This window comes from Burkholderia metallica, from assembly GCF_902832845.1.
In the GTDB taxonomy this organism is placed as follows: Bacteria; Pseudomonadota; Gammaproteobacteria; order Burkholderiales; family Burkholderiaceae; genus Burkholderia; species Burkholderia metallica.
Genome location: NZ_CADFDB010000008.1, coordinates 113,550 through 170,821, shown reverse-complemented (window position 1 = coordinate 170,821; position 57,272 = coordinate 113,550). Strand labels below are relative to the sequence as shown.

The 57,272-nt window shown below is 67.5% G+C and carries 52 protein-coding genes (2 of these 52 cut by a window edge); 17 read left to right on the top strand and 35 right to left on the bottom strand.

Annotation, left to right across the window (positions count from 1 at the left end; translation table 11 throughout):
• The 6 genes from HWX08_RS22375 to HWX08_RS22350 all read right to left on the bottom strand — a co-directional run.
• Positions 1–1,476, bottom strand: partial view of an arylsulfatase gene (locus HWX08_RS22375; protein WP_174922457.1) — the 5' portion only. It extends 483 nt beyond the left edge of the window; the window shows 1,476 of its 1,959 coding nt (coding positions 1–1,476); it begins with the start codon at positions 1,474–1,476; its stop codon lies off the left edge, out of view.
• Between the two features lie 181 nt (positions 1,477–1,657).
• Positions 1,658–2,377, bottom strand: a complete 720-nt coding sequence (locus HWX08_RS22370; RefSeq protein ID WP_174922456.1) for an SDR family oxidoreductase — start codon at positions 2,375–2,377, stop codon at positions 1,658–1,660.
• Between the two features lie 250 nt (positions 2,378–2,627).
• Positions 2,628–3,935, bottom strand: a complete 1,308-nt coding sequence (locus HWX08_RS22365) for an MFS transporter (protein WP_069259179.1) — start codon at positions 3,933–3,935, stop codon at positions 2,628–2,630.
• 313 nt (positions 3,936–4,248) lie between these two features.
• Complete coding sequence (locus HWX08_RS22360) at positions 4,249–5,433, bottom strand: porin (RefSeq protein WP_174922455.1); 1,185 nt, start codon at positions 5,431–5,433, stop codon at positions 4,249–4,251.
• Positions 5,434–5,567: 134 nt separating this feature from the next.
• A complete protein-coding gene (locus HWX08_RS22355; RefSeq protein WP_174922454.1) occupies positions 5,568–6,356 on the bottom strand; it encodes an ABC transporter substrate-binding protein in 789 nt (262 codons plus the stop codon).
• 50 nt (positions 6,357–6,406) lie between these two features.
• Positions 6,407–7,528, bottom strand: coding sequence for a M20 aminoacylase family protein (locus HWX08_RS22350; RefSeq protein ID WP_174922481.1), 1,122 nt, complete (start codon positions 7,526–7,528; stop codon positions 6,407–6,409).
• A gap of 185 nt (positions 7,529–7,713) precedes the next feature.
• On the opposite strand from HWX08_RS22350, the gene HWX08_RS22345 reads away from it, so the two are divergent.
• A complete protein-coding gene (locus HWX08_RS22345; RefSeq protein ID WP_174922453.1) occupies positions 7,714–8,673 on the top strand; it encodes a LysR substrate-binding domain-containing protein in 960 nt (319 codons plus the stop codon).
• A gap of 57 nt (positions 8,674–8,730) precedes the next feature.
• On the opposite strand, the gene HWX08_RS22340 is transcribed toward HWX08_RS22345, so the two are convergent.
• The 8 genes from HWX08_RS22340 to HWX08_RS22305 form a co-directional block, all read right to left on the bottom strand.
• Positions 8,731–11,043, bottom strand: coding sequence for a TonB-dependent receptor (locus tag HWX08_RS22340; protein ID WP_174922452.1), 2,313 nt, complete (start codon positions 11,041–11,043; stop codon positions 8,731–8,733).
• 213 nt (positions 11,044–11,256) lie between these two features.
• On the bottom strand, positions 11,257–12,474 hold the full coding sequence (locus HWX08_RS22335; RefSeq protein WP_174922451.1) for an MFS transporter: 1,218 nt from the start codon (positions 12,472–12,474) through the stop codon (positions 11,257–11,259).
• A complete protein-coding gene (locus HWX08_RS22330) occupies positions 12,471–13,547 on the bottom strand; it encodes an ABC transporter substrate-binding protein (protein WP_174922450.1) in 1,077 nt (358 codons plus the stop codon). The genes HWX08_RS22335 and HWX08_RS22330 overlap by 4 nt, the downstream gene beginning before the upstream one ends.
• Before the next feature lie 34 nt (positions 13,548–13,581).
• Positions 13,582–13,992, bottom strand: coding sequence for an ExbD/TolR family protein (locus HWX08_RS22325; protein ID WP_107314607.1), 411 nt, complete (start codon positions 13,990–13,992; stop codon positions 13,582–13,584).
• Complete coding sequence (locus HWX08_RS22320; protein WP_069259171.1) at positions 13,992–14,708, bottom strand: MotA/TolQ/ExbB proton channel family protein; 717 nt, start codon at positions 14,706–14,708, stop codon at positions 13,992–13,994. The genes HWX08_RS22325 and HWX08_RS22320 overlap by 1 nt, the downstream gene beginning before the upstream one ends.
• 41 nt (positions 14,709–14,749) lie before the next feature.
• Positions 14,750–15,571 (bottom strand): energy transducer TonB, encoded by an 822-nt coding sequence (locus HWX08_RS22315; protein ID WP_069259170.1) that lies wholly within the window; start codon positions 15,569–15,571, stop codon positions 14,750–14,752.
• 33 nt (positions 15,572–15,604) lie between these two features.
• Positions 15,605–16,651, bottom strand: coding sequence for an ABC transporter substrate-binding protein (locus HWX08_RS22310; RefSeq protein ID WP_069259169.1), 1,047 nt, complete (start codon positions 16,649–16,651; stop codon positions 15,605–15,607).
• Between the two features lie 50 nt (positions 16,652–16,701).
• Positions 16,702–17,874, bottom strand: a complete 1,173-nt coding sequence (locus HWX08_RS22305) for an LLM class flavin-dependent oxidoreductase (RefSeq protein ID WP_069259168.1) — start codon at positions 17,872–17,874, stop codon at positions 16,702–16,704.
• 455 nt (positions 17,875–18,329) lie between these two features.
• On the opposite strand from HWX08_RS22305, the gene HWX08_RS22300 reads away from it, so the two are divergent.
• Genes HWX08_RS22300 through HWX08_RS22285 form a run of 4 tightly spaced genes read left to right on the top strand, consistent with a single transcriptional unit; the run spans position 18,330 to position 22,163 of the window.
• Entirely contained in the window at positions 18,330–19,406 is a 1,077-nt protein-coding gene (locus HWX08_RS22300) for an ABC transporter substrate-binding protein (RefSeq protein ID WP_069259167.1), read from the top strand.
• Between the two features lie 30 nt (positions 19,407–19,436).
• Positions 19,437–20,543 (top strand): PhnD/SsuA/transferrin family substrate-binding protein, encoded by a 1,107-nt coding sequence (locus HWX08_RS22295; protein ID WP_174923119.1) that lies wholly within the window; start codon positions 19,437–19,439, stop codon positions 20,541–20,543.
• Positions 20,543–21,358, top strand: coding sequence for an ABC transporter permease (locus tag HWX08_RS22290; RefSeq protein WP_069259165.1), 816 nt, complete (start codon positions 20,543–20,545; stop codon positions 21,356–21,358). The genes HWX08_RS22295 and HWX08_RS22290 overlap by 1 nt, the downstream gene beginning before the upstream one ends.
• Before the next feature lie 16 nt (positions 21,359–21,374).
• Positions 21,375–22,163: an ABC transporter permease gene (locus HWX08_RS22285; protein WP_107314141.1), complete on the top strand. Its 789-nt coding sequence runs from the start codon at positions 21,375–21,377 to the stop codon at positions 22,161–22,163.
• On the opposite strand, the gene HWX08_RS22280 is transcribed toward HWX08_RS22285, so the two are convergent.
• Together HWX08_RS22280 and HWX08_RS22275 are read right to left on the bottom strand one after the other, a co-directional pair.
• Positions 22,154–23,269 (bottom strand): sigma-54 interaction domain-containing protein, encoded by a 1,116-nt coding sequence (locus HWX08_RS22280; RefSeq protein ID WP_107314140.1) that lies wholly within the window; start codon positions 23,267–23,269, stop codon positions 22,154–22,156. The two genes, HWX08_RS22285 and HWX08_RS22280, sit on opposite strands and share 10 nt — an antisense overlap.
• 120 nt (positions 23,270–23,389) lie before the next feature.
• Positions 23,390–24,070, bottom strand: a complete 681-nt coding sequence (locus HWX08_RS22275) for a class II aldolase/adducin family protein (RefSeq protein ID WP_059686364.1) — start codon at positions 24,068–24,070, stop codon at positions 23,390–23,392.
• Positions 24,071–24,458: 388 nt separating this feature from the next.
• Here HWX08_RS22275 and HWX08_RS22270 point away from each other — a divergent pair, with 388 nt between their 5' ends.
• The 9 genes from HWX08_RS22270 (at position 24,459) to HWX08_RS22225 (ending at position 33,596) form a co-directional block, all read left to right on the top strand.
• Positions 24,459–25,742 carry an alpha/beta fold hydrolase gene (locus HWX08_RS22270; RefSeq protein ID WP_069259161.1) on the top strand — a complete coding sequence of 428 codons (1,284 nt, stop codon included), beginning with the start codon at positions 24,459–24,461 and terminating at the stop codon, positions 25,740–25,742.
• Positions 25,743–25,885: 143 nt separating this feature from the next.
• Positions 25,886–26,176, top strand: coding sequence for a co-chaperone GroES (locus HWX08_RS22265; protein ID WP_069259160.1), 291 nt, complete (start codon positions 25,886–25,888; stop codon positions 26,174–26,176).
• A 12-nt stretch (positions 26,177–26,188) separates the two neighbouring features.
• A complete protein-coding gene (gene groL / locus HWX08_RS22260; protein WP_069259159.1) occupies positions 26,189–27,829 on the top strand; it encodes a chaperonin GroEL in 1,641 nt (546 codons plus the stop codon).
• 272 nt (positions 27,830–28,101) lie between these two features.
• Positions 28,102–28,917, top strand: coding sequence for a protein kinase family protein (locus tag HWX08_RS22255; RefSeq protein WP_174923117.1), 816 nt, complete (start codon positions 28,102–28,104; stop codon positions 28,915–28,917).
• A 130-nt stretch (positions 28,918–29,047) separates the two neighbouring features.
• The gene (locus tag HWX08_RS22250; protein ID WP_174923115.1) at positions 29,048–29,578 is read left to right on the top strand and encodes a LysE family translocator; all 531 of its coding nucleotides are present in this window, start codon (positions 29,048–29,050) and stop codon (positions 29,576–29,578) included.
• A gap of 46 nt (positions 29,579–29,624) precedes the next feature.
• Entirely contained in the window at positions 29,625–30,917 is a 1,293-nt protein-coding gene (locus HWX08_RS22245) for a hypothetical protein (protein WP_174923113.1), read from the top strand.
• A gap of 426 nt (positions 30,918–31,343) precedes the next feature.
• Entirely contained in the window at positions 31,344–31,715 is a 372-nt protein-coding gene (locus tag HWX08_RS22240; protein WP_174923112.1) for a DUF6697 family protein, read from the top strand.
• Positions 31,716–32,132: 417 nt separating this feature from the next.
• A complete protein-coding gene (locus HWX08_RS22230; RefSeq protein ID WP_174923110.1) occupies positions 32,133–32,654 on the top strand; it encodes a PTS sugar transporter subunit IIA in 522 nt (173 codons plus the stop codon).
• Between the two features lie 48 nt (positions 32,655–32,702).
• Positions 32,703–33,596: an amino acid kinase family protein gene (locus HWX08_RS22225; RefSeq protein ID WP_174923108.1), complete on the top strand. Its 894-nt coding sequence runs from the start codon at positions 32,703–32,705 to the stop codon at positions 33,594–33,596.
• A gap of 57 nt (positions 33,597–33,653) precedes the next feature.
• On the opposite strand, the gene HWX08_RS22220 is transcribed toward HWX08_RS22225, so the two are convergent.
• From HWX08_RS22220 to HWX08_RS22165, 12 genes are all read right to left on the bottom strand, one after another.
• Positions 33,654–35,654, bottom strand: a complete 2,001-nt coding sequence (locus tag HWX08_RS22220) for a family 2A encapsulin nanocompartment cargo protein cysteine desulfurase (protein WP_175807079.1) — start codon at positions 35,652–35,654, stop codon at positions 33,654–33,656.
• Positions 35,629–36,561 (bottom strand): family 2A encapsulin nanocompartment shell protein, encoded by a 933-nt coding sequence (locus HWX08_RS22215; RefSeq protein ID WP_006479760.1) that lies wholly within the window; start codon positions 36,559–36,561, stop codon positions 35,629–35,631. The genes HWX08_RS22220 and HWX08_RS22215 overlap by 26 nt, the downstream gene beginning before the upstream one ends.
• Positions 36,562–36,697: 136 nt before the next feature.
• On the bottom strand, positions 36,698–36,919 hold the full coding sequence (locus HWX08_RS22210) for a helix-turn-helix domain-containing protein (RefSeq protein ID WP_069259155.1): 222 nt from the start codon (positions 36,917–36,919) through the stop codon (positions 36,698–36,700).
• Positions 36,920–36,927: 8 nt separating this feature from the next.
• Entirely contained in the window at positions 36,928–37,869 is a 942-nt protein-coding gene (gene epsC, locus HWX08_RS22205) for a serine O-acetyltransferase EpsC (protein WP_069259154.1), read from the bottom strand.
• 32 nt (positions 37,870–37,901) lie between these two features.
• Positions 37,902–38,372: a rhodanese-like domain-containing protein gene (locus HWX08_RS22200; protein WP_069259153.1), complete on the bottom strand. Its 471-nt coding sequence runs from the start codon at positions 38,370–38,372 to the stop codon at positions 37,902–37,904.
• Positions 38,373–38,746: 374 nt separating this feature from the next.
• Positions 38,747–40,147, bottom strand: a complete 1,401-nt coding sequence (locus HWX08_RS22195; protein WP_069259152.1) for an amidase family protein — start codon at positions 40,145–40,147, stop codon at positions 38,747–38,749.
• A gap of 76 nt (positions 40,148–40,223) precedes the next feature.
• On the bottom strand, positions 40,224–41,015 hold the full coding sequence (locus tag HWX08_RS22190) for an alpha/beta fold hydrolase (RefSeq protein WP_174921580.1): 792 nt from the start codon (positions 41,013–41,015) through the stop codon (positions 40,224–40,226).
• Positions 41,016–41,099: 84 nt separating this feature from the next.
• Positions 41,100–41,426, bottom strand: coding sequence for a DUF4148 domain-containing protein (locus HWX08_RS22185; protein ID WP_174921579.1), 327 nt, complete (start codon positions 41,424–41,426; stop codon positions 41,100–41,102).
• Between the two features lie 285 nt (positions 41,427–41,711).
• Positions 41,712–42,254 carry a cytochrome P460 family protein gene (locus tag HWX08_RS22180; protein WP_174921578.1) on the bottom strand — a complete coding sequence of 181 codons (543 nt, stop codon included), beginning with the start codon at positions 42,252–42,254 and terminating at the stop codon, positions 41,712–41,714.
• Complete coding sequence (locus tag HWX08_RS22175) at positions 42,254–43,297, bottom strand: alpha/beta fold hydrolase (RefSeq protein WP_174921577.1); 1,044 nt, start codon at positions 43,295–43,297, stop codon at positions 42,254–42,256. Before HWX08_RS22175 ends, HWX08_RS22180 begins: the two co-directional genes overlap by 1 nt.
• Before the next feature lie 391 nt (positions 43,298–43,688).
• On the bottom strand, positions 43,689–44,966 hold the full coding sequence (locus HWX08_RS22170) for an epoxide hydrolase family protein (protein ID WP_174921576.1): 1,278 nt from the start codon (positions 44,964–44,966) through the stop codon (positions 43,689–43,691).
• A gap of 203 nt (positions 44,967–45,169) precedes the next feature.
• The gene (locus tag HWX08_RS22165) at positions 45,170–45,874 is read right to left on the bottom strand and encodes an SDR family oxidoreductase (protein WP_174921575.1); all 705 of its coding nucleotides are present in this window, start codon (positions 45,872–45,874) and stop codon (positions 45,170–45,172) included.
• 134 nt (positions 45,875–46,008) lie between these two features.
• On the opposite strand from HWX08_RS22165, the gene gcvA reads away from it, so the two are divergent.
• On the top strand, positions 46,009–46,902 hold the full coding sequence (gcvA, locus tag HWX08_RS22160; RefSeq protein WP_069259147.1) for a transcriptional regulator GcvA: 894 nt from the start codon (positions 46,009–46,011) through the stop codon (positions 46,900–46,902).
• 16 nt (positions 46,903–46,918) lie between these two features.
• Here the strand turns inward: gcvA and HWX08_RS22155 are convergent, their stop codons facing one another.
• The 6 genes from HWX08_RS22155 to HWX08_RS22130 all read right to left on the bottom strand — a co-directional run bounded on the left by HWX08_RS22155 (position 46,919) and on the right by HWX08_RS22130 (position 52,244).
• Entirely contained in the window at positions 46,919–47,515 is a 597-nt protein-coding gene (locus HWX08_RS22155; RefSeq protein WP_069259146.1) for a pyridoxamine 5'-phosphate oxidase family protein, read from the bottom strand.
• Between the two features lie 96 nt (positions 47,516–47,611).
• Entirely contained in the window at positions 47,612–47,812 is a 201-nt protein-coding gene (locus HWX08_RS22150; protein ID WP_174921574.1) for a hypothetical protein, read from the bottom strand.
• A 12-nt stretch (positions 47,813–47,824) separates the two neighbouring features.
• Entirely contained in the window at positions 47,825–49,024 is a 1,200-nt protein-coding gene (locus tag HWX08_RS22145; protein ID WP_174921573.1) for an aminotransferase-like domain-containing protein, read from the bottom strand.
• Positions 49,025–49,214: 190 nt separating this feature from the next.
• The gene (locus tag HWX08_RS22140) at positions 49,215–50,183 is read right to left on the bottom strand and encodes an alpha-amylase family protein (protein WP_174921572.1); all 969 of its coding nucleotides are present in this window, start codon (positions 50,181–50,183) and stop codon (positions 49,215–49,217) included.
• A 108-nt stretch (positions 50,184–50,291) separates the two neighbouring features.
• Positions 50,292–51,935, bottom strand: coding sequence for a DUF2334 domain-containing protein (locus HWX08_RS22135; protein ID WP_069259142.1), 1,644 nt, complete (start codon positions 51,933–51,935; stop codon positions 50,292–50,294).
• Positions 51,936–51,947: 12 nt separating this feature from the next.
• On the bottom strand, positions 51,948–52,244 hold the full coding sequence (locus HWX08_RS22130) for a hypothetical protein (RefSeq protein WP_174921571.1): 297 nt from the start codon (positions 52,242–52,244) through the stop codon (positions 51,948–51,950).
• Between the two features lie 938 nt (positions 52,245–53,182).
• Between HWX08_RS22130 and HWX08_RS22125 the strand changes: the two genes are divergently transcribed.
• Both HWX08_RS22125 and HWX08_RS22120 read left to right on the top strand, forming a co-directional pair.
• Positions 53,183–55,141 carry a glycosyl transferase family protein gene (locus HWX08_RS22125; protein ID WP_226263132.1) on the top strand — a complete coding sequence of 653 codons (1,959 nt, stop codon included), beginning with the start codon at positions 53,183–53,185 and terminating at the stop codon, positions 55,139–55,141.
• Entirely contained in the window at positions 55,138–56,832 is a 1,695-nt protein-coding gene (locus HWX08_RS22120; RefSeq protein WP_174921570.1) for an NfrA family protein, read from the top strand. The genes HWX08_RS22125 and HWX08_RS22120 overlap by 4 nt, the downstream gene beginning before the upstream one ends.
• A 40-nt stretch (positions 56,833–56,872) precedes the next feature.
• On the opposite strand, the gene HWX08_RS22115 is transcribed toward HWX08_RS22120, so the two are convergent.
• Positions 56,873–57,272, bottom strand: partial view of a hypothetical protein gene (locus tag HWX08_RS22115; RefSeq protein ID WP_069259139.1) — the final stretch only. It continues 569 nt past the right edge of the window; the window shows 400 of its 969 coding nt (coding positions 570–969); its start codon lies beyond the right edge, outside the window; it ends in the stop codon at positions 56,873–56,875.

Here is a 57,272-nt window from a genome sequence, read left to right as displayed (position 1 = left end):
CAACGACTGCGTCTGGCCCGGCAGGTGCACGATCGTCGGCGTCGACACGCCGCCTTCGGCCGAATAGCCCTTCGTGAGCCGGAACGGCGACGCGCTCACTTCGGCCCAGCGCAGCCCGTACTGCAGCCGCTGCGCGTTCTGCTTGCCGTTGTCGGTGCCGAGCGCCGAATAGGTCGGCTCCTGCGCGTTCGCGGTGTCGGTCGCCGTCGGGTCCGCGCCGGAATCGATCGGCCAGCCTTCCGCGCCGTTGTCCGACTGGAACATGATGAACGTGTTGTCGTATTCGCCGATGTCCTTCAGGTGCTGGATCAGCAGGCCGATGTTGTAGTCGAGGTTCTCGACCATCCCCGCGTAGATCTCCATGTAGCGCGCCTGCGCACGGCGCTCGGCCGGCGACAGGCTCGACCACAGCTTGTCGACCTTGCCGGGGCCGTAGTCGACGTAGCCGTCCGCGGCCGCGTGCACCGCGCTGATGTATTTCGCGCTGGCGGTGCCGTTGTTCGCGGTCGCGGGCGACGCGGCCGTCGTTTCCGGCAACCCGTCGAACGGCCTGAAATCGGCGGGAATCAGGCCAAGCGCCTTCTGGCGTGCGATCCGCGCGTTGCGGATCGCGTCGTAGCCGGCGTCGTACACGCCCGCATACTTGTGCAGCCACGGATCGGGCACCTGCAGCGGCCAGTGCGGCGACGTGTAGGCCGCGTACGCGAAGAACGGCTTGCCGTCGCGCTTGTTCGCATCGATGTACGAAATCAGCTTCTGCGTATAGAAATCGGTCGAATAGAACACGGCCGGGCTGCCGCCCGTGCCGCCCGGCTGCCCGGGCTGGCCAGGCTGCACGTAGCGGCCGTCTTCGGTGTAGTTCGACGAGCCGGCCGGCTCGTGCGCGAAGTGGTTGGTCGCCGCGCCGCCGAGCAGCACGTAGCTGCGCTCGAAGCCCCACTGGTCCGGCGTCTGCCCGCTGCCCGTCGCGCTGCCGACGATCCCCGAGCCGATGTGCCACTTGCCCGCGATATACGTGTGGTAGCCGGCGTCCTTCAATAGTTGTGCGAACGACAGTGCGCGATCGTTCAGGTAACCCTCGTAGCCGGGCAGCCCGCGCCGTTCGTCGGTCGGCACGCCCATCGTGCCTTCGCCGACGAGATGGTGATCGGTGCCGGAGACCAGCATCGCGCGCGTGATCGCGCATACGGTGCCCGTGTGATGGTTCGACAGGATGCGGCCCGACGCAACGAGCGCGTCGAGGTTCGGCGTGTTGATCTCGCCGCCGAACGCGTGGATGTCGGAATAGCCGAGATCGTCGGCCATGATGTACAGGATGTTCGGCCGTTTCGCGGCCAGCGGCGGCGTGGCGTTCGCGGGCGGCGACGGCGGATCGCCGTCGACGCCGCCGCACGATGCGAGCGACACCGCACCGGCAAGCGCGGCGCAGACGACACGGAAACGAAAAGCATGCAACGGCGCGGCGGACTTTTTCATTATGCTGAACGCTCGATCTACGGGATCGGCGATCTTAGCGTCGCGCGCGCGGCATCCAAAGTCCGATTCGTCACATGCTAACGGGGTGGCGGAATATGCACGCGAACCGCATGGCCGCCATCAGCGCACGCGTATGCGCGCCTGCGGTGCACGCCGATACCGGCCGCCGCGGGGTTTCGGGTCAGCCGCGCCCGCCGAGGCTGCCGCCGCCGTCCACGGCCAGCACCTGCCCGGTGACGAAGCCGGCTTCGTCCGACAGGAAGAACGCGATCGCGGCGGCCACGTCGTCGGTCGTGCCGAGCCGGCGCGCCGGGATCGTCGCGAGCACCTTGCGTTCGGCTTCGCTGCCGACGGGCCGCGTCTGCCGGAACAGTTCCGTCTCGACCGGCCCCGGCGCGACCGCGTTGACGGTCACGCCATGCTCGGCGAGTTCGAGCGCCCACGTGCGCGTGCAGCCGACGAGCGCGCTCTTCGCGGCGGAATACGCGGTGCGATCGAGACTGCCGAAAATCGCGCGGCTGCAGATATTGACGATGCGACCGTGGCCGCGCGCCTTCATCGCTTCCGCGAAGTGCTGCGTGACCTGGATCGCGGCCCGCACGTTGAGATCGAACACGGCCTGCAGCGACCGGAAGTCGATCTGCCCGAGCGGTTGCGGCAACGCGATGCCGGCGTTGTTCACGATGCCGTCGACGTCGTGCCGCTCGCCGATGCGTGCAAGGGTGTCCGCCGTGCGTTCGACGTCGGCGAGATCGCACGCGAGCAATTCGCCGGGGAAGCCGATGTCCTGCGCGTGACGGGCGAGGCCGATGACGCGATGGCCGCGCCGTGCGAGCAAGGCGCTGACCGCGAGGCCGATGCCGCGCGATGCGCCGGTGACGAGATAGGTGCGAGATGACATGCGTGCTCCCGGAGTGCGTTCACGTGAAGGAGGGCGTGCAGAACCGCTTCCGGTGCAACCGCCTCCGGCATCCGCACTTTCGTCGGACCATTCTACGTGCGTAACGGATATTACGTCGTGAAGCCGCGCACGCGGCCGCGGGCGAGTATCGGCCGTTCGCGACACTGCGGCCGAGCGCCGACTCGGGCGACATTCTCCGTGCGTTGGCCGCACGAAGCCGGCGCCGCACGCGGCGATCGGCGCGCGGCGTTCAGCCGGCCCGCCCCGCCGCCACCGGCATCGCGCGCCGCGACGCGATCCGCAACGCCAGCACGCCGCCGGCCAGCAGTGCGGCCGCGACGAGCAGCAGCGCGAGGTCGTATGAATGCGTGACGTCCTTGATTCGCCCCATCACCGGCGGCAGCGCGAGCCCGGCGATGTTCGCGACCGCGTTGATCAGCGCGATCGACGCGGCGGCCGTGAGGCCCGACACGTATTCGGTCGTCACGGCCCAGAAGACGGGCGTCGCCGCCCAGTTGAAGCCGACCGCGAGCACGAGCAGCGCATACGCGACGGGCAGCATCGGCGTATAGATCGCCGCGATCAGCAGCGCGCCGGCCAGCAGCATCGGCACGCCGAGATGCAGCGCGCGTTCGCCGCCGAGATCCGAATGCCGGCCGTTCACGTACATCGCGACGCACGCGAACAGGAACGGCAGCGCGGACAGGCTGCCGACCGCGAAACTCGATTGCCCCGACAGGCTCTTCACGAGCAGCGGCAGGAACAGCGTGAGGCCGATCGTGCCGAACGCCTGCAGCAGCCAGAACGCGGCGAGCGCCCACACCTTGCCGTCGCCGAACGCCCGCCGCAGCGCGACGCCGTGCGACAGGTGCTCGCGCGGTGCGCTGTCGCGCAGCGTCGCTTCGAGCCACGCGCGCTCGTCGGCCGGCAGCCAGCGCGCATGCGCGGGCGTGTCGGGCAGGCGGCGCAGCACGACGAACCCGAGCAGCAGCGCGGGCACGCCTTCGAGCAGGAACAGCCAGCGCCAGCCCTCGAGGCCGAGCACGCCGTTCAGGTTCAGCAACGCGCCGGACAGCGGCAGCCCGATCACCGACGCGAGCGTCGCGCCGATATAGAAGAACGACATCGCGCGGGCCCGATCGCTCCGCGGATACCACGCGGACAGGTAGTAGATGATGCCCGGCGTGAACCCCGCTTCCGCCGCGCCGAGCAGCAGGCGCATCGCATAGAGTTGCCCTGGCGTATGGACGGCGCTCATCGCGGCCGCGACGACGCCCCACGTGATCATGATCCGCGCGATCCAGCGGCGTGCGCCGACGCGCGCGAGGAACAGGTTGCTCGGCACCTCGAACAGGATGTAGGTTACGTAGAACAACCCCGCGCCCAGCCCGTACATTTCGGCGCTCAGCCCGAGATCGGCGTTCATCTGCAGCGCCGCGACCGAGATGTTCGAGCGGTCGATGTACGCGACGAGATACAGCAGCATCAGGAACGGAATCAGGCGCAGGTTCAGGCGCCGCATCGTCGCGGCGTGCAACTGCGGGGCGTCGGCGGTCATCGGCGTGTCTCCCGGTTTGTGTCGCCCGTCGTGCGCGACGGGACGGCCGCCGCGCGACGCGGCAGCGTCATCCGGGCCAGTCTAGGAGCCGCGTGAATTTCGCGTCAACGACCGGGGCGTCGTCTCGATATGTGAGATGCGCGCGACCGACGGCGTCGCGCGTTCGCTCGCATCGGTCACGCATCGCGGGAAACAGGCCCGCGGCCGCGAGCGCCAGGCCGGGCGATGCGCGGCCCGCATCGGCGGCGGCCGCGTCGGCGATCGCCTGCGGGTCGTCGAGCCGCAGGCGGCCGGCCGCGCGATGGTCGTACGCTCAGAACTTGTGACGGATCCCCGCGTGAACCATCAACTGCTTCGACGTCGACGACAGATCCGCCGCACCGGGGACGTACGCCTGATCCAGCGACGAGCCCGTCGCGTCACCCGCGATCCGCTGGTACGCGCCCATCAGGTACACGTCCGTGCGCTTCGACAGGTTGTAGTCGGCCATCAGCCCGATCGAATGGATCTTCGGTTTCGCGGTGCCCGTCGTCGCGTCGTAGCGCGCCGTCGTGTACACGTACTGCGCGCCGACGAACAATGCCGGCGTGAACTGGTATTTTCCGTTCACCTCGAAGTTCTGGTACTTGATCGCCGTGACCGCGCCGCCCGCGAGCGGGCCCGTCACCGGCTCGATCGTTTCGTCGCCGAACAGGTAGCCGACGTTCGCGGTCGGCCGCGTGACGTTGCTGTTCGTGTACGCGAAGCCGACCGTCGCGGGGCCGGCCGTGTAGTTGATGCCCGCGCCGAAGATCCGCAGCCTCGCCGACGCGAAGTTGGCATCGGCGCCGACCGATCCGGACCCCGCGATCGCGCCGCCCGACGTCGCGCCCGGGTTGTCCGCATTCAGGAATGCCGCGCCGACGAGCAACCCGCCCTGCTCGTACTGCGCGCCGACGCTCCACTGCCGGTTGTTCGCAAAGCCCGTGTCGTTGCTGAAGCTGTACGTGCCGCCGAACGAGAAGCCGGAGAAATCCGGGCTCGCGTACTTCACCGTGTTGTTCACGCGAAACGTGTTGCCGGTGTTGTCGTTGTCGAGCGGATGCGAGAACGGATAGACACCCCAGCTGCCGTTCGCGGTCGTCGGCGCGAGATAGTCGACCACCGCATCGTATTGCCGACCGAGCGTCAGCGTGCCGAAACGCTGGCTGCCGAGCCCGACGTACGCCTGCCGCCCGAACATGCGGCCGCCCTGCGCGAGCGTGCCGCTGTTCACGTTGAAGCCGTTCTCGATCTGGAACAGCGCGCTGTAGCCGCCGCCCAGATCCTCGGTGCCCTTCAGCCCCCAGCGGCTGCCCTGTGCGAAGCCGCTCGCCATCTGCCACGCGCTGTGGCCGCCGACGTTGTTCGTATAGTCGATGCCCGCGTCGACGAGGCCGTACAGCGTGACGCTGCCTTGCGCGAAAGCGGGCGCGGCGCACAGCGCCGGAATCGCGACGAAAGCCAATCTCCAGTTCATTGTTTTGTGATCCTTATCGATAGGATTGCGCATGCGGGGCGGAAATGTCATCGTCCGCCGCTCGCGCATGCGTGGTGCTGCCTTTACAGGCGCGCGGCACGCCGCGCCCCCCTTTCTCGTGCCTGACGAACGCGTTACTTCGCGCCGTAGATGTCGAAGTCGAAATACTTCCGGTTGATGCGCTGGTACGTGCCGTTCGCGAGAATCGTCGCGAGCGCGCGATTGAAGGCCTCGCGCAAGTCGCTGTCCTGCTTGCGCAGCCCGAGCCCGTCGCCCTGCCCGAAATACTTCACGTCGTCGATCGCCGGGCCGACGAACGCGAAATCCTTGCCCTGCGGCTTCTTCAGGAAGCCGTCGCTCGCCGCGATCGATGCCTGGAACGCCGCGTCGAGCCGGCCCGTCACGAGATCGGCATAGACCTGGTCCTGGTTCTGGTACGACACGATCTGCACGCCGGCCGGCTGCCAGTTCGCGACCGCGTAGTCGGCCTGCGCGGAACCCTGCTCGACGCCCACGCGCTTGCCCTTCAGCGCGTCGGCCGTCGGCAGCAGCGGCGACCCCTTGCGCGCGACGAGGCGCGCCGGCGCATTCGAGATCCGGTTCGTGAACGCGATCTGCTGTTGCCGCTTCGGCGTGATCGTCATCGACGACGCAATCACGTCGAACTTGCGCGCGAGCAGCCCCGGGATCATCCCGTCGAAACTCGATTCGACCCACACGCAGCGCGCATGCAGCTCCGCGCACAACGCGTTCGTGATGTCGATCCCGAAGCCCGTCAGCGTCCCGTCGGGCAGCTTGTATTCGAGCGGCGGATAAGTCGGATCGACCGCGAGGCGAATCTCCTTGCCCGCCCAGTCGCCCGCATGCGCCGCCCCTGCCGCCAGCGCCATCGCGAGCGCCGCCATCCGTTTCCACTGCTTCATTGCCAGTCTCCTTCGTTGTGTGAATCGTCGATCGGGATCGTGCGGGCTCGTTACGCGAGAAAGCGCTCGGCCAGTGCGATCCAGTAGCTCGCGCCGGTGGCGAGGCAGGTGTCGTTGAAGTCGTAGCCCGGGTTGTGCAGCCCGCAGCCGGCCGCGCCGTCGCCGTTGCCGATCGACAGATAGCTGCCGGGGCACGCTTCGAGCATGAACGCGAAATCCTCGCTCGCCGCGATCGGCTTCAGATGCGGGATCAGCGCGGCATCGCCGCCCCATTCGCGGGCGACGTCGCGCGCGAACGCGGTTTCCACCGCGTGGTTGACCAGTACCGGATAGTCGTGGCGATAGTCGATCTCGGCCATCGCGCCGTAGCTCGCGGCCTGCCCGTGCACGATCTCGCGGATGCGCGTTTCGAGCAGCGCGCGCACGTCGGGCGACAACGCCCGCACGCTGAGGGCGAGTTCCGCATGCGCCGGGATCACGTTCGACGCCGTGCCCGCATGGATCGAGCCGGCCGTGACGATCGCCAGGTCCTGCGGATTCACGTTGCGCGACACGACGCTCTGCAGCGCCATCACGATCGACGCGCACACGACCACCGGATCGACCGTCAGGTGCGGCGCCGCGCCATGGCCGCCGCGCCCCGTCACGCGCACGCGCACCTCGTCCGCCGACGCCATCGCGGGGCCGTCGCAGAAGCCGAGCACGCCGACCGGCAGGCCCGGCACGTTGTGCATCGCGAACACCGCGTCGCACGGAAACCGCGCGAACAGCCCGTCGTCGAGCATCCGCTTCGCGCCGCCGAGCCCTTCCTCGGCCGGCTGGAAAATCACGTTCAGCGTGCCCGTGAAGCGCGCGCGCTCGGCCACGCAGCGCGCCGCCGCGAGCAGCATCGCCGTATGTCCGTCGTGACCGCACGCGTGCATCACGCCGTCGTGCCGGCTCGCGTGCGGCAGCCCGGTCGTCTCGTGGATCGGCAGCGCATCCATGTCCGCGCGCAATCCGAGCCGTTTGCCGGCGCCGCGCGCCAGCGTGCCGACCACGCCCGTGCCGCCGATCCCGCGCGTCACCCGATAACCCCACGTTGTCAGACAGTCGGCCACCAGACCGCTCGTCGCATGTTCGTCGAAACCCAGCTCCGGATGCGCATGCAGCCGACGGCGCAGCGCGATCATCTCGGCCTCGATGGCAGCCAGTTCCGGCTGGATAGATGGATGGTCCAACCCCGATTCTCCTCGATGCTTCTATGGTTTCCGATCGCCCGGATGACCGATCGTGGCCGCATCGTAGGCAGCGAAAATCCCGGCGAACAGCCGCGGTTTCGTTATGATGACAACCTTTCGTTGTCGGGTATCGCACCATGAGCACGATCAAGCTTCATCAGTTGCAGGCGCTCGTCGCGAGCGCGGAGGCCGGGAGCATTCGCGGCGCGGCGCGCTCGCTCGGGCTGTCGCAGGCGGCCGTCACGCGCGCGCTGCGCGAACTGGAGGCCAGCGAACGCCTGCCGCTGCTCGTGCGCGCGCCGGAGGGAATCGGCTTCACCGAATACGGGAAAACGCTGCTCACGCACGCGAAGCTCGTGCTGAAGCAGCTCGAACACGCGCAGAGCGATCTCGAACGCATGCGCGGCCGCGTCGAGGGCCGGCTGAGCATCGGCGTCACGCCGTGGCTGACGCTGACGTTCCTCGCGGAAACGGTGCTGCGCTTTCGCGAACGGATGCCCGACGTGCGGCTCGAACTCTACGAGGCGCTGGCGGCCGTCGCCCAGCCGCTGCTGCGCGACGGCAGCATGGATTTCGCGCTCAGGCACATGCAGCCGGGCAGCGCGCAGGAATTCTCGTTCGAGCCGCTGCTGCGCTACGACATGTCGGTCATGGTGCGCGCCGGGCATCCGCGCGAGCGCGCGCGGTCGATCCACGACCTGCTCGACGACGACTGGGTGCTGAATTCCACGGCCGACGGCCAGGCCGCGCTCGTCGACACCCTGTTCACGCGCAACGGCGCGCAGATCGACGAGCGGCGCATCGTGCGCGCGCAGTCGCTGTCCATGCTGCAGACGATGCTCGAACAGGCCGACATGTGCACCTGGTGTCCGACGATCCTCGCGTCCGTGCCGCAGTTCGGCGAACGGATGCGCGTGCTGCCGTTGAAAGAGACCTTCGAGCCGGACGAGCTCGGGATCGTCACGCGGCGCAGCAGCACGCTCAGCGACGCGGCGCGCTGCTTCATCGACTGCCTGCTGCACGTGATCCGCGGGCATGCGCGCTCGGCGCGCAAGGCGGATCTCGCGTTGTTCGGGACGCTGTCGCTGCTGATCTGACGCGCGGCAGACGCGGCTCGCCGCCGCGCCGCCTGCGCTTCATGCTCGTGCTGCCCGTCAGATCTTCGCCGTCAGCGTGATCCCGACCGTGCGCGGATCGCCATACAGCACCGGATACGCGCCATACGACGGCAGCAGCTCGAGCTTCTTGTAGACCTTGTTGGTCAGGTTCGTCACGTAGCCCGTCACGATGTACTTCTGGTTCGGCGTCGTGTAGGACACGTGCGCGTTCAGCACCGTGTAGCCGCCCTGCCAGAGCTGCGGCATCGTCTGCCGCGTCGCGCTGAAGTACTCGCGGCTGCGGTAGTTCACGTCGCCGCCGGCCGTCAGCGTGCCGAACGACACCGGCACGCGATAGTCGAAGCCCGCGTTGATCGTCGTATGCGGCGAACGCGCGAACGAATTGCCGACGGCGGTCGGCACATAGCGGAACTCCGTGTAGCGCGTGTTCAGCATCCCGAGGTTCGCGAACAGGTAGAGGCTGTTGACCGGCTGCGCCTTCAGTTCCAGCTCGAAGCCGTCCGCGCGCCCCTGCCCCGCATTCGACAGCGTCGACACCGGCGGGCCGCCGAACGGGTTCGGTGCCAGCGCGAACACCTGGATGTCGCGATAGTCGTAGTGGAACACGCTCGCGTTGACGATCAGCCGCTTGTCGAACCACTCGCTCTTGATGCCGACTTCGTAGTCGGTCAGGTACTCCGGCGACACGGTCGACACCGTGCTCTGCGTATACGCGTTGCCGTTGTAGCCGCCCGACCGGAAGCCGCGCGCATAGCGGAAATACGCGCGTACGTTGCTGCTGAGCGCATATTCGGGCGTGAGGTCCCAGGTCGGCGCGCGCCACGTGTTCGTCTGGTTCTGCCGAGCGCTGACCGCCAGCGGCGACGACACCGACGACGGATCCCACCAGCTGCCCGGATTGCTGAACGTCACGTTGCCGGTGTCCTGCAGCCCGGTCAGGTTGATGTTCTTGCGCTCGATCGTGTAACGCAGCCCGCCGGTCACGTTGAAGCGGTCGGTAAACCGGTACTTCACGCTGCCGAAAATCGCCGCGCTCTGCGTGTGCTGCGTGAGGTCGGTCAGGTGGTAGAACGCGGGCGACGGCGAGCCCGGCAGGCCGCCGCCGGCGCCCTGCTCGGCCAGTTGCTCGGTGAACAGGTGGGTGCCGACGAGCCAGCTGAACCGGTCGTTCTGCGGCGACTCGAGGCGCAATTCCTGCGAGAACTGGCGGCTCGACAGGCGATCATGCGAACGCGCGGCGTCGAACGCGGAATAGTCCTCGTCGTCCTGGTACCAGCGGTGCAGCCCTTCGAACGCGGTGATCGACGTCAGCGTCACCGCCGGGTTGATGCGCCAGTGCGCGGTGAGCGACGTGCCCCAGGTCGAGATGTGATCGCTCGACGGCGCATTGAGCGACACCGTGTACGGATCGCTCGACCCGACGAAGCCGAACTGGTTCGCGCCGCCCGGCCCCGCGCCCTGCGCGTGCCACGCATTGCCGCCGCCCGTGTAGTTGCGGCCGTGAATGTTGAACAGGAAGTCGGTGTCCGAGGTCGGCACGGCCAGCACCTGGAAGCGCACCGCATTGTCGTGGAAGCCGCCGAAGCGACCTTGCTGCACGGTATTCGTGTAGAAGCTGTCGGCGTTCTCGTGATACACCGACACGCGCGCGGCCAGCACGTCGTTCTTGCCGATCGGCCCGCCGATTGCGGCTTCCGCGAGCCGGCTGTTGTACTGGCCGAGCCCGATCTTGCCGTAGCCGCTCACGTCGAAAGTGGGCTTCTGCGACGTGATGCTGAGCGCGCCGCCGACGGTATTCTTGCCCCACAACGTGCCCTGCGGGCCGCGCAGCACTTCGATGCGATCGAGGTCGAACAGCGGGAAGCCTTGCCCGAACACGCTGTTGATGTAGACATCGTCGAAATACACGCCGATGGGGCTCAGCGACAGGTCCGACGGATCATTGCTGCCGACGCCGCGCAGGAACCAGCGCGGCCGCTCGCGGCCTTCGGTCGACTGGCCGGTAAAGTTCGGCACGTACTTCGTGACGTCGTTCACCACGCGCAACTCGTTGTTCCTGATCGTGTCGCCGCTCAGCGCGCTCACCGCGACCGGCACGTCCTGGATGCTCTCCTTGCGCCGGCGTGCGGTCACCGTCACCGTGCCGAGATTCGTTTCGCGTGCTACCGTGCCGCGGGTCGCACGGGCTGCCTTCGCCGCGGCCGGGGCTGCATCGTCCGCGCCCGGTTGCGCCGGCTTCGCGTCCGGCGCTGCCGTCACCGCGCCATCCTCCGCCCACGCGGGCAACGATACGGCTGCACCCGTCAGCAGTCCCCCCAGCGCGGTGACGATTAGTTTTTTCCTGAACATCGATGAGTCATCCTGTTTGATCGGTTGAACGCACGTGCGTGCGCGACGCACGGGTGACCTGTTGCAATTCGGATGCCAGCATCGAGAAGCCCGTCGCACGGGGCTTCCGGCATGCTTGGGGGGCAGGTGTTGCTGCATGCGCATCTGTGGCGGGAAGCAAACTGCTTGTCACGCAACACCGCGCGGATTCCGCAACACCCGAGCCGATGGTCGTCAGGACAGCTTTGCAGTCACGGACGGCGATGCGTCGCGCCGCCCCGTCGAAACGCGTAACGCGAATGCAACCAGCGCGACGACAGGCAGCCAGCACAGAAACATGCCCGGCAACCCGACGACCGGCACGAGCGCACTGCCGGCCAGCGGGCCGCAGAACGCGCCCGTCATCGACGCGAGGTTGTAGAGGCTCGATACCTGAGCCTTGTCGGCCGGGAGACGGCCGAGGCGTTGCATGTTGACGAGATGCAGCAGCGACGACCCGGCGCACAGCGCGGCGAGACCCGCACCGACGATCCATACGTCATGCGCAAGACCCGGCGCGAGCAACCCGGCCACGCCACCGGCAAGACTGAGCGCCTGGCAACGGCGCGCCGTCATCCGCTGCGCGACATGCCCGAGCCCGAACAGCGCGATCACCGCGACGACGCCCTGCAGCGTCAGCAGCGCGACGGCTTTCGTTTGCGACAGCCCGAGCGACTGGATCGCCAGCACCACCGTATACGCGCCGACGAGCGAACGTGTCGCGCTGTTCACGGCTTCCAGCACGAGCTGCTCGCGCACGTCGCGACGCCATGCGAGCGCCAGCAATGCGCGCAGGCCGCCGGGTTCCGGTTGCGCACCGCGTGCCGCTGGCTCCGCGTCGCCGAGCAGCGTCCGGCTGAACAGCGCCATGCCCGCGAAGCTCGCCGATGCCGCACAGAACGTCGCGACCGCGCCATGCGTGCCGATCAGCCAGCTCGCGAGCCACGGTCCGACCATGCCGGTACCGACCGACATCGCCGCACGGTACCAGCCGGCGCGCGCGAAGCCGATCTGCGCGAGACGCGCGAGGAACACGCCGTTGATCGACACGATCCGGAACGGGATGCACAGCCCGATCAACACTTGCGTGAGCGCGATCAGCGGCCACGCGCCGGTCAACGGCACGACGAGATTGAGCAGCATCGGCCCCATGCTTGCGACGAAGTACACGCGCCGCGCGCCGTAGCGCGCGACGAGCAGCCCGGCCGGCAGCGTCATCAACGCGATACCGAGCGGCTCCATCGCCGCGATGATGCCGAGCCGCGCGCTGTCGACGCCGAGCGCGAGCGCGTACAGTGTCGTCGCGAGCTGCGCCATGCTGATCGTCGTGCCGCTCGCGAGCGCCAGCAGCATGAAACCGCCGGTGAAACGCTCGCGCCGCCATGCGTCGGCGACGCGTGCCGGCGCGCTCACCGCGCGGAGTCGCGAGACAGCGTCGCGATGCCGTCGAGCGCGCGCCGGTCGATCCACGCACGCACGTCGAAGTCCGCTGGCAGGAATCGCCATTCGACGAGGAATCGCTTGAAATCGTCGAGCGCGGCGATCGACGCTTCGTCGAGATCCGTGCGCAGCCGCCGGTGCACGTCCGCGCCGTACGCGAGCCTCAGCCAGTCATGGCCCGATCCCGTCTCGCGGCCGAGATAGCCGAGCACTTCCTGCTCGTGCTCGCGCGCCCAGCCTTCGACGTCGGTCACGCGCGCGAGGAAGCGGCTGACGATGTCGGGATGGCGTTCGAGCGTCGACGCATTGACGGTCAGCGGCCGCGGCGACCCGTTGTTGATGCGGATCTGCGGATCGGGATGAAAGCCGATGTCGACGACCGGCTGCGCGCCGATCAGGTGCGCGGTTTCGAGTCCGAGCGACCCCTTCACGTAGATCGCGTCGACTTCGCCGCGCACGAGCGCGGCCGCTTCGGCCGCATAGAGCCGGCGGCTCGACAGGCTCGCGGGATGACTGAATGCCGCGTCGCGCGTCGCCGGTGTCGACACCGGCGCACGCAGGTTCGACGCCGGCACGTCGATCCATTCGACGTCGGCGGGGCCGAGCCCGTCGAGCGACAGCGCGCTGACGAAGCCGCGCAGCGCCGCCGCACGAAATATGTCGATGCGCTCGCCGTCGCGGCGCGGCAGGCCGATGCGGCGCCCGCGCAGGTCTTTCGGCCGCTTCAGGCCGCTTTCCGGCAGCGCGACGATCGCCTGCGCCTCGTCGACCCAGGTCAGAGCGACCACGCGCGTCTCGGCGCCGGCCGCGCGTGCCCACAGCGCGGGAATGCTGCCGCCCTGCCGGAATGCGTTGTCGAGCGAATGATCGACGTGCGCATGATGCAGCGCCGCGTGCCGGCTTTCCTGCAGCGCGCGCACGGTGATGCCGTCGCCGGCGAATTCGCTGTCGAGCCAGCCGAGATGCGCGGCGATGCCGAGCGGCGTCGGCACCGGACAGCGCGTGTACCAGATCGACTGGACGTTGGAGGAAGCCGTGATGCTCATGGATGCGTTCGCCAAGAGAGTCGTGAACCGCGCGTCAGCCGCGCGGCGCGGTCAGCACCGACAGCCGCGTGATGCCCGCATGCTCGATCGCGGCCATCAGCTTCGCGACGGTGCCGTACGGCACGTGCTCGTCGGCCTGCAGGTCGAGCGCGACGTCGGGCCGGCCGGCCTTCAGCGCGGCCAGCTCGGCCGGCACCGCGGCCAGCGCGACCGACCGCTTGTCGAGATACACGACGCCCTTGTCGTCGACGCTCACGGTGACGTTCGGCTTGCGATCGGCCGGCGCCGTGGCGACGGTGTTCGGCAGATTCACGTGCACCGCGTTGTTGAGCAGCGGCGCCGTGACGATGAAGGCGACGAGCAGCACGAGCATCACGTCGACGAGCGGCGTGATGTTGATTTCGCTGAGCACGTCGTCGTTGTCGGAGGAAGAGGAGAAGGCCATTATGCGAACACCTCCCGGCGGGTGTCGTCGGCACGGCGTGCCGGCGCGGGTGCGGCGGCAGCGGGCGGCACGCGGAAGCCGGCTTTCTGCGCGAGCGTGACGAAATCGGTGGCGAACGCATCGAGATCGGCCGACGCGGCCTTCACGCGACGAACGAAGAAGTTGTACGCGAGCACGGCCGGCACGGCGACCGCGATGCCGATCCCGGTCGCGACGAGCGCCTCGCCGATCGGTCCGGCTACGACGTCGATGCTCGCCGACGCGCTGTGCGTGATCGCGGTCAGCGCATGGATGATGCCGAACACGGTGCCGAACAGGCCGACGAACGGCGCGGTGCTGCCAATCGACGCGAGCACCGCCAGCCCCGCCTCCTCGCGCCGGCGCGCGTTGTGGATCTGCTGCCGCAGATGCCGTTCGAGCAGGTCGTGACGGCTCCAGCTGTGTTCGAGATCGTGTGCGCTGCTCTCGTCGGCGCGTCGCAGCGCGTCGAAGCCCGTCGCGGCAAGTTCGCCCACCGGGCTGTTCGCGCCGTCGAGCGCGGCGGCCTCGTGGAAGCTGTTCGCGGCCCAGAACGCGCCGACGTAACGTCGGTTGCGCGCACTCGCCCGCAGGCTCTGGATCGCCTTCACGACGATCAGCGTCCACGTGACGACGGAGAAGACGACGAGCAGCCAGAGCGCGCCCTGGACGATGAAGGTGGTCGGGATACCGTTCATGATGTGAGTTCCTTTGAAAATGTGGCGGGCTGCCCGGCGGGTCAGCCCAGCTTGAAATCGATCGGCACGTTGACCCAGCCGTCGACCGCTTCGTCGCCGCGCTTCGCGGGCACGAACGTCCAGCGCTTCACGGCGGCCACCGCCGCGGTGTCGAGCATGCGGCGGCCGCTGCTCGTGCGGACCTCTACGGAATCGGGCGAACCGCTCGCGAGCACGTGCACGCGCAGCACGACGCGCCCTTCCCAGCCCTGGTCCTGCGCGAACGCCGGATAGTCGGGCGCCGGGTTGCGCAGGTAGGCCGCGTCGCCGACCGGTGCGGTTTCGCGCACGGGCGCGGCAGGCGCAGCCGGCGCGAGAGCAGGTGCGGCTTGCGTGGCGACGGCGGGCGCCGCCGTCGCGGGGGCCGCCTCGCGGGTGACCTGCGGCGCGGCGGCCGGCACCGGCGCCGGATGCGCGACGGCAGCACGCGGCTTCGGCGGGGTCGGCGCCTGCTTCGGCGGCTTCGGCGGCACCGCCGGTGGCGGCGGGTGCGCCGTCTGCGGCAACGGTTCGGGCGGCCGCGTCAGTTCGACCGTCATCGGCAGCGGTCGCGGCGGCTGCACGGGCGGCGCGGCAGGTACGCGCGCGGCCAGCAGCGCGACACCCGCATGCAGCGCCGTGACCGCGAGCGCAATCGCCGCCGTGACGCGCCACGCGCCCGGCTTCGCCTTCGTCGCATCCGGCCGTGCCGAAGGTGAAGCACACGGCGGACGCGTCGCCGCCGCCGCCCGGCCCGCCACGCCGTTCGCACCCGCACGCGGCGCAGCACGCGCCGCGTGCCGGCGTGCCGGCGGCACGCCGTATTCGATCGTCAGACCTGTCATGCTCGACTCCTTGCAATGACGCGCCGCGGCGCGCTACGCGACCCACGCATGGCGTTGCCGGTCGATACGCGTGAACGGCGCCGGGTCGATCCACGCGCGCGCATCGAAATCCTGTTCGAGAAAGCCCCACTCGACGAGGAAGTCCTTGAACGCGACCAGCCCGTCGATCGACGTCTGCGCGAGCCCCGTCTCCAGATGGCGGTGCACGTCCGCGCCGTACGCATAACGCACCCACTCGTCGGATGCGCGCGTCTCACGACCGATATAGGCGACCGTCTCCGCGGGATGGCGTGCGGCCCAGTCGCCCGCCCCCACCACCACCGACAGGAAGCGGCTCACGAGATCGGGACGCGCGTCGATCAGCGCACGGTCGACGGTCAGCGTGCGCGGCGTGCCGTTGCCGATCCGCACGAGCGGATCGGGGTGCGCGCCGAGATCGATGACGACCTGCGCGTCGATCAGATGCACGGTCTCGAGCCCTTCGACGCCTTTCACGAACACCGCGTCGACCTCGCCGCGCACGAGCGCCGCGATCTCGAGCCCGTACTCGTGCGGGCCACGCGCAAACGAAGCGGGCCCGGTGCGGCGTTCGCGTTCGTCGGGCAGGTCGACCCATTCGGCGTCGCCGTGCCCGAGCCCTTCCAGTTCGAGTGCGCTCAGGAAGCCTTTCAGCGCGGCCGCCCGCCAGAAGTCGATGCTGATCGGGTGGCGCGGCAACCCGAGCCGCCGGCCGCGCAGATCGCGCACCGAGCGGATGCCGCGATCGGGCAGCGTGACGATCGCCTGGAACTCGTTGGTCCACGACAGGCCGATCACGCGTGTGTCGGCGCCGCGTGCCCGCGCCCACAGCGCGGGAATGTTTCCGCCCTGCCGGAACGAGTGCGGCAGACTGTGATCGAAATGCGATTCGCGCTTGCCGGCGTCGGCCGTCTCCTGCAGCGAATTCAGCGTGATGCCGTCCGGCCCGAACTCCTCGTCGAACCAGCCGCGATGCACGGCGATGCCGAGTGCGGTGGGCACCGGGCAGCGCGTGTACCAGAGTGCGTCGCAGGCCGTGGCCTGCGCAGCGAGTGTCGTCATGGTGAAGGTCCTTGTCGATGTCGTTGGATGGCGCGGGAATGCCGTCGCGCTCATGCGCCGGCCACGCGCAGCGCCGCCTGCGTGCCGCGCGCGTTCAGCGCGCCGTCGACGAGCGGCAGCACTTCCTCGCCCACGCGGTACGCCTCCTCGAGATGCGGGTTGCTGGCGAGAATGAATGTCGAGACGCCGATGTCGACGTATTCCGCGAGCCGCTCGGCCACCTGCTCGTGGCTGCCGACGATCACGCAACCGGGGCCGCCGCGAATCTGCGACATCCCCGCCCACAGGTTCGGGCCGACGATCAGGTCGTCGAAGTGCTGCGTATTGCCCTGGTGCAGCGCGAACTGGCGTTTCGCGCCGACCGACTCCGACGATTCGCCGCGCCCGCCGAAGCCGTTGCGCGTCACGTCGCCCACCGTCGCGAACATCTGCCGCAACTCGGCCCATGCCTGCTCTTCGGTCTCGCGCGCCAGGATGTCGATGCGCATGCCGAAGCGCAGGTCGCGCTCGGCACGCTGGCGATCGAGCGCGCGGCGCGCCGCATCGACCACCTCCTTCTGTTTCGCGAGCGGCTCGCCCCAGCTCAGGTGCACGTCGCCATGCTTCGCGGCGACCGCGAGCGCGGCGTCGCTCGCGCCGGCCAGGTAGATGCGCGGCGGCTTCTGGCCGCTCAGCGGCGGCAGCAGGCCACCGGCTTCGACCCGGTAGAAGCGGCCGTCGAACGTAAACGGGTCGCCGGCCGCAACGCCCTTCACGACATCGAGGAATTCGTCGGTGCGCGCATAGCGGCTGTCGTGATCGATGAAGTCGCCGTATGCACGCTGGTCGGGGCCGCCGCCGCCCGTGACGACGTTCCACTCGACGCGCCCGCGGCTGATCCGCTGCAGGCTTGCGGCCATCTGCGCCGCATAGACCGGATGCACGAAATGCGGCTGCAGCGCGATCAGCAGCCGCAGCCGGCGCGTCTCGCGCGCCAGCGCGGCCGCCACGACCCACGGTTCCTCGGTAAAACGAAAGATCGGAATCAGCGCGCCGTGGAAGCCGGCGATATCGGCCGCGCGCGCGACCTGCGACAGATAGTCGATGTAGCCGAAATCGTCGTCGTCGACTTTCGGCGCGACGCGCGATGCGCGCTGGCGGTTCCATTCGCCACGCGTATGCAGGTCGTGTGCGCGCCGGCCGTCGCCATGCATCGGCAAGCGCCACAGAAATTCAACAGCCATCGGAGTTCTCCTGGTCGGGCCATTCGGATTGCGTGCGGCATCGGCGTGCCGCGCGTGTGCTGCGCTGTAAAGCACGCGGTGTGCCAACGCGCTCGCCACGGCGCGTGCCGGCCCGTCGATGAATGCACACGACGCCTTGTCGGCCGGGCATCGGCGGGATTCGTGCAGCGCGTACCGGCAGTTGCCGGCCATGGCGAAACACGCCCGTACCGCAGTGCTGCACCGACCGCACCGCTGCTGCGCGCGCAACAGCGGCCGGCGCGACTGTTGCTGGCGCAACAGGCCATGCATCGGCGCGAGCACCGCCCCTCCCGCGCGACGCCCGCGCCGCGTACGGCCGCGCGGTTTCCGTTCACTGGCCCGGAACTTGCAACGTTGACCGGCCCGCGCGTGCGACACCGACACCGTGCGCGACCGGGCTTCAACCATGCTTACGCAGAGAGGGAATCTCACCCATGACAGACAGGCCCGATTCGTCATCGGACAAGCAGCAGACGTTCTGGTACGCCCGATCGCCCGTGCCGACCCCGCTCGGCATCGCCGTGCATCTCGGCTGGCTCAACGGCGAAACGTCGGCCGACGGCGTCGCGATCCGCTCGCCGCGCGGCGACACGCGGCACGACGTGTCGTCGATCAGCGATCACACGCTCGCGCAGTCGTTCCGCCAGGGCGGCAGCATCCCTGCGATGTGGGCGCGCTCGAACGGCGCGAATACGCGCGTGATCGGGCTGTCGTGGGTCGACGAATCGCAGTTGATCCTCGCGCGACCCGAGTCGGGCATCCGCTCCGTGAAGGCATTGCGCGGGCGCCGCATCGCGATCCCGAGCCGCCCCGACGACCGCATCGACATCTTTCGCGCGTCGGCGCTGCGCGGTTTCGTCAACGCGTTGAGCCTCGACGGGCTGACCACCCGCGACGTCGAGCTCGTCGACGTGCGCGCACGCACGCTGCAAGCCGTCGGACCGGCGCGTGCGGCGGACCTGTTCGCGTCGCCGCACGGTTTTTCGAGCCGCGCGCTGTATGCGGCCGAAGCCGGCGCGCTGCTGCGCGGCGAAGTCGACGCGATCTACGTGAAGGGCTCGACCGGCCTCGAGATCGGGCAGCTGATCGGCGCGCACGTGGTGATCGACATCGGCTTTCATCCGGAGCGCGCGATCCGCAACAACAACGGCACGCCGCGCCCGCTGACCGTCAACGCGGACGTGCTCGCGAATCATCCGGACATCGTCGCCGGCTTCCTGAAACTCGTGGTCGCGGCCGGCGACTGGGCCGGCACGCACCCCGACGAAACCGCGCATTACGTGGCCGGCGAAACCGCGTCGTCGATCGACTGGGTCCGCGCCGCGTACGGCAACCAGCTGCACCGGCATCTCGGCGTCAACCTCGACGACGAATCGGTCGCCGCGCTCGACGACTTCAAGACCTTCCTGCACGTCCACGGTTTTCTGGAAGCCGACTTCGACGTCGCCGACTGGATCGACCCGCGCCCGCTCGCCGACGTGCTGCGGCCGTCGCTGCGGAAGCGCGCGTGACCTTTTTTCCGCCCCCTGTTCCGGACCATCATGAAACACACGCTCTCCCTCGCCACACTACGCCGCCCGCTGCGCGCGCTGTTCGCCGCGCTGCCGTTCGCCGCGGCATCGCTCGCCACACCGGCCGCGCATGCGGACGACGCGCCCAAGGTCGTGCGGATCGCCGTCGTCGCCTATTCGAGCGGCGGCAAGACGCAATACGCGGGCGCGTCCGCACTGATCGACGCTGACAAGTCGCTCGAGAAGGCGCTCGCCGCGCGGCACGTGAAGCTGCAGTGGGTGCCCGTGTCGACCGCGGCGGTCGGCACGCTCGTGAACGAGGCGTTCACGAACGGCAGCATCGATTTCGCCGGCTATGGCGACCTGCCGTCGGTCGTCGTCAACGCGTCGGGCACCCATACGCGCCTGATCGTGCCGGGCGGTGTCGGCAGCAATACGTATCTCGTCGTGCCGGCCGGCTCGGCCGCAAAATCGATCGTCGATCTCAAGGGCAAGCGCATCGCGCTCAATCGCGGCCGGCCGTGGGAAGTCACGTTCGGCAAGCTGCTCGCCGAGAACGGGCTGAAGCTGTCCGACTTCAAGATCTACAACCTCGACCCGCAGGCCGGCGCGGCGGCCGTCGCGGCCGGCCGCGTCGACGGCTTCTTCACGCTGTCCGACGCGTATTCGCTCGTCGACAAGCATGTCGGCAAGATCATCTGGTCGACCAAGACCGCGCCCGACGACTGGAAGATGCGCGCGGAACTGTGGGCGTCTGACGATTTCGTGCGGCGCTACCCCGCCATCACGCAGCTCGTCGCGACGGCCTACGTGCGTGCCGCGCACTGGATCTCGCAGCCGCAGAACCGCGACGCGTACGTGAAGATCCTGAGCGCGTCCGGCCAGCCGGAAAGCATCGTGCGCCGCGAATACGCGGATGAGGCGACACCGTGGAAGGAGCAATGGACGCCGCTCTTTACACCCGCGCTGACCGGCCACTACCGCGACGTCGTCGCGTACAGCCGCCAGGCCGGCCTGACGTCCACGCCGGTCGACGTGAACGCGCTGCTCGCGCCGACGTTCGTGTCGACCGCGCTCAAGCAGCTCGGGCTCGACGGCTACTGGCGCACCGACGCGGCGCGCGTCGCGAGCCGCTGATGCCGATGCATGCCCTCGCGTCGAACGGCGCACGCGCGCTCCGCCTGCCCGGCATTGCACGGCTCGGCGGCATCGCGCTGTGGTGGGCCACGCCCGTCGCGTTCGTCGCGCTGTGGTGGCTCGCGAGCGCGCAGCGCTGGTTCCCGCCGCAGCTCGTCGTGCCGCCCGAGCGGCTCGCGGCCACGCTGCGCACGCTGCTCGACACGGGCGAACTGCGCGACAACCTGCTGATCACGCTACATCGTCTCGCGCTCGGCTTCGTGATCGGCGCGACCGGCGGCGCGGCATTCGGCATCCTGCTTGCGCGCAGCCGGCTGTTCGCCGATTACCTGCGGCCGACGTTCGACCTGCTGCGGCAGGTGCCGACGCTCACGCTGATTCCGCTGCTGATCCTGCTGATCGGCGTCGACGAACCGCTGAAGCTGGTCGTCGTCGGCAAGGCCGTGTTTTTTCCGGTCGCGCTGGCCGCGTACACGGGCGTGCACGACGCGCCGCGCGATCTCGTCGAGATGGCGCGCCACTATGGGCTCGGCCGCTTCGCGCTGTTGCGCGACGTGCTGCTGCCCGCCGCGTTGCCGCCCCTGCTGACCGGCGTGCGGATCGCGCTCGCCCGTGCCTGGCTCGCGCTCGTCGCGGTCGAACTGCTCAGCGCCGACAGCGGGATCGGCCAGATGATGGAACTGGCGCGGCAGATGCTGCGCCTCGACGTCGTGCTCATCGACGTCGCGGTGATCGGGCTGATCGGCTTCGCGATCGACCGGTCGATCGCGCTCGTGCAACGCTACGCATTGCGCTGGCAGACGCCCGCGCGCTGAACGAACAGGTTTCCGAATGCCCCCCGCCAAGCCCCCCTTCCCGTTCGCCGCGCTGCGCCGTCGTGCGCGCGGCCTCGTCGTGCCGGCGCTGCTGGTCGCCGCATGGCAGTACGCGTCGTCCGGCGACGCGGCCCATCAATACGCATTCGTACCGTTGCAGCAGGTGGGCGCCGCGCTCGTCGAACTCGCCCGCAGCGGCGAACTCGCAACCGATCTCGGCGCGAGCCTGCGCCGCACGACGCTCGGCCTGGCGGCCGGTGTCGCGTTCGGGCTCGTGTTCGGCGCGACGATGGCGCGCTCGACGCTCGCGCGCAAGCTCGGCGAGCCGGCGTTCCAGGCGCTGCGCTACGTGCCGCTGCTCGGGCTGATTCCGCTGCTGAGCCTGTGGGCCGGCACCGGCGAATTCGCGAAGGTGTTCATCATCGCGCTCGCCGCGTTCTACCCGATGACCACCGCCAGCTTCGACGGGCTGCGCCGCGTCGATCCGCGCTATGTCGAACTCGCGCAGTCGTATCGCCTGACGCGCATCGGCCTGTGGCGCGACGTGCTGATTCCGGGCGCGCTGCCCGACCTGTTCGCGGGTGTGCTGCAGGCCGTGCCGTTCGCCTGGATCACGGCAACCAGCAGCGAGCTGCTGTTCAACGCGGGCGCGGGGGTCGGCAGCCTGATGCAGAACGCGCAGGCAGGCGCACGCGCCGACGTGTTGCTGGTCTGCGTGCTGGGCGTGACGGCGCTCGCCGTCGGCATGAGTGCGCTATGCGAGCGGATCGCGCAGCGCGCGCTGCGCTGGCGCGATCACGCCTGACGGCGCAGCCGCGCGTCGGCGTCGCCGGCGTCGCGCGGCTTCAGGATGCCGAGCTGCGCGAGCCGCGCACGCACGATGTTGCGCGACTGGTCGAGCAGGCGCGACATGCGTAGCTGGTTATGGTCGCTGTAGTCGAACACGCTGCGATAGACGGTGTCCTCGATGTGCTGCCACAGCGACGGCGTGCCGAGATCCAGCAGCTCGATCACCGCGTGACGCAGCGCATCGGTCGCCTCGGCCACGTCGCGCGCGCGGCGCGGCACCGCCGTCGCAGTGCGCGGATCGCCGGCATCGGGCGCAAGCGACAGCGCGGAAAACTGCAGGTCGCTCACATCGATCGCGCCGCCCGCGCAGATCAGCACCGCGTGGTGGATCACGTTCTCGAGTTCGCGGATGTTGCCGGGCCACGCGTGCGCATGCAACCGGGCACGCGCGGCGTCCGTCAACGTCGGCGCGGTCACGCGCAACCGTTTCGCATAGGTGTCGATGAAGTGTTCGATCAGCGGCGCGATATCGCCGGGACGCTCGCGCAGCGGCAGCAGGCTCAGCTTCACGACGTTGAGCCGGTAGTAAAGATCCTCGCGGAAATTGCCCGCGCGCACCGCGGCTTCGAGATTCACGTTGGTCGCCGCGACGAGCCGCACGTCGATCTTCACGGTCTTGCGCGAGCCGACCGGCGTCACTTCGCGCTCCTGCAATACGCGCAGCAGCTTTACCTGCGCGGACAGCGGCAGGTCGCCCACCTCGTCGAGAAACAACGTGCCGCGATTCGCGGACTCGAACCAGCCGGGCTGGCTGTTGATTGCGCCGGTAAATGCGCCGCGTTCGTGTCCGAACAGCTCGCTCTCGATCAGCGTCTCGGAGAATGCACCGCAGTTGACCGCAACGAACGGGCCGTCATGGCGCTCGCTCAGCGAATGCACGAGGCGCGCGATCAGCTCCTTGCCGGTGCCGCTCTCGCCGGTGACGAGCACGGTCGCGTCGCTTGGTGCGACGAGCTGGATGCGCTCGAGCAGCACCCGCGATTTGGGATCGTCGAACGTCAGCGCCTTCGCACGAATCGTGATCGCATGCGAAGTCGGGTCCGGCAAGCTGAAGATGGCCATGGCACGACCGGCGTGTTGAACGGGGAAGGTTCGACGATAGCAAGGCGCGCGCCGGCCACGAACCAATTCATCGAGCTATCGGTATGACGGCGGCCGGATTGCGCGGGCCGCCGCGCGGCGTCACGCGAGGCCGGTCATCTTCCATTGCTGCTCGAGCGCGCCCGGACCGAATTCGAGCGAGCCGCCGAGCGGTTCGGCGAGCGCCTGGAAATACGCGGCTTCCTCGAGGATCAGGATGTACTTCGAAACGTCGAGGATTGATTTTCCCCAGAAGGTCGCGCCGCCGTTCGCCTCGATGATCGCCGGTACCTCGGGGTCGCGCCGGATCGTGTCGACGATGAAGCGCGGCTCGCCGGGACGGCGATCGACATACACCGGAATCTCGCGTGCGCGCGTGTAGCGCGCGGCCGGCGCATAGCGGATCGGCAGCGGGCGATGCGCGCTCGCCCAGGCACCGAGGTACGGGCCATGCACGTGGATCACGACGCCGACTTCCGGCGCTTCGCGGAACACGTCCGCATAGCGCGGCCCGTTGCCGCCCGCGCGCGCGTCGCCGTGCAGCACGTCGCCGTCGAACGTCACGACGACGGGCTGGATCTCCTGCGACGCGGCCCACGGGCTCGGCGCCGACAGCGCGACGACGAGTTCCGTGCCCGGCACACGCTGGAACGCCTGGAACGTATTGGTCGCGGACAGCGTGCGCGTGTCCTTCAGTACGCGTTCGGCCTGCGTGAATTCGCGCGTGGCGCGCTCGACGAATGCCACGAGTTCGCCGCTGTCGATGGTTGAGGTGACGGACATGAGGACGGTTTCCTTGATCGAATGAACGGATGGGCTCGCATCGCGATGTCGTCACACCGCGACGCACGGCCACCGGATCAGCAGCAATCGTGCCAGCCGGGCAGGCATGCGTCGAAGGCCCGCGCCACGGTGCGCGTGCACCACGCACGATGCGCGCCGTACGATCCACGCGTGCGCTTCTGTTGCGGGAGCAACAGCCCGCCGGCCCGGATTGCTGCGTGACACGCAGCCGGTCCATGCGCGCACGGTCCGACGCACCACGCGACAGCCCGTCACACCGCACGCCGCCGTTGCAACGCACGCGCTGGTTCGAAACTTGCATCGTGGTCGGCCCGCGCCACGCACTGTCCGGCACGTCCGATCCGACTTCACCGACATCCCTCCGACCATGACGCTTCTCCCCTTGCGCGGCCATGCCGCGCGCACGCTGCTGGCTTCGGCGCTCGCCGTCTCGTCTTTCCTCTCGCATGCGGCGTCGCCGGGCCGCGTGCCCGCACCCGATCCGTTACAGGGAGACGGTCGCGTGTCCGCGTTCTACACGTGGGACCGCGACATTCCGGCGACGCCCGGCGTGCTGCTGCGCACCGAGCCGCTTCCGGCGACGCTCGGGCTCGCGAGCGCCGGGCGCCAGCTGCGCATCCTCTATGCATCGACCGACGGCGTCGGCGGCCGCACGCCGATCGCCGTGTCGGGTGCGCTGTTCGTGCCGCGCGGCACGCCGCCGGCGGGCGGCTGGCCGATCGTCGCGTGGGCGCACGGCACGTTCGGGATGGCCGACATCTGCGCGCCGTCGTGGTTCGGCCGCTCGTATCGCGACGTGCGCTACCTGAACGCGTGGCTTCAGCAAGGGTTCGCGGTCGTCGCGACCGACTATCAGGGGCTCGGCACGCCCGGCCCGAATCCGCAGCTCAACAACCGCTCGAACAGCTACACGCTCCTCGACAGCGTGCGCGCGGTGCTCGGCGGCGTGCCGGGCCTCGCGAACGAGGTCGTGCTCGTCGGCCAGTCGCAAGGCGGCTCGGCCGTGTTCGCGGCGGCCGGCTACGCGCCCGCCTATGCGCCCGAACTCGCGATCCGTGCGACCGTCGCCACCGGGACGATCTACAACGCGTCGCCCGCCACGCTCGCGTCGCTGCCGAAGTTCGAAAGCGCGTACCGGCGCGATCCCGATCGGGTCGATCCGACGCTCGCGTACCAGTTCTACTCGGTGCTCTCCGCGCAGCAGATCGACCCGTCGCTGCGCGCGGACGAAGTGCTGACCGAGCAGGCATTGCCGATCCTCGAACAGTCGCGCATCAGTTGTCTCGCATCGCTCGAGGACGACGCGGCGCTCGCGCACCTCACGCACGCGAACACCGTGAAGCCCGGCGGCGATGCACGGCTGAAGGCTTGGTGGGACGAGTACCTGAAATACCCGACGCTGAAGATCGCGACGCCCGTCTTCATCGGCGCAGGCGCGGACGACGGGCTCGCGCCGCTTGAACTCGCGCTCGCGAAGGATGCGTGCGCGGCCGGCACGACGGTCGACGCGCACCTGTATGCGGGCCGAGAACACAACGGCACCGTGAACGCGTCGCTCGCCGATTCGATTCCGTTCGTGAAGCGTGTGCTTGCCGGTGAGACGATCCGCCCGGTCTGCACGCCCGCCGCCCAGCAAGCCGTGTCGCAATAGCGGAGGCGACGCGCTTTTGCACGACGGCGCGAATGCATTTCGGAATCCGTTATTGGATCGCGCCGCCGCGCATTTTTATACTCGTCAGCACTCTCTGCTAAAGAGTGCCAGCCCATTTCGACAGATCAGCACAGGACGAATCCATGAGCCTACGACCCTTGCACGACCGCGTGATCGTGAAGCGACTCGACCAGGAAACCACCACCGCGTCGGGGATCGTGATTCCCGACAGCGCCGCCGAAAAGCCCGACCAGGGCGAAGTGATCGCCGTCGGCCCCGGCCGCAAGGACGCGGACGGCCAGCGCATCGTGCCCGACCTTCAGGTCGGCGAACGCGTGCTGTTCGGCAAGTACGCGGGGCAAGCCGTCAAGGTGGACGGCAACGAGTTTCTCGTACTGCGCGAGGAAGACATCGTCGCGGTCGTCAATCATTAACGGAGCGCAATCATGGCAGCGAAGGAAATCATTTTCAGCGACGTCGCACGGGCGCGGCTGACCGAAGGCGTGAACATTCTCGCGAACGCGGTGAAGGTCACGCTCGGGCCGAAGGGCCGCAACGTCGTGCTCGAACGCAGCTTCGGCGCGCCGGTCGTCACGAAGGACGGCGTGTCGGTCGCGAAGGAAATCGAACTCGCGGACAAGCTGCAGAACATCGGCGCGCAGCTCGTGAAGGAAGTCGCGTCGCGCACCAGCGACGCCGCCGGCGACGGCACCACGACGGCCACCGTGCTCGCGCAGGCGATCGTCCGCGAAGGCCAGAAATACGTGGCGGCCGGGCTCAACCCGCTCGACCTGAAGCGCGGCATCGACAAGGCCGTCGCCGCGGCCGTCGACGAGCTGAAGAAGATCAGCCGGCCAACCACCACGAGCAAGGAAATCGCGCAGGTCGCGACGATCTCCGCGAACGGCGAGGAATCGATCGGCCAGCGCATCGCGGAAGCGATCGACCGCGTCGGCAAGGAAGGCGTGATCACCGTCGAGGACGGCAAGTCGCTGGCTGACGAACTCGATGTCGTCGAGGGGCTGCAGTTCGATCGCGGCTATCTGTCGCCGTACTTCATCAACAATCCCGACAAGCAGATCGCCGAGATCGAAAGCCCGTACATCCTGCTGCACGACAAGAAGATCTCGAACATCCGCGACCTGCTGCCGGTGCTCGAACAGGTCGCGAAGTCGGGCCGGCCGCTGCTGATCATCGCCGAAGACGTCGAAGGCGAGGCACTCGCGACGCTCGTCGTGAACAACATCCGCGGGATCCTGAAGACCGTGGCCGTGAAGGCGCCGGGCTTCGGCGACCGCCGCAAGGCGCTGCTCGAGGACATCGCGATCCTCACCGGCGGGCAGGTGATCGCCGAGGAAACGGGCCTCACGCTCGAGAAGGCGACGCTCGCCGAGCTCGGCCAGGCGAAGCGCATCGAGGTCGGCAAGGAAAACACGACCGTGATCGACGGCGCGGGCGATGCGAAGAACATCGAAGCGCGCGTGAAGCAGATCCGCGTGCAGATCGACGAAGCGACGTCGGACTACGACCGTGAAAAGCTGCAGGAGCGCGTCGCGAAGCTCGCGGGCGGCGTCGCGGTGATCAAGGTCGGCGGGGCCACCGAAATCGAAGTGAAGGAGAAGAAGGACCGCGTGGACGACGCGCTGCACGCGACGCGCGCGGCCGTCGAGGAAGGCATCGTGCCGGGTGGCGGCGTCGCGCTGATCCGCGTGCGGCAGGCGATCCGCGATCTGCAGGGCGTGAATCCCGACCAGAACGCGGGCATCAAGATCGTGCTGCGCGCGCTCGAGGAACCGCTGCGCCAGATCGTCACGAACGCGGGCGAGGAAGCGAGCGTCGTCGTCGCGAAGGTGGCCGAAGGCTCGGGCAACTTCGGGTACAACGCGCAGACCGGCGAATACGGCGACCTCGTCGAATCGGGCGTGCTCGATCCGACCAAGGTCACGCGCACGGCGTTGCAGAACGCGGCGTCGGTCGCCGGGCTGCTGCTGACGACCGATGCGACCGTGTTCGAAGCGCCGAAGGATGCGGCACCGGCGGCGGCGCCGGGCGGCCCGGGTGCGGGCGGGCCGGGGTTCGATTTCTGATGGTATCGAAAGACGACGGATCGTCCACGAGGCGAACGGCTCTTGCATAGTTGCAGCGCGTGATGATTTTTCATCACACGCTGCATTCTTCTAGCCAGCGCAGCGATATCTGATTGGAATTTCCGGTATCGCGTCGCTACCGCGAACCCACTTGAATTACGCCGCCCGACCGAATTGCCATTTCACCCGGTACGATCCCCAGACAGCCGCGAAGGCGTTCACCCTAAAGATTCAAGCATCCGTGCCGAAAGATTAGCTTTTAGGGCACAAATATGATGCTCAACTTCCTGAACGCCGCCGTGTCCACGAATCTGATCGCACTTGCAATGGCGGCCTTCATCGTGCTGATGCTCTTCCTCACGACGGACGACATCAGCAAGACTGGTGCGATCCTGTGCGGATCCTTTCTGATTGCCGAGGCCGGCGTGACCGCATACCAGATTCAGGTTCACTGGTTACCAATCGCCGAAGCGACGACCGCCTCCAACATCGCGGCCCGGTATCGAATGTCTCCCGAGCAGGTAAAGGCTTTCACCAGTTCAGCCAATTTTTTCCTCTGGATCATTCCGTTCGTCACCGCATCCTGGGGAACAAACATCATCTCGGATGCCATCGGGCGGAACTTTACGTATCGAGAAAAATGGTCTGTTCCGAGGAATCTCTGGAAAATCATCACGCTGATTCTCGGGGCGTTGCTTTGGCTGCTCCTATTGCCGACTCGACTGGTTCGACGTTCCGGGGCCGCCGAAATCGAAGCGGAACACAATGCGACTCGATACACACCATTGCGCAGATCCTCCAGGATACTGATCCCCCTTCTCGCTGAACTTCCACAGTTTCATCGAGAAGGATTCGACGACGAACTCGTTAACTTGCTTGACGGATCGATTGTCCGTTTCGTGCGCCCGGAAGATGACGAATTCGGCTGCTATCTGTCCGTCAAATGGCCAAACCAGCCGAAAGAGACAAGGGTCGACGGTGATCGATACGTCCAACTGCAAATCAGAACAGCGTCCATCCTCGGTCACGATACGACGGGCCTGAGGCAAAAAGCACAGCAGTCCATCGACGAAATCCTCGGTATTTAGCGAACGCGTCCGATCCAGCCTACCCACTCGACTCTAGCTGTGTGGATATCTTTCGAATGCGTTTTCCCGCACCAGAATCGACGGCGGCGCCCTCGCGGTAAGATGAATGCCCGTGCCGCCCTTCCACGCCATGTCGCCCAACCTTACCACCTTGCTGCCGCTTGCCGGCGTCCTTTTACTGAGCGTCGCCAGCCCCGGCCCGAACTTCGTGATCGTCACGTCGACCGCGGTCGCATCGCGCCGCGCCGGCGTGATGACCGGCCTGGGCCTGGCCGCCGCGTCCGGCACCTGGGCGGCAATCGCGATCGCCGGGCTCAGCCTACTCGTCACGCATGTCGCGTGGGTCCACACGGCGCTGCGGCTGGCGGGCGCGGCCTACCTGATCTGGCTCGGCCTGAAAATGATCGTGACCGCGCGCACGCCGCTTCCCGTTGCCGCGCCGGCTGCCGCGTCCGACCGGCACGCCGCGAAGAAGGGCTACGTCGTCAGCATGACGAATCCGAAATCGGTCGCGATCTCGGCCGCGTGGTATTGCACGATGGCACTGCGCGCCTCGCACCCGTCGGTGCGCGGACTGCTGGTTCGACGCAAGGCCGTGCTCGATACGACGGCCGGCCTGCTGCTGATGGGTGTCGGCGGGCGAATGCTCGCCGGACGCTGATCCAGCCGGCTTCCGCTCACTCGTCGAACCTACACCGCTCCCCGCCATGCCGACCGTACAAACCATTCTCGACGACTACGAACGCCTCCGCTGGATCGGCAACGATCCGATGTCGCAGATGCTGGCACTGCGACGCGACAATCCGGCTGCGCTCGCCGACCTCGTGATCGCATCGTTCGATCGCGTATTGCCGCACGCGACGTTCCTCGACGCCGCGCTCGACCTGATGGACGACACCGCTCTCGCGAAAGTCGCCGCCAAAGCGTGGCAAGACGTCCGCAACGGCGCATGGAACGAGCGGCTCGCGAACGTGTTGTCGAGCGTGGTGATGCAGACGCCGCAGGTGTTTTCCGGTCACTGGGACGCGTTCCTCGACATTGCCGCTACGAAGCAGTCGCCGCGCGTGTACTACGAGGAAAACGCGTGGCGGATGCTCGATCCGGCGACGGTCGAGGCATGGCGCGGCCGGCTTGCGAACGCACCTTCCGGCAGCGATGCAGCGCATGCACGCGCCGTCGCGCTACTCCATTCGCGACACCCCGAAACCGTTCGCGACGCGGCAGCCTGGTTGTTTCCGGACGATCCCGAGAAGCGCGCCAACTGGCTCATGTCCGCCGGCTACGTTCAGGAACACGACGCGTTGCGCGCCTTGCACGGCGAAGCGCCGCTGCATATCGATTTCGGCCCGACGCTGGGTGCATCGATACTCCGCGCCCAGCCGAAATGGAACCGCGAGATTCTTGCGCATCACCCAACCTGGCACGCCGGCGATTCGCATCGATTGGGTGCACGCTTCGGCGGCGTGTCGTCGCATCGATGCGGCCTGTGTCACGAACCGCTGCATCGATTGCTGGCACTGCCGCAACCCGCTGCAGCCGGCATCGACAGCACGACGCCCGTGTCGTTCGACACCTGCCTGTCGTGCGGCGGCTGGGAGAGCGACGGTCCGATGTTCCACCGGCACGACGACGCCGGCAACGCCTGTGCGCACCCGTCCCAGCAACGCGACATCGCGATCCAGCCGGACTGTCCGGCGGCCCCGCTCGTGGAGGCAGACGTTGCACTTTTTGCGGCACCGGCACGCTGGACGCGGCAGGAATGGGGCATGTCGAACAGCCGGCAGAACCTGAGCCGCGTCGGCGGCGCGCCGTCGTGGGTACAGTCGGCGTGGTATCCCGACTGTCCGGATTGCGGCCGCAGGATGTCATTCGTCATGCAGCTCGACTCCGACCTTCCGCAAACGGACGGCGGCGAATGGCTGTGGGGCAGCGGCGGCGCAAACTACACGTTCTGGTGCGCGCCGTGCCGCACCAGCGCGCATCTCTGGCAGTGCACGTAGCACGGGCCGCATAACCTTTACGACCTTTTTACTTGCGCCCGCGCACGCGTTCACTAGAATGTGTTCGCAATCGATCCCTCACCGAGTACGCCCATGCGCATCCGAAGTCCTCGCCCCCCGAGTTGCTTTTCTGCCTGACCGGCAGGACGCCTGCGTCTCTCTTTTCCCGAGCCACCGTCCTGCCAGCAGGCGGACGGTGCGCGCCGTAGTTCTTCCCGTGCACGCTTGAACACGACGTCGATGCGTTGATCGCGCATCGCACGGGCCAAGCGTATCCGCGCGGAAATTCCCTTGGCACGACGCGCCATCGATCCGCCTCCCCGGCCACGATCGATTGGCATGCCTCGCAGTCCGCATTTCGATCCAGCCTCATTACTTCGCATACCTGATTTAACCAACGGAAATTTCCGACACCGGAGCCCGACCATGTTCGAGATCGACAAGCAGTACACCCGCGAATTCATCCACACCGCGTGCGGCGGCAGCAAGCAGGCATTCTTGCCGACGAAGAACGGCAAGGTCGTGGCCGCCTGCCTGCGCACGGACCTCAACCCGCACGCGCCCGACGTGATCCTCTGCGACGGCAGCGCGTCCGCGAGAGCGGCCGGCAGGACGCTCGCCGCGCAACGCGATGCGATTCCGGTGTTCATCCGCATGGCCACGGACGCGTACCGCTTCGTTGGCCAGTACGTCGTCAGCGAATCGCTCACCGCACCGCTCGACTGCGCGCCTTATGTGAGCAACAGCAGCTTCACGCCCGGTCAGATCTCGCGCGTGCTCAAGCTCAAGCGTTGCTGATACGCCATGCGGGGCGCCTCGCGTGCCCCGTTCCGGCCATCTTTCATACAGGAGCCATCATGCTTGGCCTGACGTTCTGGAAACACGTGATCGGTGCGCGGACCGATGCCATCCGCGATGACAGGGCGGCTGCACACGACCGGCATCGACGGGTGTCGAGAACGCTCGTGCTGACCAGCGCCGCGGTGGCGTTCGCGGCGATCGCGTTCGGCGCGCCCGTCGTCGGCATTTCGGTGTTCCTGCTGACGACGCTGCCGTTCGTGCTGTCGGGTACCTGAAGGCTTGCATACCGGGCGCGTCGCGCGAACCGCGCCGCGATCGATACACATTTTTAATGCCGCCCCCCTGCGTATCTGACACCGTCTTTACACGCACTTGTCTAGGATTTCCGTGTCATCCCGACACGGAGAGATCCGCATGCAAACGCAGCAGGCCGCCGCCGGCGGCCAACCCGACCTTCCCTACCGACGTTGCGGCGCACCGTTCGCGACCCGGCTGGCCGACGCCTGCCCGCCGGACCACATCCTGCTCGACGTACCGGTCGAAAGCGCGATCCAGTTGTTCGACCTCGCCGCGCGACATATCGAGCGCGGCAGCGGTGTGTCTGCGGAACGGATCAGGACCGAACTGACGAAGCGCGAACAACTCGGCTCGACCGCACTCGGCCAGGGCGTCGCGATTCCGCATGCGCGTGTCGACGGGCTCGGTTCGGCCGTCGCGCTGTTCGTGCGCGCGCTGTACCCGTTCGCGTTCAATGCGCCCGACCGCAAGCCCGTGCGCGAATTCGTCGTGCTGGCGCTGCCGAAAGCCGACGATCGCGCACACCTCGAACTGCTCGCCGACGCGGCGCGATGCTTCAGCGATCGCGCGTTCCGGCAGGCGTCGCGCGATGCGCCGACACCCGACGCGATTCACCGGCTCATGCAACACGTGCAATAACGCCGCGTCGTGCGGCGACAAGCGCTCCCCTCATCCATTCGAACGCCCATGTTCCCAGACCCTGAAAGTTCCACCCTTACATCGCGTCGCGCCGCCGGACTGGCGCGCTCGCTACCGTTCATGCAGGCCCTGCACGGGCAGACCGTCGTCATCGTCGAAGGCGGTGCGGCGAGCGAGGCGCACGCCCGCGCGGCCTTCGCGCAGGACGTCGCGCTGCTCGCGCTCACCGGGGTTCGCCCGATCGTCGTCCAGCGCGTACCGGCCGCATCCGATACGCAATCGATCCACGCCGTTCACGCGGCGATGGCCGGCATCAATCATGAACTGGTGCGCTTGATCGGCAGTCACGGCGCCAAGGCGATCGGCATCGACGGTCACGACGGCGGCCTGCTGGTTGCAAGCACGGATTCCGACCGGCTCGATACGCGCGAGGTCGCCCGCTTCGACGGCGCCGCGCTGAACGCGTTCGTCGAGAACGGACTGGTGCCCGTCGTGATGCCGGTCGCGCCCGACGACGCGGGCCATGATCACCTGCTGCGCGCCGAACGCGTGGGCAGCCTCTTCGCACAGCGTACGGGCGCGGTGACACTGGTAATGATGGTCGACGGCGCGCTGCTGCGCGAACTCGACGCGCTCGCCGGGCTCTACGGCATCACGGAACTCGAACAATGGCTGGCCGAGCATCCGGCCGCCGCTGCAGCGCCTTGCGTGCGGGAAGCGCTCGATGCGCTCGCGCACGGCGTACAGAACGTCCATCTCGCCGATAGCGCGCAACCCGAATCGCTGATCGACGAACTGCTCACGGAGGAAGGATCGGGGGTCGTGTTCTGCCGTCGCGGCAACACCGATCTGCTCGCGGAAACCCGGCGCTATTTCGCGGATTCGGCGAGCGTGCTGCGCGACGGGTTCAGCGTTGAGCAGAAGCAGGTCGTGCGGTTCTGATCGTGCGGTGACAAGGCGCTTGCGGCGACCCGCACGGGCCGCCGCAAGCGCATGCCGTCAACGTCGCGTCGCCAGCCGCTGCACGACGCGCACCAGCGCATCGACTTCGTCGCACGTGTTGTAGAACGCGAGCGACGGCCGCACGGTGGCTTCGAGCCCGAAACGCCTCAGGATCGGCTGCGCGCAGTGATGCCCCGAGCGCACCGCGATGCCCTCTTCGTTCAGCGCCTGCCCGACCTCCTCGGTTTCATAGCCCTTCAGCACGAACGACAGCACGCTCGCCTTGTCGCGCGCGGTGCCGACGAGCCGCACGCCCGGCACCGGCGCGAGCACGCTCGTTGCATAGGCGAGCAGGTCGTGCTCGTAGCGCGCGATGTTCTCGATACCGACCCGGCTCACGTAGTCGAGCGCCGCACCAAGCCCCACCGCATCCGCGATGTTGCCGGTGCCGGCTTCGAACCGGTTCGGCGGCGGCTGGAACACCGTGCGCTCGAACGTCACGTCCGCGATCATGTTGCCGCCACCCTGCCACGGCGGCATGTCGTCGAGGATCGCGCGCTTGCCGTACACGACGCCGATCCCGGTCGGCCCGTAGATCTTGTGCCCGGAAAACACGAAGAAATCCGCGTCGAGCGCCTGCACGTCCACGCGCATGTGCGAGATCGACTGCGCGCCGTCGACGAGCGCCTTCGCGCCGGCACGATGCGCAAGCTCGACGATCTCCTTCACCGGCACGACCGTGCCGAGCGCGTTCGACACCTGCGTGACGGACACGATCTTCGTGCGGTCGTTGAGCAGCTTCCGGTATTCGTCGAGCAGCACCTGCCCCGAATCGTCGACCGGGATCACGCGCAGCGTCGCGCCCTTCTGCGCGGCAAGCTGCTGCCACGGCACGATGTTCGCGTGATGCTCGAGATGCGACACGACGATCTCGTCGCCTTCGCCGACGTTCTGCACGCCCCACGTTTTCGCGATCAGGTTGATCGCCTCGGTCGTGCCGCGCACGAATACGATTTCGTCGGGCGACGACGCGCCGATGAAGCGCTGCACCGTTTCCCGCGCGTGCTCGTAAGCATCCGTCGCGCGGCCGGCCAACGCATGCGCGGCACGGTGGATGTTCGAGTTCTCGTGCGCATAGAAATACGCGAGCCTGTCGATCACGGCCTGCGGCTTGTGCGTGGTCGCCGCATTGTCGAACCACACGAGCGGCTTGCCGTTCACGCGCTCCTGCAGGATCGGGAAATCGCGGCGGATCGCGTTCACGTCGAACGGCGGGTGCGCGCCACGATGCAACTGGCCTTGCGGCTCGGCTGCATGCGCATCGTCGATGAAGTAGCGCGGCACGTCGGCGCCCCCCGCTCGCGACACCGGCGCGTCGCGATGCACGGCGAGCAGCTCGCGCAACGCATCGTCGCCCGGCAATCCGAACGCTTCCGGCGACGCAAGGCCGCTCGACGGCACGACGATGTCCTGCGGCGTGGCCTGCCAGCCCTGCAGCGAACCGTCGGTGAAGTAGTACGGCGACGCCTTCGCCGCGCTTTCCGGCGCCGGCGCATTCACGTGCGGCACGCCGAGCGCGGCGCCGCCGACACGCGGTTCGAGCGCCGGCGCGATCGACACGACGTTGTCGGGCAGCCCGTTCTGCGCGGCCGCATGCGGCGCGAGCGCGGGGGCGCGGTTGCCGAGCGACAGCACGTGCGTCGGCGCGGACGGCGCGAGGTTCGCGCCGGGCACTTTCCCTTGCGGCAGCGCGAGACCGGGCACGCCGGTGCCCGCGCCGCCCGGCCCCGCGAGCGGCGAGCCGCCCGGTACCGGGTTGCTCACCGACGCGAGGATCGGCGCGGCGGCCGGCAACGCCGACGGCACGCCGCCTGCCGCGCCGCTGCCTGCCGACACCCCGGGCGCGGTAGCCTGCCCGGGCGGCGTCGCGAAGAACTCGGACGCGAGCCGCGCGAGCGTCGCCGGGTCGGGCAAACCGGCCGGCAACGGCGCGTGCGGCAGCGCGTGCGCGTCGCCGCCGGCGAGGCCGGGATTAACGGTAGGTGTCGGGATAGTCATGGAACTTGGCGATTTCGACGTCATCGAGGACAGCCAGCGCATCCGGCGAATGGACCGCGAGCGAGCAATACAGCGAGATCAGGTACGACGCGATCGCCTGGTTGTTGATCCCCATGAAGCGCACCGACAGGCCCGGGCCCTGCTCGCCCGCGACGCCCGGCTGATACAGGCCGACGACACCCTGACGCTTGTCGCCGACGCGCAGCAGCAGGATCTTGGTCTTGCCGTCCGCGACCGGCACCTTGTCCGACGGGATCAGCGGAATGCCGCGCCACGTGAGGAACTGCGAGCCGAACAGGCTGACCGTCGGCGGGGGCACGCCGCGCCGCGTGCATTCGCGGCCGAACGCGGCGATCGCGAGCGGGTGCGTGAGGAAGAACGCCGGCTCCTTCCATACCTTCGTCAGCAGTTCGTCGAGATCGTCCGGCGTCGGCGCGCCTGTCAGCGGGAAGATCCGCTGTTCGTCGGTCACGTTGGCCAGCAGCCCGTAGTCGGGGTTGTTGATCAGCTGGCTTTCCTGCAGCTCCTTGATCGTCTCGATCGTCAGGCGCAGCTGTTCCTTGATCTGGTCGTGAGGACTGCTGTAGAGATCGGAGATCCGCGTATGCACGTCGAGCACCGTGCTCACCGCGTTCAGGAAATACTCGCGCGGCTGTTCCTCGTACGGCACGAAGGTCTGCGGCAGCACGCTTTCGTCCTCGAGCTGCGTGCACGCGGCGCGCACGGCTTCCGGGTTCTTCACCTGGTTCAGCCGATAGATACCGGCCTCGACCGGCACCCATTGCAGCAGATGGGTCAGCCAGCGCGGCGTGATCGTGGAAAGCTGGGGGACGGTCTTGGTAGCGTTCGCTAGTTGGCGGGCGGCGTGATCGCTCAGCGCGGCCGTGCCGCTTGCAACGGTCGACATGTGGGGCTCCGGGTTCTTTAGATGAAAAACGGGATTGCTTATGACGCTGGGTGATTATCGGAAGCACGCCCCTGCCGGCTCAACATGCTATAGCCGTCATGTCGCGTGCATCCGAACGGGAATCGAGGCGGGCGGCCTAGGTGACGTACGCGCCCGGCAGCAGCGTCGAGATCGACACGTCGAACGCGCGCGCGATCTTGTCGGCCGTGACGATCGACGCGATCGCCTCGCCGCGCTCGATCTCGCCGACGTACGAACGGTTCAGCCCCGCATGCTCGGCCAGCTGCTCCTGCGACCACGTGCGTGCTTCGCGCAGCTTGCGCACGGTGGCGCCGAAGTGATGAATGAGTTCGCTCATCGTGCCTCCTACGCGACGCGCGCCGCCGCGCGTGGCGTGGCGTTCGCCTCGCTGCGCAGCACGGCCTGCGTGACGTTTTCGCCGGCCGGCACGTCCTGCGTGAGCCACACGTTGCCGCCGATCACCGCGCCGCGCCCGATCGTCACGCGGCCGAGGATCGTCGCGCCCGCGTAGATCACCACGTCGTCCTCGACGATCGGGTGGCGCGCGAGCCCTTTCTCCAGATGGCCGGCCGCGTCGCGCGGGAAGCGCTTCGCGCCGAGCGTGACGGCCTGGTACACGCGCACGCGCTCGCCGATGACCGCCGTCTCGCCGATCACCACACCGGTGCCGTGGTCGATGAAGAAGCCCGCGCCGATGCGCGCGCCCGGATGAATGTCGATGCCGGTTTCCGCATGCGCCTGCTCGGCGATGATCCGCGCGAGCAGCGGCAGGCCGAGCCGGTACAGCTCGTGCGCGAGCCGGTGGTGGATCATCGCGAGGATGCCCGGGTAGCACAGCAGCACCTCGTCGACGCTGCCGGCCGCCGGATCGCCGTGAAACGCGGCCAGCACGTCGCTGTCGAGCAGCCGGCGTATCTCCGGCAGGCGCGCGGCGAATGCCTGCACGGCCGTCGATGCGACTTCGTCGACGCGATCGGGCGGCGGGCCGTCGGCAGGGCGCTGACGCGCCGCATGGCGCAACTCGAGCGTCACCTGCGCGAGCAGCGCATTCAGCGCCGCATCGAGCGCATGTGCCACGTGCAGGTTCTCGCTCTCCTGGCGCAGATCGGGCGGCCCGAGCCGCATCGGGAACAGCACGCCCTTCAGCGCGCCGACGATCTGGGCGAGCGCCTCGCGCGCCGGCAGGTCGCGCCCGCCCGGTTCGAGCGAGCGCCGCTGCTTCTCGCGCCATGCGCGGCGCACCGTCTGCAGCGATTGAACGATGTCGTCGATGTCGAATGCGGCCATGCTGCTTTCTCCCCGTAACGGCCGTGAATCAATCAGTCCTGCGCCCACGGCAGACCGCGAAAGCGCCAGCCGTTGCTGCCGCCGCGATGCTGCCGGTCGTCGAGGTCGCCCTCGAATCCTTCGAGCACGTTGAACACCTGCGTGAAACCGCCCTTCGCCGCGGCCTCGGCCGCCTGCGCCGAGCGGTTGCCGCTGCGGCACAGCAGCAGCACGACCGCGTCCTTGCCCGTCTTCGCTTCCAGTTCGCGCACGAAGCGCGGGTTGCGCGTCAGGCTCGTGCCGGTCGCCCACGGCACATGCAGCGACTCCGGCACGTGGCCCACGAATTTCCGTTCCTCGGCCGTGCGCACGTCCACCAGCAACGCGTCGCCGGACGAGAACAGCGCCCACGCGGTCTCCGGCGCGACACTGCCCGCATAGGGCTTGCCTGCCGACGCCGCGGCCGCGCGCGCATCTTCGAGCGCCTGTTGCGCGGCGGTTCGTTCTTCCAATGCAACCGTCATGACACTTCCTCGTTTTCGCAGATTCGTATGAACAAAGACACCGGGAACGCGGCCGTTGCAGCTTGCGTGCTGTCTATAGCCGTCAGCGCCACTATGCGAGTGCGGCGGAGCGAGCAGAACCAATAAAAATTCATTTCCTAATCAGCGCCGCGGGGAATGCAATGGCAGACGCGCGCTATCGGCGCGCGGTCGCCGGCGGGATGGAAAGGGAGAACGGGGGCCGTTCGATGTCGTACATCGAAGGGGGTTGAAAGGAAGGATGAGGACGATCGCCGCGGCATGCGGCGCGTCGTCATGGAATCAGGGATGGAACGGATCACGCCATGCACCGACGAAGCCACCGAGCGTCGCCGATGCACATGTTCTTCAGTACGTCACACCACCGGGTCGACCGCCACGACCTGCACGCCACGCGCTTCGATATCGCGCGCGGCGAGCAGGCACAGATCCTCGCGGTGATGCGTGGCGACCACCTGCACACCCACCGGCACGCCATTCGCGACGGACGTCGTGACGGCCAGCCCCGGCAGCCCCATCGCGGGCAGCGCGCGCAACGTGAGCTGCGCTTCCCACACGCGGTCGAACCCAGCCAGCCCCTGGCGGTCGAGATCGTCGGGAAACGGCAGTTCCGACGACACCGGCAGCAGCAGCACCGCGTATTCGTCGAGAAACAACCGCCACTCCCGCGTAAGCGTCGTGCGTCGCACCAGCGCGCGGCTGATCACGTCGGCCGGCAGATCGCGCACCTTGCCGCGCACCGCGGCGATCACCGCGGCCGCGCCCGGATCGCCGTCCGCGTCGACCGCGTTCGCGAGCGCGTCGAAACCGTCGCCTAGCCACAATTGCTCCTGCAGCAGCGCGGCCTCGCGCATCGGCGGCGTATCGTCGATTTCGTCGACGGTCCAGCCCGCATCGGCGAGCCGGCGCGCGGCGTCGCGCAACGCGGCCTCGACCTCGGGCACCACCTCCAGGCCGCGCGGACGCACGCACAGCGCCGCGCGCTTCGGCACCTCGCGCCCGTCGAACGGCACGGCCACGTTCCATGGATCGCGCGGATCAGGCGCGACGAACGCACGCAGCGCGAGCGACAGATCGTCGATCGTGCGCGCGATCGGGCCTGCCGTCGACATCAACTGCGCGCCGATCGCGCGCTCGGGAGACGACGCGTTGAAGGCAGGCACGCGGCCGAGCGACGGCCGGATCCCATGGACGCCGCACGCATAGGCCGGGTAACGCACCGAGCCGCCGATGTCGGTGCCGACCGCAAGCGGGCCGATCCCGGCCGCCACGGCCGCCGCCGCGCCGCCACTCGATCCGCCCGGCGTCAGCGACGCATTGCGCGGATTGCGCGTGCGGCCATGCACGAGATTCGACGTGAACCAACGCAATGCAAACGTCGGCGAATTGGTGCGGCCGAGCAGCACGCCGCCGGCCTTCCGGATGTTGGCGACCACCGGGCTGTCAGCTTGCGCGATCAGGGTCTCCTGCAGGCGCGTGCCGTTGGTCGTCGCGAAACCGGCCTGGTCGATGTTGATCTTCACGGTAACGGGCACGCCCGCGAGCGGCCCCGGATCGTCTCCGCGCGCGATCGCGCGATCGACTTCGTCGGCCTGCCGCCGCACGTCGTCGGGACGATGCTCGACCACCGCGTTGATCGCCGGATTCACCGCATCGAGACGAGCGAGCACGGAATCCGCCACTTCGCGCGCCGATACTTCACGCTGACGCACGCGTTTCGCGAGCTCGGTTGCCGACAGTTGCCAGAGTTGCGTCATGACTGCTCCTGATGGAAAGACATCACAATCGCGCGCGGCGCCGTGCTTCTTTACGCAAGCACGGCGCCGCATGCGCTCACTGCGTATCCTGCTTCGCGCGCTCGGCGGCCGCGATGATCGCATCGGCCACGGCCTTCGGCTGGCTCAGCATCGCAACGTGGCTGCCGTTCACGCGTGCGACCGTCGCGCCGATCCGCTTCGCCATCGCTTCCTGCAGCGTCGGATCGATCATCCGGTCCTGCGTCGTGACGACGAACGTCGACGGCTTCGCATGCCACGCGGCTTGCGTGACCTTCTCCGAGATGCAGCCACCGTACCACGGCCCTTGCGTCGCCGCGACGATGCGCTGCTGCGCGGACGGCAGGTCCGGCGCGAAATCCTGCGCGATCGCCTTGTCCGACAGCGTCGTGAAACCGCCCGTGTCCTTGCGCAGTTCGCCGGCCCACGCGGGCGCCGGGAGCCCCTGCGTGACGTCGGCGATCGACTGGCCGTTGTCGGGCGCGAACGCGGCGACGTACACGAGCGACTTCACCTTGTCGTCGTTGCCCGCCTCGCTGATCACGACACCGGCCCACGAATGGCCGACCAGCACGACCGGCCCCTTCTGCGCGTCGATCGTGCGCTTCGTCGCGGCCGCATCGTCGGCGAGCGAGCTGAGCGGATTCTGCACCGCCACCACGTGCAGCCCGCGTGCCTCGAGCAGCGGAATCACGCGGTTCCAGCTCGACCCGTCGGCGAACGCGCCGTGCACGAGCACGACGTTGGTGCCCTTCAGGTCTTCCTTCGGTGCGGCCTGCGCCGCGACCGTACCAAACAGTCCGCCGATCACCGCGGCGGATACCAGAACGCGTTTCATCAAACCGGCCATCGTCATGCTCCTGTCCATCTCATGTTGTTCAAATGAAGTGCTGTATCGACATACGCGCCTCCGTACAGCGGGCACGGTACCGGATCACGAATGCGCGTACAGGTCGTCGGCAGCGTTGCGCGCGGAACGCGACCGGGCTGCATCGCGGTGGCCGTCAGGCGTCGACGTATCGGCCACGTTGTCGTCCTGCGACTTCGACGGGCCGTTCTGGTCGGAGCGTGCGACCTGCAGCGCGGCGACGACGTCGTCCGGGTAGTGCGGGCCGCTGCGGGCCGGGTTGTAGCCGGCCTGTTCCAGACGGACGAGTTCGGCGCGCACATCGGCACGCGTGAGGCCGTGGCCGGTATCGGCGAACGACAATGCGGGAACGGCGGCGAGGACGGCAACGGCGAGGATTCGAGCGGCTTTCATGAGGGTTCTCCTTGAAGGAAACAGGTCAGTCGATCATTCGGCATCCGATCCAGATCGTCTGGCATCGAACGTTTGCTGCATGTCGACAGTAGAACCCGCGCACGTATCTGCGATGTTTCCGAAACCGGTGCTTTCTGCATGCCAGTTTTTCAGAAGCGGCCGCAGATACAGTGCGATACAAACCCGCGTGCCGATGCGCACCGCCGCGCCGTGCGCACCACGAAAAAAGGCGTGCCTCGCCGGGCACGCCTTCCGCTCCACTTCACACCGCAACGTCGCATCACCTCATGGCGCGAGCCGCGTGAACACGTAGTCGCGGTTCTTCACCCGCGCCTCGTGGCACGCGAAGCACGTCCGATGCTGACCGATATCGGCCGGCACGCCGTTGACGAAACGCCCGAAGCCCCAGCCGCCCGTCGACGCATAACGGCGCGAGTCCTTCACCATCACCTGCACGGTCGTCGCCTGGCCAGGCACCGTCGCCGGAGGAAACTCGTCGGATTGCTTGCGCTTGTACGCGAGCTTCACGAGGATCGTGCCGTCCGGGAACGGCAACGTCGCCTGTTCGAGCGCGCGGATCGCGACGGGGTTGCCGAGCACCACGCGCAGCTCGTCGAGCGGCGCAGCCTCTTCGGCCGGTGCGACCATTTCCCACTTGCGATAGCCGGGCGGAATCGTCACGCCGTAGATCGGTGACGCGGCCGCGGCCGGCTTCGGCTGTTCCGCGAATGCGACCGTGCCATTCGCCGCCAGCGCACCGGCCAGCAGCACGCCCGCGCCGAGCACACGGCGCGCACCGCACCGCCACACTTCGATGCGCACCCGCATCACAGATGCTCCACTTGCAGGATCGCATCCGCGAACGCCTGCGGCGCCTCCTGCGGCAAGTTGTGGCCGATACCGCCGGAAATCGTCCGGTGCTGGTACTTGCCCGTGAACTTCTTCGCGTACGCGGCCGGCGCCGGATGCGGTGCGCCGTTCGCGTCGCCTTCCATCGTGATCGTCGGCACCGTGATCGCGGGGCCGGCTGCCAGACGCCGCTCGATGTCGTCGTATTGCGCCTCCCCCTTCGCGAGCCCGAGGCGCCAGCGATAGTTGTGAATCACGACGGCCACGTGGTCGGGATTCCGGAACGACGCGGCCGTGCGCGCAAAGGTTTCGTCGGAGAACTGCCACTTCGGCGACGCGAGCTGCCAGATCAGCTTGTTGAACGCATCGCGGTTCTGCGTGTAGCCGAGTTCGCCGCGTTCGGTCGTGAAGTAGAACTGATACCACCACTGGAATTCCGCCTGCGGCGGCAGCGGCGTGGCGTTCGCCGCCTGGCTGCCGATCAGGTAGCCGCTCACCGATACCAGCGCCTTCACGCGCTGCGGCCACAGCGCCGCGATGATGTCGGCTGTGCGCGCGCCCCAGTCGTAGCCGCCGAACACCGCGCGATCGATCTTCAGCGCGTCCATCAGCGCGACGATGTCGACGGCCGTCACCGCCTGCTGGCCGTTGCGCACCGTGTCGGCCGAGCGGAACGTCGTCGAGCCGTAGCCGCGCAGGTACGGCACGATCACGCGATACCCGGCCGCGACGAGCAGCGGCGCGACTTCCGCATAGCTGTGGATGTCGTACGGCCAGCCGTGCAGCAGGAACACGACGGGGCCGTTCTTCGGCCCGAGATCGGCATACCCGACGTTGAGCACGCCCGCGTCGATCTGGTGGATCGTGCCGAGCGATGCGACGCCGGCCGCTCGCTTGCCGGCGGATGCATCAGGCGCCGACTGCGCATGCGCGAGCGCGCTGAAGCCGAGGTCGGCCAGGCTCAGGCTCGCCAGCGTCGAGCCCAGGATCAGGCGGCGGCGGGTATTCACGGTATCAGGCATGATTCGTTCTCCATTGTCGATCGCTAAGGAAGGGGCCCGCGGCACGTGCGGGCAATCGGGTATCGGCGTTCGCAGCCGTCGCGCATCGCACCGCGCTGTCGTGTGAATCGCTTCACCGGTGTTATATCCGAACCCTCCGGACGCTTTGTATCGCAACGTATCTGTGTGCGAACACGACAAAAAGCGATTCAAAAATCGACGGGAAAACGACGTTTCGTGACGGTTGCGGGGCGTGTGGGGTAGAACGGGAGAGGAGAAACGCCGGCCGTCTCGCCGCGTATGAAGGTGATGGATCCGGCTGCGCGTCGGGTCGACGGTGAAGCGACAACGAACACGAGCCGCGCAGCCGTGCAGCCACGTCGGCCCGCATTCGTCATGCAACCCGCTTCGCTTACGCGCGCCGCAACGGCCGGAACCCGGCACGCACTTCACGCGCGAACAGTTCCGGCTCTTCCCATGCCGCGAAGTGCCCGCCCTTGTCGACTTCGTTGAAATAGATCAGGTTGTGATAACAACGCTCGGCCCAACTGCGCGGCGCCTGGTAGATCTCGCCCGGAAACACCGTGATCGCCGCCGGCAACGAGATATCCGCCGCATTGAAGTTGTTCGAGTGATCTTCCCAGTAGATCTGCGCGGCCGACGTCGCGGTGTTCGTCAGCCAGTACAGCGAGATGTCGTCGAGAATCTCGTCGCGCGGAATCGAGCGCTCGGGCACGCCGCCGCTGTACGTCCATTGCGAGATCTTGTCGTACATCCACGCGGCCTGCCCCGACGGCGAATCGGCAAGCGCGTAGCCGACCGTCTGCGGCCGCGTGACCATCATCGCCGAGTAGCCGCAGTTGTCGCGATAGAACGTCGCGAGCTTCTCGTACGCCGCCTTCTCCTTCGGCGACAGCGAAGCCGGTGCGGGGGCATCGAGCTGGAGCAGCGCCGCGATATCGGGCGGCACCGTCGCCGGCATGTTCACGTGAATCCCGACGAGGCCCTGCACGCGCTGCATCGCCATCCGGTGCGAGATCACCGAGCCGCAATCGCCGCCCTGCGACACGAAGCGCGTATAGCCGAGCCGCGCCATCAGCTCGCCCCACGCCCGCGCGACGTGATCGGAGCCCCAGCCCGGCTTCGTCGGCCGGCCCGAGAAACCGAAGCCCGGCAGCGACGGCACGACCACGTGGAATGCATCGTCCGCGCTCGCGCCGTGCGCGGTCGGGTCCGTCAGCGGGCCGATCGCCTTCAGCAGCTCGAAGACCGAACCGGGCCAGCCGTGCGTCATGATCATCGGCATCGCGTTCTCGTGCCGCGAGCGCACGTGAATGAAATGAATGTCGAGCCCGTCGATCTCGGTAATGAACATCGGGAAGCCGTTCAGGCGCGCCTCGCCCTTGCGCCAGTCGTAGTCGGTGCCCCAGTAGCGCAGCAGCGCCTGCATGCGTGCGAGCCGCACGCCCTGCGATTCATCGGCCACGGTTTCGCGGCCCGGCCAGCGCGTCGCGGCAATATGGCGGCGCAGGTCGATCACGGCCTCGTCGGGAATGTGCGCGGTGAACGGGCGTATGCCGCTCGCGCCGGTCGCCGCATGCAGCGCGGTGGGCAGCATCGCCGAGACTCCGGCGGCCACGGAAGTGGCCAGCAGGTGGCGGCGCATCGGGGAAAACGGTGTGGAAGACATCGTTCGGCATCCTTTCGTGAAGTGGAAAGTGAGATGCCGCGGGCGGGATCGCGCCCAGGCTTTCGATCCGGCGCGCCCTCGTCACGCGGCGTCGCCCATTTGAAAGGTCTGATGTATCCCGGATTTGTCTGATTTGTACGCGCTTGTAGCTGCTGCACCGCGCGCGGGCGGCCCCCGCCGCCGCTCGCGCGCCGGTATGACGCTCAGAGCCCGTTGACGATCGCGCCGTCGACGCGAATGTTCTGCCCGGTGATGTAGCCCGCGCCGTCGGACAGCAGAAACGCGACCGTCTTCGCGATCTCGCCCGTCTTGCCGAAGCGGCCGGCCGGAATGCGCGCGACGATCTCCGGCGTTTCCGGCCAGCTGTCGATGAAGCCCGGCAGCACCGCGTTCATCCGGATGTTCTCGGCCGCGTAGCGTTCCGCGTAAAGACGCGTCCACGCGCTCAGCGCCGCGCGCAGCGCCGACGAAACGGGCATCGGCCGCTCGGGCGCGTCCGCCGCGAAGCTCGAGATGTTGACCACCGCGCCGCCGCCCTGCTTCTGGAAGATCGGCGTCACGCGGCGCATCACGCGCACCACGTTCAGCAGGATCAGGTCGAGCCCCGCATGCCAGTTCTCGTCGGTGATCGCCAGCAGCTCGCCCTTCGGCGGATGCCCGGTGTTGTTGACCACCGCATCGATGCGCCCGTAGCGCGCGACCGTTTCCCGCACCAGACGCTCGATATCGGCTTCTTCCGTCACCGAACCCTTGATGCCGAAACCGCCCAGTTCGTCGCCGAGCGCCACCGCGCTGCCCGACGGCGACATCAGCGCGACGCGGTAGCCGGTCGCCGCCAGTTCGCGCGCGATCGCCGCGCCCATGCCCTTGCCCGCCGCCGTGATCAACGCTACTTTTTCTACAGTCACGATGTGCTCCTCGTTCGAATCCTGCCGCCGCGCAGCCGCCATTCGGCGCGCCATGGTGGTAATGTAGGCGCATCCCTCAACCCTGTCGAACCAGTATTTCTGCCGCCAGACGATAGTTTTTCTACAGCCTCAAGATGCCGCCCCGCCCGTCCCGCCTGCCGCCGCTGAATGCCCTTCGCGCGTTCGAAGTGTCCGCGCGGCACCTCAATTTCCGCGCCGCGGCCGACGAGATCGGCGTCACGCAGGGCGCCGTCGCGCAGCAGGTGCGCCACCTCGAGGACGTGCTCGGCCTGAAGCTGTTCGAGCGCCTGCCGCGCGGCCTCGCGCTGACCCACGACGGCGCCGCGTATTTCTCCGACGTGCAGCGTGCGCTGCACGCGATCGCCGACGCAACCGACAAGCTCGTGAAGCGGCGCGCCGCGCTGACGATCAGCACGACGCCGTCGTTCGCGTCGAAGTGGCTGATCCCGCGGCTCGCGCAGTTCACCGATGCGCATCCCGACTACGACGTGCGCGTGATCGCCGACCCGCAGATCGCGACGTTCCGCCACGACGGCGTCGATCTCGCGATCCGCTACGGCAAGCCGCCGTTCGGCAAGCACCTCGTCGCGCATGCGCTGTTCCCGCTCGACGTATGCGCGGTCTGCAGCCCCGCGCTGCTGGCCGAGCCCGCGTCGCCGCACGCGCTCGCGGGCCACGTGCTGCTGCACGACGCGCACGATCTGTGGCCCGAGTTCCTCGCCGCAATGCCGGAGCCCGTCGACGTCGATCCGCACAAGGGGCTGCGCTTCAACCAGACGTCGCTCGCGATCGATGCGGCCGTCGCCGGCCAGGGCATCGCGCTCGCCACCGATCCGCTCGTCGAGCGCGACATCGCGGCCGGCCGGCTGTGCAAGCCGTTCGATTTCGCGTTTCCGCTGTCGGTGGGGTTCTATCTCGTGTATCCGGCCGAGCGGCGCGACGACGATGCGATCGTCGTGATGCGCGAGTGGATGGCCATGCAGGCGGCGTCGGACAGGCGGGCTTGAGCGGACGTCGGCGGCGTCAGGGCGCGATCCAGCGGCTTTCGCAGCCGCCCGCATGCAAGTCGAACACCGCGCGGCGATGGCCGGCGCGCGCGAGTTCGAGCCAGTCGATGCGCGTCACGCTCACGTGAATCACGCAGAAGTTGTCATAGCCGTCGGCGGCCGGCGTCGAATCCTGACTCGTCGGGAGATGCGCGGCCTCGGGCGAGTCGACCCGCGTACCGGGCGGCAACGGCGCACGATACAGCAGCAGCGTATGCGGACGGCTCGATTGCCAGACCGCGCGCCGTTGCGCGTCGTCGTCGCAGATCGATGCAACGCCTTCCACGCGAATCTGCACGAGCGCATCGAGATCGCTCGCGACGAGCGCGATGCGCGGATCGCGACGCAGCTCGGCGACTTTCTCCGACCGTGCATCGGTATGAAACGACAGCATGCGCTCGGCACGGCTCGCGTGACGCAATACGATCGTGCGAACCTTCGGCGCACCGTCGACGCCGAGCGTTGCGGCCTGCAGCATCGTGAACGGCGAGCGCTGGGCGCTCACGCCGGATTCGAGGCACGACCACGCGCGGTCGTACGTTTGCGTGAGCGATTCGGAAGTCGGGTCGGACATAAAGGGCGGCAATCGCGCGTGGGTCGATCGCGCAAGCTTACCCGTTTGCGTCGGCGGCGGCGCGCATGCGATGCCGCCGCCGTATTGGCATGCCGCTCAGTTGTAGCCGAGCACGACCGGCGCGGCCTCGCCGGCATCGGCGGCATCGGCCGCCGGCTCCGCGCCGAAGCGGCCGAGCACGTCGGCCACGTACTGCGGCCCCGCGCTGATCTGCGACGACCGGTGCGCCACCGGCCGGCTATCGCCCGCGCCCGGCGCGGCGCCGGTCGATACGGTGTCGTTGACGGTGAAGTTCATGTCGAGGTTTCCTCACGCAACGAGCGCCGCACCATGCGCGCGCACGAGACGCGCGACGCCTTCCCGGATCGCGTCGACGTCCGGCGCGGCGAACGACAGGCGCAGCGACGCCGCGTCGACGTTGTCCGCGAAGAACGCTTTGCCGGGCACGAACACGACCTTGTTCGCGATCGCCTGTTGCAGCAGCACGTCCGACGACACCGCGCCGATGCGTGCCCACACGAACATCCCGCCTTCCGGGCGATGGAATTCGATCGCGTCGCCGAGGCCGTCGCGCAGCGCGTCGCACATCGCATCGCATTTGCGCCGGTATGCGGCCGCGATGCGCGGCAAATGGCGTTCGAGCGCGCCGTCGGCCAGATATTCGGCGGCGGTCGCCTGCGTCCACGGCGTGCTGCACAGATCGACCGTCTGCTTCGCGATCACGCAGCGCCGTGCGATCTCGGCCGGCGCGATCGTCCAGCCCACGCGCAGCCCCGGTGCGACGATCTTCGACAGGCTCGCGAAATGCACGATCCAGTCGCGCGCGCCGTCGACCTGATCGGCGAGCGCCAGCATCGACGGCACGGGCTCGCCCGCGAAACGCAGGTCGCCGTACGGATCGTCCTCGACGATCAGGAAACGGTACTGCACCGCGAGACGCAGCAGCTTCAGCCGACGCTCGCGCGTAAGCGTCGCGCCCGTCGGGTTCGCGAAGGTCGGCACCGTATAGAGCAGCTTCGGCTGCGCGATCGCGCCGGATGCGAGCTGTTCGCCGAGACGATCGACGTCGAGCCCAGCGCCGTCGACCGGAATCGTCACGATGCGCGCCTGCTGCAGACGCATCGCCTGCAGCGTCGCCGGATAAGCAGGCTGCTCGGTGAGCACGACGTCGCCGGGCGACACCATCACGCGCAGCAGCAGATCGAGGCCCTGTTGCGACCCGGTCGTGACGAGCAGTTCGGCCGCCGTGCACGCCACGCCGCGACGCGCCATCAGCGCGATCAGTTGCTGCTTCAGGTCGGCGAGGCCGTCGGTCGGGCCGTATTGCAGGCAGCGTACGGGCTGCGCGTACGCGCGCGCGGCGGCCGCGTCCAGGCCGTCGACGTCGAACAGGTCGCTGGCCGGATAGCCGCCCGCAAAGGAAATCATGCCCGGTTCGGACAGGTACTTGAACAGTTCGCGGATCGGCGAGCCGGCGGGATTCTGGAATGAGGGAGTGAACGCGTACATGTCGTCGTGAGCTGGAGGGCGCGGACGGCCGGGATAGCCGCCCGATGCCGGCCGCCGCGGCGCTTCTGGCGCGACGGCGGCGAAATCGAGCCACGATTGTCGATAGTCATTAAGGCCGCGGCAAACGATATCTATGCACTAGGTCTTGCGGTTTGGTCATCACATCGCGCCGGGGCGGCATCCGGCCGGATCAGTGCGGCGTCACCGCGGGCGCGGCCGGCGGCGGCCCCGGCTTCCACGTCGACAGCGCGCGTGCGAGGTCGTCGGACACATAGTGCGGACCGTCGAACAGATAGACCGGATAGCCGCGATACGCGACCAGTTGCCTGCTCAACTCGTCGGCGCTGGCGGAACGGAACCCGCCCCGCTCGGCGGGCCGGAATGCTTCGGCGATGACCCGCACGCGGCGTTTGCCCAGTCTTGCAGCCAGTTCGTCGACGTAGCTGCGCGCGACATACGGCTCGCGGGCATACACGCCGCAGCCGTCCTGGAAGAACACGCCGACGTCCGACGGCAGCCACGCGGCGAGCCAGTCGGCGAGCGCCTTTCCGCCGATATTGGTCTGGTCGTACACGCTCACCCACAGCGGACGCGGCAGCCGCTGCAGCACCGCGGCAAGCTTCGGCGCATCCTGCCAGGTCGGATCGATCTCGACCGGGAAGTAGTAGCCGGTGACGTGCAGCGGGAGCGATGCGCGCGCCACTTCCAGCGACTGGTCGGCGAGCGTCGACAGATGGGTGCGCGCGCGTTTTTCGTCCTGGTAGCCGGCGAGGCCGAGGATCACGTTCCGGGCCCACGGCTCACGGCCGATACGTTCCCAGTCGGGCAGGTGCGCGGCAGGCTGGATGCGGGTATTCGCGACGTACGCGGTATCGTCGACCGCGATCCATTGAATCAGCAGATCGCTGACACCGAGGATCTGCCAGTTGCCGACCGGACGGGTGGTCGCGTTGTCCACCTGCCAGACGATCCCGTCCGCGTGCACGTCGTGCGCGGTCCAGCTACAGGCGGCCACGACGAGCGACGCGCCGATCGCCGCGAGCGTCGCCGCGCGGGGCGAACGCGGCGCGCCGGCGAACGGGCCGGGCCGCGTCGCGCGCCGAAACCGGCGCATACGCTGGCGAATCCTGCGCAACACCGGGATCGCATACGGGGTCATCGCTCGCTCGCGGGAAGCATGCCTGCGCGTCATCGTAGCCGATCGAACGCAAAAACATGCGACCCGCATTGCCGATACGGGTCGCACGCAGCTGCCGTTACGCCGGGCTCACTTGGCGGTCGCGCCGTCCACCCACTTGTAGCCGAGATTCGTAATGCCGGTAATCATGCTCTGGAAGTCCTGATACGCCGGCAATCCGAGATCGGGCTCGAGCCAGTACGGATGAAAGAAGAACGACGCGAAACCGTCCCGCACCGCCAGACCATACTTGGCATTGGTCACGATCTGCTGCCACGTGTACGTGATGCACGAGAATTTGTCGACGTTGCAGATGTTGTACTGCACGCTGCCCAGGTTCTCCGGAACGATCCGCTGTCCGTAGTAATCGGCGTTGATGATGTACGGGAAAAACTGCCCGGCCGAAAAATCCTGGTTCGCGGCACCCGTTCCGAGTTGCGGATTGGTCGACGTGTAGTACACGGCCCGCTGGAACGTGGTCGGGAACGTGAGCGCCGTCGCCGACGATGCGGCCGGCGACATCTGGTACTGCGGCGCGGCCCAGCCGACGACCTTGTAGCCGTTGGTCGTGAACTCCAGCAGGCCATCGGCCATCCGGCCTTCCGCCCACGGGATCGAGTCCTCGTCGACCGGCCGGTTCTGCACCGCGAACCAGAACTCGTAGTCGCTCCCGCTGACCGCATTCAGCAGGTTCGGCGTCGAATCGTACTGGTGCGTATAACCGTGCATCACGATCGAGCCGCCGCGTGCAAGCGCGTAGTTCAGCGCACTCTTGAGGCCGGTTGCCTGCGCCAGATGAATCGTCTCCGGCACGCCGCCGTTGTAATAGCCGTTCGGGTCCGTATACAACGGAATCGTGGCCATCGTGAACGGGATCCGCTTCGAGTACATGTAGTTCGTCAGCAGTTGCATCGAACTCGTCGTCGTGTACGCGTCGAGGTCTTCGAGACGCACGAGCGCACGATGATTCACCGGCGCATTGGTCTGCAGGATGTCGTGCAGGATGTCGCAGATCACCAGGTAGCGATCCGTCGGCCCGATGTAGGAAAACGGCACGTCGGCGAAGTACCAGAAATTGCCCGAGCGCATGACGTACGGCGCGGTTGCGCCGGTCTTGCTGTTCTTGATGGTGACGAGCGCCTGCGCCTTGGTGGAATCGAGGACCTGCGTCACGCCGATATCCGGATCCGCGCTGATCACGCCGGTCGACGCGTTGTACGCGTAATACTTGACCATCGGCAGGTTCTTGTAAGTGACCGTATCGTAGAAGCCGGGATTCGGATTGCTCGACGACGGCGTCGCGTTCATCCCGGCGAGGCTCACGAAGCTGAACCCGAAGGTCTGGTTGAACGTGTAGGCCGTGTTCCAGGCCAGCTGCCACAGGTTGTACTTGAACCAGACCACCGTCTTCTTGGTGGTCATCACGTCGGTCATGAACGCCGTCGGAATCGGGTTGTTGTAGTAGTCGCCGACATAGAACGTCACGTCGTGGCTCCCGACCATGCCGGACGTGTAGTTCTGGATCGGCACCAGATCGATCGTCGCGTTGAAGTGGCCGAGCAGGTTTCTCAGCATGATGCTGTACATCAGGCCCAGCTTCGAATACGGGTCGTTGGCCGGATTGTCGTAGAGCACGAGCGTATGGGCGGTGGTGGCCTGCGCGTGCGCGGTACCCGGCAATGTCATTTGCGCGAGTCCCGCAAGCAGGGCGATGACGAGCAAGATCTTTTTCATGGCCGTTTCTCCCTACTCACGTTCCACATTGCCGTTTAACTTCTTGACCGACTTCTTGCTGAACTTCGGACGGCCCGTTTCCTTGTACGCTTTTTCCCAATCCTCGTCGGACATGCCTGCTTTCAGGTTGACCTGGGCCGAGCCGTTCGGTAGCGGCGGCGGTTTGATCTTCAGGGCAGGCGCATCGCCCGTCTGCTGCGCATGTGCGTCCTGAACGCCGACAGTGAAGACGAGCGCAGTGATCAATGCGGCGAGCGATCCGGCGGTACGCAACCCGTTCCCGAAAAATTGTTTGCGATGCGAAGGCATGATTTTCATCCTTTGATAAGCAAAATAAGGTCATCTCGTTAACGAAACGGGCACGGCCGAACGCCATCCGGATTACGGGGCGTCATGTCGTGAATGTCTGCTGCGCGTTCGAACCCGGACGAACAAATCCGGCCGGGGATGGTTGGACTTTCAAGCTAGAACCGTACCATCCGTCGCAAACGGGCATAGCGCCAAGGCGGGGAAATCGGCGTATCTACACGGTTCGGAAATGCGTCGATAAAACGTTTCAGACGTGCAACGCAGCCGCGTCGCGAATTAAATCGGACGAACGTAAAAAACCTGTTCGTACGATTCGGGGAAAACCATTCGATTAGCGCGCATCGTCGAATCGCGAAGCGGCACTCGCCGCGGTTGCTATGCATGCGCAATGCGGGACCGACACACAGTGTTGCCGGTTCGATACCGAACCGTTCATCAGGTCTCCGCAGGCGTTGCATGACGCGTGCAGAAGGTGGCGATCACCGCCCGGCAAAGGGCCTGAGAACGCCGTGTCGCTCGCTCGAGCGACCGCATGTTTCAGCACTGAAACGTTTGATCGGCATTCGGCGAGCCGATCCTGTGCGGCACCTCGCACACCCCGCAAGGCCAAGGGTCGCGCAGCGATGGCGCACGACTTGCTACATCTGCAGTGTGCCGCGAGGCGCGCGCCGCGCGCAGAGCGGACGCAAGCGTCGACGCAAGCACGCGGGAAACAGGCGGTCGAAAAGTCACCCACTGAATACGTCACGTCGTTCGCGACGTAACGAGGCCACATCGAGGCAGCGCGCGTCCCATACGGCGCTCGTCCGGTCGGCCGGCATTCGCGCGGCGCAAGCCACGAAGTGGACGTGACGGGGGCGACGAGGACGAAAAGCGTTTCGTCCTGCGTCGATACGAGGGGAAACAATCCGGTACGAGACAAAAGCGCGGAAAGAATGATGGATCACATGATTTGGAGTTCATATTTATATGCGCTCAACCTTGTCGCCATCGTGACCGCACTCGTCATCCTGGTGAGCACACTGGATGACCTCACGCTGGACGCCTGTTACTGGTCCTTCGAAATCCGGCGCATCCTTCGCCGCGAAAAATCGCAAACGATCGATATCGGCATGCTGCGCGCGCTCGAAGAGCGCCATCTGGCGCTGATGGTGCCGGCATGGAAGGAATACGACGTGATCGCCAGGATGATCGAGAACACCCTGACGACTCTCGAGTACGAGCGGTACGTGATATTCGTCGGCACTTATCACAACGATGCCGAAACCACGGCCGAGGTCGAGCGGATGGTCCGAAGGTATCCGGGCCGCGTCACGCGCGCGACGGTGATGAACGACGGGCCGACTTGCAAGGCCGACTGCCTGAACTGGATCATCGAAGCGATCCTGCGCTACGAATCGGTCCATCACATCCAGTTCGCGGGTGTCGTGATGCACGACTGCGAGGACGTCATTCATCCGGTCGAACTCAAGTACCTCAACCATGCGGTCGCGGACAGCGACCTGGTCCAGCTTCCCGTGCTGTCGTTGCCGCGGAAATGGAACGAGTTCGTCGCCGGATGCTATCTGGACGACTTCAGCGAGACGCACCAGAAGGACGTGCCGGTGCGCGCCCGGCTGACCGGCATCGTCCCGGGCGCGGGCGTCGCATCGTGCTACAGCAGGCGCTCGATCGAAGCGGCGATGAAGGAGCGCAACGGCGCGCCGTTCAACACCAGTTCGCTGACCGAGGACTACGACTTCAGCTTCCGGCTGAGAGACCTCGGGATGAAGGAAACCTTCGCGTGCATTCCGTTGTCGGGGTTCACGCGCGACGCGGCGGAGAAGCGCGCACCGGGCGGCGCCGCGAACCGGAACCTGCTCGCCACGTGCGAGTATTTTCCGAAAACGTTCCGGACTGCATACCGTCAGCGCACGCGCTGGATCCTCGGCATTGCGTTTCAGGGCTGGGAGCAACTCGGATGGAAAGGCAACCTGCTCACCCGCTACCTGTTCTTCCACGATCGCAAGGGCATCCTGACCTCGCTGTTTTCGGTCGTCGCGTACGGCGTGCTGATCAACTTCCTGTTGCTCGGCGCGCTGCAGCGCGCCGGCCATCTGATCCCGGTGCACGCCCCGCTCGTCATGGCCGGCGACTGGGTCGCGCCGCTGCTGTGGATCAACACCGCGATGCTGTTCGCGCGCGCCGCCCAGCGCTTTCATTTCGTCAGCAGGCTGAACGGCCCGACCCAGGGGCTGCTGTCGATTCCGCGGATGTTCGTCAACAACCTGATCAATTTCTACGCGGTTTGCCGCGCGTGGCGCATCTATATCCGCCATCTGGCGACCGGCAAGCCCATCGCATGGGACAAGACCAGTCATACCTATCTGTCGAACGAAGCGCTCGGGAAGATGCGCCAGAAAGTCGGCGAGATTCTGGTCGACTGGGGCGTGGTCACGCTGGAGCAATTGCAGGCCAGCCTCGAGAAGCAACTGGCCTGCGGCAAGCGGCTGGGTGAACTGCTGCTGGAAGACTGCGCGATATCCGCCGAATCGCTCGCGGATGCGATCGCCGAACAGGCCGAGCTGCCGCGCGTGAGTCTCGGCAACGTCGCGGTGGGCCACTTCGCGGATTCGCTCGCATTCGAGCTGCAGTACGCGTATCGCGCCGTCCCGTTTTCGACCGCGGAGGACGGCACGCTGAACGTGGCGGTCGGGCGGCCGCTCACGCCGGACGAACAGGACGTCATGCGCCGGGGCGCGCGGTCGAACGTGGCCTACTTCATCGCGAGCGACGCGGAAATTGCCGCCGAACTCGCCCGGCACTCCCGCTTCGTCGAAATCGCACGCGCACGCGACGGCGACCCGGCGGCGCAACAGGACGCGCCCGTGAGAACACCGTCGGGAGAACAGGCATGAAGCAGACGAGACCCCCGATCGCGGCCGGCCTCAAGCGCCGCGCACGGTTGAGCGCGCTGGCGATCGCGGTGGCGCTGGCCTGGCATGCGCCGGCTTCCGCCGCCGCGCCGCTGACGCCCAAAGCCTACCGGCTCGCCGACAGCGCGTACAAGGCGATCAATGCCGGCGACCTGCCGCTCGCGGAAACGTATGCGTCGCGCGCGATCAGGCTTCAGCCCGGTAGCGAACAGCTCGGGCTGCTGCTCGTCGACGTGTATCACCGGGAAGGGAAAGTCGACGAAGCGGACGCCCTGGTGGAAGCGCTGGTCGTTCGTTTTCCGAAGAGTGCGGCGGTACGCGCGCAGCATGGCTATCTGGCGCAGCGTCAGATGCACTACGACGTCGCGTGCAGCGATTTCGCGGCTGCCGTCGCCATCGGAAAATGGAGCAAGGATCAGCAGCGCAACCTGCGTCTCGCGTGGTCGGACAGCGCGCTCGCGGCGAATCGTCCGCACGAGGCCGGGATGGCGCTGGCGCCGCTGGCCGACGAGAAATCGGCCGTCGTGCAGTTGCGTATCGCGCAGTTGAGCCTGCAGGCAGGCGACCGCGATACCGCGATCCGCATGGCCGATCTGGCCGCCGCCGATGCGACGACCGAAGGCGAGCGCAACATGGCCGCGTCGATCGCCGCGCAGGCGCGGCAGGAAGACCAGGCCGCCCAGGCGCCGGCGGACAATGCCGCGCAACAGAAATTGCAGGACGCGTACGACCTGCTGCGCGACCACAAGGATCGCGAGGCGCTCGACGCATTCCGGGAAGGATTCGCGGGCGGCGCAGGCAACGCGATGAACTACGCCGACGCGGGCTACGCGGCCAAGCGGATCGGGTTGAACGACGAGTCCATCGACCTGTTCGAACACAGCCTCGACGCCGATGAAAACGAACACACCTTCGATGCGCAGCACAAGTTCGGCTATCGGCGGGAAGTCGAGCAGCTTCAGCGCACCTGGGGGTTCGTGCTGAGCGCGCCGTACCAGTCGGCCGCGTTCGGCCCGCAAGGCACCATCAGCGTGTTGCAGCCGGGTATCGAGGTGTACTGGCAGCCGCCGAAGATCGGCTATCAGAACGGCCGCATCTTCCAGTTCTTCGTACGCGGATACGGCACGGCCTACGACGGCACGGGCAACGTGACCGGCATGCCGACCGTGCAGGGGTCGGTGGGCGCGCGCTACAAGCCGCTGCCCGATCAGAACGTCGTGCTGACCGCCGAGCGGCTGTTCCACGTCGGCACCCTGTCGATGACGGACTGGCTGATGCGTATCGGCTATTCGTCGGAAGGCGGGACCGACCTGCGGGTGACCGAACCGAGCTGGCGCAGCTGGCAGGCGTACGTCGAGGGCGCGTACTTCATCAGCGCGGGCCGGTACATCATTTATTCGGAGCTGCGTTACGGGCACACGTGGCGGGTGCCGATGATCAGCGATCGGCTGACGGTCTACCCGCATGCCGCGGTGGCCGGCGATCACGACAATCGACAGCCGGAGAAGACGGCGATCGGCGCCGGGCCCGGTATCCAGTTTCGGTACTGGTTTCGCGAGGGCCGCTATAGCGCGCCGGCAAGCTATCTGGATGTCACGGTGCAATACCGGTTCGGGCTGACGTCAGCGGCACGCGCACGAGGTCTCGTGGTACGCGCGACATTGTGGTTCTAACAGGCGACGCTGACGCTGGCTCGCGAAGGGCGCTTGCCGCTTAGTTGGGTGCCTTGAGCGTGATGATCGTCTGACGCAACAGCTGGAAGTACGCGCTCGTCGAATACGGGAGCATCTGCTCGACGTAGTTCCACCAGAAGAATCCGCCGATGAAACGCGGATCGTTCATGCTGCCGACCATCGGGTAGTACGTCTTGATCAGGTTCTGCTGCACCGATGCCGGCGCGGAGGTGTCCGACGTGCCGATTTCACCGAAACCGACCTTCGCGTTCGGGAAGATGCTTTCCAGCGCCGCGAAATCGTTCTTCCACGTCGGATTCAGCCCCGTGCAATCCTGATACGGGTAGTAGCTGAACAGCGCGTAGTCGGCCTGCTGGCGGACCGTCGCGGACAGGAACGCGGTGGGCCACGTCTTCCAGTAGTCCTGCGGCTTCTCCCAG

Bases quoted from the DNA above. Each gene is read 5' to 3' on its own strand.
- HWX08_RS22370 (WP_174922456.1), bottom strand. From the start codon at position 2,377: ATGTCATCTCGCACCTATCTCGTCACCGGCGCATCGCGCGGCATCGGC.
- HWX08_RS22365 (WP_069259179.1), bottom strand. From the start codon at position 3,935: ATGACCGCCGACGCCCCGCAGTTGCACGCCGCGACGATGCGGCGCCTG.
- HWX08_RS22360 (WP_174922455.1), bottom strand. From the start codon at position 5,433: ATGAACTGGAGATTGGCTTTCGTCGCGATTCCGGCGCTGTGCGCCGCG.
- HWX08_RS22355 (WP_174922454.1), bottom strand. From the start codon at position 6,356: ATGAAGCAGTGGAAACGGATGGCGGCGCTCGCGATGGCGCTGGCGGCA.
- HWX08_RS22350 (WP_174922481.1), bottom strand. From the start codon at position 7,528: ATGATCGCGCTGCGCCGTCGGCTGCATGCGCATCCGGAGCTGGGTTTC.
- HWX08_RS22345 (WP_174922453.1), top strand. From the start codon at position 7,714: ATGAGCACGATCAAGCTTCATCAGTTGCAGGCGCTCGTCGCGAGCGCG.
- HWX08_RS22340 (WP_174922452.1), bottom strand. From the start codon at position 11,043: ATGTTCAGGAAAAAACTAATCGTCACCGCGCTGGGGGGACTGCTGACG.
- HWX08_RS22330 (WP_174922450.1), bottom strand. From the start codon at position 13,547: ATGAGCATCACGGCTTCCTCCAACGTCCAGTCGATCTGGTACACGCGC.
- HWX08_RS22325 (WP_107314607.1), bottom strand. From the start codon at position 13,992: ATGGCCTTCTCCTCTTCCTCCGACAACGACGACGTGCTCAGCGAAATC.
- HWX08_RS22320 (WP_069259171.1), bottom strand. From the start codon at position 14,708: ATGAACGGTATCCCGACCACCTTCATCGTCCAGGGCGCGCTCTGGCTG.
- HWX08_RS22315 (WP_069259170.1), bottom strand. From the start codon at position 15,571: ATGACAGGTCTGACGATCGAATACGGCGTGCCGCCGGCACGCCGGCAC.
- HWX08_RS22310 (WP_069259169.1), bottom strand. From the start codon at position 16,651: ATGACGACACTCGCTGCGCAGGCCACGGCCTGCGACGCACTCTGGTAC.
- HWX08_RS22305 (WP_069259168.1), bottom strand. From the start codon at position 17,874: ATGGCTGTTGAATTTCTGTGGCGCTTGCCGATGCATGGCGACGGCCGG.
- HWX08_RS22300 (WP_069259167.1), top strand. From the start codon at position 18,330: ATGACAGACAGGCCCGATTCGTCATCGGACAAGCAGCAGACGTTCTGG.
- HWX08_RS22295 (WP_174923119.1), top strand. From the start codon at position 19,437: ATGAAACACACGCTCTCCCTCGCCACACTACGCCGCCCGCTGCGCGCG.
- HWX08_RS22290 (WP_069259165.1), top strand. From the start codon at position 20,543: ATGCCGATGCATGCCCTCGCGTCGAACGGCGCACGCGCGCTCCGCCTG.
- HWX08_RS22285 (WP_107314141.1), top strand. From the start codon at position 21,375: ATGCCCCCCGCCAAGCCCCCCTTCCCGTTCGCCGCGCTGCGCCGTCGT.
- HWX08_RS22280 (WP_107314140.1), bottom strand. From the start codon at position 23,269: ATGGCCATCTTCAGCTTGCCGGACCCGACTTCGCATGCGATCACGATT.
- HWX08_RS22275 (WP_059686364.1), bottom strand. From the start codon at position 24,070: ATGTCCGTCACCTCAACCATCGACAGCGGCGAACTCGTGGCATTCGTC.
- HWX08_RS22270 (WP_069259161.1), top strand. From the start codon at position 24,459: ATGACGCTTCTCCCCTTGCGCGGCCATGCCGCGCGCACGCTGCTGGCT.
- HWX08_RS22265 (WP_069259160.1), top strand. From the start codon at position 25,886: ATGAGCCTACGACCCTTGCACGACCGCGTGATCGTGAAGCGACTCGAC.
- groL (WP_069259159.1), top strand. From the start codon at position 26,189: ATGGCAGCGAAGGAAATCATTTTCAGCGACGTCGCACGGGCGCGGCTG.
- HWX08_RS22255 (WP_174923117.1), top strand. From the start codon at position 28,102: ATGATGCTCAACTTCCTGAACGCCGCCGTGTCCACGAATCTGATCGCA.
- HWX08_RS22250 (WP_174923115.1), top strand. From the start codon at position 29,048: ATGTCGCCCAACCTTACCACCTTGCTGCCGCTTGCCGGCGTCCTTTTA.
- HWX08_RS22245 (WP_174923113.1), top strand. From the start codon at position 29,625: ATGCCGACCGTACAAACCATTCTCGACGACTACGAACGCCTCCGCTGG.
- HWX08_RS22240 (WP_174923112.1), top strand. From the start codon at position 31,344: ATGTTCGAGATCGACAAGCAGTACACCCGCGAATTCATCCACACCGCG.
- HWX08_RS22230 (WP_174923110.1), top strand. From the start codon at position 32,133: ATGCAAACGCAGCAGGCCGCCGCCGGCGGCCAACCCGACCTTCCCTAC.
- HWX08_RS22225 (WP_174923108.1), top strand. From the start codon at position 32,703: ATGTTCCCAGACCCTGAAAGTTCCACCCTTACATCGCGTCGCGCCGCC.
- HWX08_RS22220 (WP_175807079.1), bottom strand. From the start codon at position 35,654: ATGACTATCCCGACACCTACCGTTAATCCCGGCCTCGCCGGCGGCGAC.
- HWX08_RS22215 (WP_006479760.1), bottom strand. From the start codon at position 36,561: ATGTCGACCGTTGCAAGCGGCACGGCCGCGCTGAGCGATCACGCCGCC.
- HWX08_RS22210 (WP_069259155.1), bottom strand. From the start codon at position 36,919: ATGAGCGAACTCATTCATCACTTCGGCGCCACCGTGCGCAAGCTGCGC.
- epsC (WP_069259154.1), bottom strand. From the start codon at position 37,869: ATGGCCGCATTCGACATCGACGACATCGTTCAATCGCTGCAGACGGTG.
- HWX08_RS22200 (WP_069259153.1), bottom strand. From the start codon at position 38,372: ATGACGGTTGCATTGGAAGAACGAACCGCCGCGCAACAGGCGCTCGAA.
- HWX08_RS22195 (WP_069259152.1), bottom strand. From the start codon at position 40,147: ATGACGCAACTCTGGCAACTGTCGGCAACCGAGCTCGCGAAACGCGTG.
- HWX08_RS22190 (WP_174921580.1), bottom strand. From the start codon at position 41,015: ATGGCCGGTTTGATGAAACGCGTTCTGGTATCCGCCGCGGTGATCGGC.
- HWX08_RS22185 (WP_174921579.1), bottom strand. From the start codon at position 41,426: ATGAAAGCCGCTCGAATCCTCGCCGTTGCCGTCCTCGCCGCCGTTCCC.
- HWX08_RS22180 (WP_174921578.1), bottom strand. From the start codon at position 42,254: ATGCGGGTGCGCATCGAAGTGTGGCGGTGCGGTGCGCGCCGTGTGCTC.
- HWX08_RS22175 (WP_174921577.1), bottom strand. From the start codon at position 43,297: ATGCCTGATACCGTGAATACCCGCCGCCGCCTGATCCTGGGCTCGACG.
- HWX08_RS22170 (WP_174921576.1), bottom strand. From the start codon at position 44,966: ATGTCTTCCACACCGTTTTCCCCGATGCGCCGCCACCTGCTGGCCACT.
- gcvA (WP_069259147.1), top strand. From the start codon at position 46,009: ATGCCGCCCCGCCCGTCCCGCCTGCCGCCGCTGAATGCCCTTCGCGCG.
- HWX08_RS22155 (WP_069259146.1), bottom strand. From the start codon at position 47,515: ATGTCCGACCCGACTTCCGAATCGCTCACGCAAACGTACGACCGCGCG.
- HWX08_RS22150 (WP_174921574.1), bottom strand. From the start codon at position 47,812: ATGAACTTCACCGTCAACGACACCGTATCGACCGGCGCCGCGCCGGGC.
- HWX08_RS22145 (WP_174921573.1), bottom strand. From the start codon at position 49,024: ATGTACGCGTTCACTCCCTCATTCCAGAATCCCGCCGGCTCGCCGATC.
- HWX08_RS22140 (WP_174921572.1), bottom strand. From the start codon at position 50,183: ATGACCCCGTATGCGATCCCGGTGTTGCGCAGGATTCGCCAGCGTATG.
- HWX08_RS22135 (WP_069259142.1), bottom strand. From the start codon at position 51,935: ATGAAAAAGATCTTGCTCGTCATCGCCCTGCTTGCGGGACTCGCGCAA.
- HWX08_RS22130 (WP_174921571.1), bottom strand. From the start codon at position 52,244: ATGCCTTCGCATCGCAAACAATTTTTCGGGAACGGGTTGCGTACCGCC.
- HWX08_RS22125 (WP_226263132.1), top strand. From the start codon at position 53,183: ATGGATCACATGATTTGGAGTTCATATTTATATGCGCTCAACCTTGTC.
- HWX08_RS22120 (WP_174921570.1), top strand. From the start codon at position 55,138: ATGAAGCAGACGAGACCCCCGATCGCGGCCGGCCTCAAGCGCCGCGCA.